At 57.8% G+C, this 56520-nt stretch carries 51 protein-coding genes, 1 tRNA gene and 2 pseudogenes (1 of these 54 only partly in view); 32 read left to right on the forward strand and 22 right to left on the reverse strand.

Going from position 1 to position 56520, the window contains the following annotated elements; all coding sequences use genetic code 11:
* Positions 1–242: 242 nt before the first annotated feature.
* A complete protein-coding gene (locus tag ACQR3R_RS01295; RefSeq protein WP_428270090.1) occupies positions 243–1724 on the reverse strand; it encodes a methyl-accepting chemotaxis protein in 1482 nt (493 codons plus the stop codon).
* 177 nt (positions 1725–1901) lie between these two features.
* Here ACQR3R_RS01295 and ACQR3R_RS01300 point away from each other — a divergent pair, with 177 nt between their 5' ends.
* The 8 genes and pseudogenes from ACQR3R_RS01300 (at position 1902) to ACQR3R_RS01335 (ending at position 8454) form a co-directional block, all read left to right on the forward strand.
* Positions 1902–2432 carry a hypothetical protein gene (locus ACQR3R_RS01300; RefSeq protein WP_428270091.1) on the forward strand — a complete coding sequence of 177 codons (531 nt, stop codon included), beginning with the start codon at positions 1902–1904 and terminating at the stop codon, positions 2430–2432.
* Between the two features lie 80 nt (positions 2433–2512).
* Positions 2513–2704, forward strand: a complete 192-nt coding sequence (locus ACQR3R_RS01305; RefSeq protein ID WP_428270092.1) for a PLDc N-terminal domain-containing protein — start codon at positions 2513–2515, stop codon at positions 2702–2704.
* Between the two features lie 262 nt (positions 2705–2966).
* The gene (gene speE, locus ACQR3R_RS01310) at positions 2967–3842 is read left to right on the forward strand and encodes a polyamine aminopropyltransferase (RefSeq protein ID WP_428270093.1); all 876 of its coding nucleotides are present in this window, start codon (positions 2967–2969) and stop codon (positions 3840–3842) included.
* A 230-nt stretch (positions 3843–4072) separates the two neighbouring features.
* Positions 4073–4306 carry a hypothetical protein gene (locus ACQR3R_RS01315; protein ID WP_428270094.1) on the forward strand — a complete coding sequence of 78 codons (234 nt, stop codon included), beginning with the start codon at positions 4073–4075 and terminating at the stop codon, positions 4304–4306.
* Positions 4307–4519: 213 nt separating this feature from the next.
* On the forward strand, positions 4520–4861 hold the full coding sequence (locus ACQR3R_RS01320; RefSeq protein WP_428270095.1) for a ribonuclease E inhibitor RraB: 342 nt from the start codon (positions 4520–4522) through the stop codon (positions 4859–4861).
* Positions 4862–5494: 633 nt separating this feature from the next.
* Positions 5495–6670 (forward strand): annotated as a pseudogene (locus tag ACQR3R_RS01325) (circularly permuted type 2 ATP-grasp protein); the annotation flags it as partial.
* A 21-nt stretch (positions 6671–6691) separates the two neighbouring features.
* A complete protein-coding gene (locus tag ACQR3R_RS01330; RefSeq protein WP_150630098.1) occupies positions 6692–7642 on the forward strand; it encodes an alpha-E domain-containing protein in 951 nt (316 codons plus the stop codon).
* Positions 7639–8454 (forward strand): transglutaminase N-terminal domain-containing protein, encoded by an 816-nt coding sequence (locus ACQR3R_RS01335; RefSeq protein WP_428270096.1) that lies wholly within the window; start codon positions 7639–7641, stop codon positions 8452–8454. Before ACQR3R_RS01330 ends, ACQR3R_RS01335 begins: the two co-directional genes overlap by 4 nt.
* Before the next feature lie 209 nt (positions 8455–8663).
* Here the strand turns inward: ACQR3R_RS01335 and ACQR3R_RS01340 are convergent, their stop codons facing one another.
* Positions 8664–9470, reverse strand: a complete 807-nt coding sequence (locus ACQR3R_RS01340; RefSeq protein ID WP_428270097.1) for a c-type cytochrome — start codon at positions 9468–9470, stop codon at positions 8664–8666.
* 595 nt (positions 9471–10065) lie between these two features.
* Between ACQR3R_RS01340 and ACQR3R_RS01345 the strand changes: the two genes are divergently transcribed.
* From ACQR3R_RS01345 to ACQR3R_RS01355, 3 genes are all read left to right on the forward strand, one after another.
* Positions 10066–11271: an acetyl-CoA C-acetyltransferase gene (locus tag ACQR3R_RS01345; protein ID WP_428270098.1), complete on the forward strand. Its 1206-nt coding sequence runs from the start codon at positions 10066–10068 to the stop codon at positions 11269–11271.
* 24 nt (positions 11272–11295) lie between these two features.
* Entirely contained in the window at positions 11296–13437 is a 2142-nt protein-coding gene (locus ACQR3R_RS01350) for a 3-hydroxyacyl-CoA dehydrogenase NAD-binding domain-containing protein (RefSeq protein ID WP_428270099.1), read from the forward strand.
* A 95-nt stretch (positions 13438–13532) separates the two neighbouring features.
* Positions 13533–14255, forward strand: a complete 723-nt coding sequence (locus tag ACQR3R_RS01355) for an amidotransferase (protein WP_428270100.1) — start codon at positions 13533–13535, stop codon at positions 14253–14255.
* Between the two features lie 47 nt (positions 14256–14302).
* Here the strand turns inward: ACQR3R_RS01355 and ACQR3R_RS01360 are convergent, their stop codons facing one another.
* From ACQR3R_RS01360 to ACQR3R_RS01370, 3 genes are all read right to left on the reverse strand, one after another.
* Positions 14303–15274 (reverse strand): CorA family divalent cation transporter, encoded by a 972-nt coding sequence (locus ACQR3R_RS01360; protein WP_428270101.1) that lies wholly within the window; start codon positions 15272–15274, stop codon positions 14303–14305.
* A gap of 146 nt (positions 15275–15420) precedes the next feature.
* Positions 15421–16143 (reverse strand): 1-acylglycerol-3-phosphate O-acyltransferase, encoded by a 723-nt coding sequence (locus ACQR3R_RS01365; RefSeq protein WP_428270102.1) that lies wholly within the window; start codon positions 16141–16143, stop codon positions 15421–15423.
* A 214-nt stretch (positions 16144–16357) separates the two neighbouring features.
* Positions 16358–17047, reverse strand: a complete 690-nt coding sequence (locus tag ACQR3R_RS01370; protein ID WP_428270103.1) for a crotonase/enoyl-CoA hydratase family protein — start codon at positions 17045–17047, stop codon at positions 16358–16360.
* Positions 17048–17354: 307 nt separating this feature from the next.
* On the opposite strand from ACQR3R_RS01370, the gene ACQR3R_RS01375 reads away from it, so the two are divergent.
* Positions 17355–17444, forward strand: a tRNA-Ser gene (locus ACQR3R_RS01375).
* Between the two features lie 137 nt (positions 17445–17581).
* Here the strand turns inward: ACQR3R_RS01375 and arsH are convergent.
* The 5 genes and pseudogenes from arsH to ACQR3R_RS01400 all read right to left on the reverse strand — a co-directional run bounded on the left by arsH (position 17582) and on the right by ACQR3R_RS01400 (position 19538).
* Entirely contained in the window at positions 17582–18280 is a 699-nt protein-coding gene (gene arsH, locus ACQR3R_RS01380) for an arsenical resistance protein ArsH (RefSeq protein ID WP_428270104.1), read from the reverse strand.
* Between the two features lie 9 nt (positions 18281–18289).
* Positions 18290–18760: an arsenate reductase/protein-tyrosine-phosphatase family protein gene (locus ACQR3R_RS01385; protein WP_428270105.1), complete on the reverse strand. Its 471-nt coding sequence runs from the start codon at positions 18758–18760 to the stop codon at positions 18290–18292.
* A 106-nt stretch (positions 18761–18866) separates the two neighbouring features.
* Entirely contained in the window at positions 18867–18950 is an 84-nt protein-coding gene (locus tag ACQR3R_RS01390; protein WP_428272588.1) for an ArsB/NhaD family transporter, read from the reverse strand.
* Positions 18951–18982: 32 nt separating this feature from the next.
* Positions 18983–19168 (reverse strand): annotated as a pseudogene (locus ACQR3R_RS01395) (ArsB/NhaD family transporter); the annotation flags it as partial.
* A 22-nt stretch (positions 19169–19190) separates the two neighbouring features.
* A complete protein-coding gene (locus ACQR3R_RS01400) occupies positions 19191–19538 on the reverse strand; it encodes a metalloregulator ArsR/SmtB family transcription factor (protein ID WP_428270106.1) in 348 nt (115 codons plus the stop codon).
* A 275-nt stretch (positions 19539–19813) separates the two neighbouring features.
* On the opposite strand from ACQR3R_RS01400, the gene ACQR3R_RS01405 reads away from it, so the two are divergent.
* Together ACQR3R_RS01405 and ACQR3R_RS01410 are read left to right on the forward strand one after the other, a co-directional pair.
* Positions 19814–21151: a serine hydrolase gene (locus tag ACQR3R_RS01405; protein ID WP_428270107.1), complete on the forward strand. Its 1338-nt coding sequence runs from the start codon at positions 19814–19816 to the stop codon at positions 21149–21151.
* 645 nt (positions 21152–21796) lie between these two features.
* A complete protein-coding gene (locus tag ACQR3R_RS01410) occupies positions 21797–22168 on the forward strand; it encodes a hypothetical protein (RefSeq protein WP_428270108.1) in 372 nt (123 codons plus the stop codon).
* Positions 22169–22392: 224 nt separating this feature from the next.
* On the opposite strand, the gene ACQR3R_RS01415 is transcribed toward ACQR3R_RS01410, so the two are convergent.
* Complete coding sequence (locus ACQR3R_RS01415) at positions 22393–22917, reverse strand: hypothetical protein (RefSeq protein ID WP_428270109.1); 525 nt, start codon at positions 22915–22917, stop codon at positions 22393–22395.
* A gap of 154 nt (positions 22918–23071) precedes the next feature.
* Here ACQR3R_RS01415 and ACQR3R_RS01420 point away from each other — a divergent pair, with 154 nt between their 5' ends.
* The gene (locus ACQR3R_RS01420) at positions 23072–23767 is read left to right on the forward strand and encodes an HAD-IA family hydrolase (RefSeq protein ID WP_428270110.1); all 696 of its coding nucleotides are present in this window, start codon (positions 23072–23074) and stop codon (positions 23765–23767) included.
* A gap of 119 nt (positions 23768–23886) precedes the next feature.
* Here ACQR3R_RS01420 and ACQR3R_RS01425 read toward each other — a convergent pair whose 3' ends face one another.
* Positions 23887–24633 carry an SDR family oxidoreductase gene (locus ACQR3R_RS01425; protein WP_428270111.1) on the reverse strand — a complete coding sequence of 249 codons (747 nt, stop codon included), beginning with the start codon at positions 24631–24633 and terminating at the stop codon, positions 23887–23889.
* Between the two features lie 127 nt (positions 24634–24760).
* On the opposite strand from ACQR3R_RS01425, the gene ACQR3R_RS01430 reads away from it, so the two are divergent.
* Positions 24761–25684 carry a LysR substrate-binding domain-containing protein gene (locus ACQR3R_RS01430; protein WP_428270112.1) on the forward strand — a complete coding sequence of 308 codons (924 nt, stop codon included), beginning with the start codon at positions 24761–24763 and terminating at the stop codon, positions 25682–25684.
* Positions 25685–25749: 65 nt separating this feature from the next.
* Here the strand turns inward: ACQR3R_RS01430 and ACQR3R_RS01435 are convergent, their stop codons facing one another.
* From ACQR3R_RS01435 to ACQR3R_RS01445, 3 genes are all read right to left on the reverse strand, one after another.
* The gene (locus tag ACQR3R_RS01435; RefSeq protein WP_428270113.1) at positions 25750–26478 is read right to left on the reverse strand and encodes an aspartate/glutamate racemase family protein; all 729 of its coding nucleotides are present in this window, start codon (positions 26476–26478) and stop codon (positions 25750–25752) included.
* A 56-nt stretch (positions 26479–26534) separates the two neighbouring features.
* Positions 26535–28073 (reverse strand): cytosine permease, encoded by a 1539-nt coding sequence (locus tag ACQR3R_RS01440; RefSeq protein ID WP_428270114.1) that lies wholly within the window; start codon positions 28071–28073, stop codon positions 26535–26537.
* A gap of 447 nt (positions 28074–28520) precedes the next feature.
* On the reverse strand, positions 28521–29261 hold the full coding sequence (locus tag ACQR3R_RS01445) for a phosphoadenylyl-sulfate reductase (RefSeq protein ID WP_428270116.1): 741 nt from the start codon (positions 29259–29261) through the stop codon (positions 28521–28523).
* 173 nt (positions 29262–29434) lie between these two features.
* Between ACQR3R_RS01445 and thrH the strand changes: the two genes are divergently transcribed.
* The gene (thrH, locus tag ACQR3R_RS01450) at positions 29435–30052 is read left to right on the forward strand and encodes a bifunctional phosphoserine phosphatase/homoserine phosphotransferase ThrH (RefSeq protein WP_428270117.1); all 618 of its coding nucleotides are present in this window, start codon (positions 29435–29437) and stop codon (positions 30050–30052) included.
* A 44-nt stretch (positions 30053–30096) separates the two neighbouring features.
* On the opposite strand, the gene pabB is transcribed toward thrH, so the two are convergent.
* The 4 genes from pabB to ACQR3R_RS01470 form a co-directional block, all read right to left on the reverse strand.
* A complete protein-coding gene (gene pabB / locus ACQR3R_RS01455; RefSeq protein ID WP_428270118.1) occupies positions 30097–31434 on the reverse strand; it encodes an aminodeoxychorismate synthase component I in 1338 nt (445 codons plus the stop codon).
* A gap of 213 nt (positions 31435–31647) precedes the next feature.
* Positions 31648–32634, reverse strand: a complete 987-nt coding sequence (locus ACQR3R_RS01460) for an alpha-L-glutamate ligase-like protein (protein WP_428270119.1) — start codon at positions 32632–32634, stop codon at positions 31648–31650.
* Positions 32634–34169, reverse strand: a complete 1536-nt coding sequence (locus tag ACQR3R_RS01465; RefSeq protein WP_428270120.1) for an osmotic stress tolerance membrane protein RloB — start codon at positions 34167–34169, stop codon at positions 32634–32636. The genes ACQR3R_RS01460 and ACQR3R_RS01465 overlap by 1 nt, the downstream gene beginning before the upstream one ends.
* A 5-nt stretch (positions 34170–34174) precedes the next feature.
* Positions 34175–34636 (reverse strand): retropepsin-like aspartic peptidase RloA, encoded by a 462-nt coding sequence (locus ACQR3R_RS01470; RefSeq protein WP_428270121.1) that lies wholly within the window; start codon positions 34634–34636, stop codon positions 34175–34177.
* 374 nt (positions 34637–35010) lie between these two features.
* On the opposite strand from ACQR3R_RS01470, the gene ACQR3R_RS01475 reads away from it, so the two are divergent.
* The 6 genes from ACQR3R_RS01475 (at position 35011) to prpD (ending at position 43739) form a co-directional block, all read left to right on the forward strand.
* Entirely contained in the window at positions 35011–35733 is a 723-nt protein-coding gene (locus ACQR3R_RS01475; protein WP_059404638.1) for a GntR family transcriptional regulator, read from the forward strand.
* Positions 35730–36620 (forward strand): methylisocitrate lyase, encoded by an 891-nt coding sequence (prpB, locus tag ACQR3R_RS01480; protein ID WP_428270122.1) that lies wholly within the window; start codon positions 35730–35732, stop codon positions 36618–36620. Before ACQR3R_RS01475 ends, prpB begins: the two co-directional genes overlap by 4 nt.
* 135 nt (positions 36621–36755) lie before the next feature.
* A complete protein-coding gene (prpC, locus tag ACQR3R_RS01485; RefSeq protein WP_428270123.1) occupies positions 36756–37883 on the forward strand; it encodes a bifunctional 2-methylcitrate synthase/citrate synthase in 1128 nt (375 codons plus the stop codon).
* A 204-nt stretch (positions 37884–38087) separates the two neighbouring features.
* Entirely contained in the window at positions 38088–40679 is a 2592-nt protein-coding gene (gene acnD / locus ACQR3R_RS01490) for a Fe/S-dependent 2-methylisocitrate dehydratase AcnD (protein WP_428270124.1), read from the forward strand.
* A gap of 50 nt (positions 40680–40729) precedes the next feature.
* Positions 40730–41920, forward strand: coding sequence for a 2-methylaconitate cis-trans isomerase PrpF (prpF, locus tag ACQR3R_RS01495; protein ID WP_428270126.1), 1191 nt, complete (start codon positions 40730–40732; stop codon positions 41918–41920).
* A gap of 334 nt (positions 41921–42254) precedes the next feature.
* Positions 42255–43739 (forward strand): 2-methylcitrate dehydratase, encoded by a 1485-nt coding sequence (prpD, locus tag ACQR3R_RS01500; RefSeq protein WP_428270128.1) that lies wholly within the window; start codon positions 42255–42257, stop codon positions 43737–43739.
* Here prpD and ACQR3R_RS01505 read toward each other — a convergent pair.
* Positions 43717–44661, reverse strand: coding sequence for an EamA family transporter (locus ACQR3R_RS01505; protein WP_428270129.1), 945 nt, complete (start codon positions 44659–44661; stop codon positions 43717–43719). The genes prpD and ACQR3R_RS01505 overlap by 23 nt on opposite strands.
* Before the next feature lie 92 nt (positions 44662–44753).
* Between ACQR3R_RS01505 and ACQR3R_RS01510 the strand changes: the two genes are divergently transcribed.
* Entirely contained in the window at positions 44754–46163 is a 1410-nt protein-coding gene (locus ACQR3R_RS01510) for an aminotransferase class I/II-fold pyridoxal phosphate-dependent enzyme (RefSeq protein ID WP_428270131.1), read from the forward strand.
* A 543-nt stretch (positions 46164–46706) separates the two neighbouring features.
* Here the strand turns inward: ACQR3R_RS01510 and ppsR are convergent.
* The gene (gene ppsR / locus ACQR3R_RS01515; protein WP_162438315.1) at positions 46707–47525 is read right to left on the reverse strand and encodes a posphoenolpyruvate synthetase regulatory kinase/phosphorylase PpsR; all 819 of its coding nucleotides are present in this window, start codon (positions 47523–47525) and stop codon (positions 46707–46709) included.
* Between the two features lie 168 nt (positions 47526–47693).
* Here ppsR and ppsA point away from each other — a divergent pair, with 168 nt between their 5' ends.
* The 8 genes from ppsA (at position 47694) to ACQR3R_RS01555 (ending at position 55878) form a co-directional block, all read left to right on the forward strand.
* Positions 47694–50075, forward strand: a complete 2382-nt coding sequence (gene ppsA / locus ACQR3R_RS01520) for a phosphoenolpyruvate synthase (RefSeq protein ID WP_428272589.1) — start codon at positions 47694–47696, stop codon at positions 50073–50075.
* A gap of 189 nt (positions 50076–50264) precedes the next feature.
* Positions 50265–51254, forward strand: coding sequence for an alpha/beta fold hydrolase (locus ACQR3R_RS01525; RefSeq protein ID WP_428270133.1), 990 nt, complete (start codon positions 50265–50267; stop codon positions 51252–51254).
* Between the two features lie 137 nt (positions 51255–51391).
* Positions 51392–51883 (forward strand): ribonuclease E activity regulator RraA, encoded by a 492-nt coding sequence (gene rraA, locus ACQR3R_RS01530; RefSeq protein WP_428270134.1) that lies wholly within the window; start codon positions 51392–51394, stop codon positions 51881–51883.
* A gap of 26 nt (positions 51884–51909) precedes the next feature.
* On the forward strand, positions 51910–52905 hold the full coding sequence (locus tag ACQR3R_RS01535; RefSeq protein ID WP_428270136.1) for a CorA family divalent cation transporter: 996 nt from the start codon (positions 51910–51912) through the stop codon (positions 52903–52905).
* 62 nt (positions 52906–52967) lie between these two features.
* A complete protein-coding gene (locus ACQR3R_RS01540) occupies positions 52968–53216 on the forward strand; it encodes a hypothetical protein (protein WP_428270138.1) in 249 nt (82 codons plus the stop codon).
* A 2-nt stretch (positions 53217–53218) separates the two neighbouring features.
* Entirely contained in the window at positions 53219–54043 is an 825-nt protein-coding gene (locus ACQR3R_RS01545) for a mechanosensitive ion channel family protein (protein ID WP_074875022.1), read from the forward strand.
* 87 nt (positions 54044–54130) lie between these two features.
* Positions 54131–54721 carry an RNA polymerase sigma factor SigX gene (gene sigX, locus ACQR3R_RS01550; protein WP_131062998.1) on the forward strand — a complete coding sequence of 197 codons (591 nt, stop codon included), beginning with the start codon at positions 54131–54133 and terminating at the stop codon, positions 54719–54721.
* A gap of 107 nt (positions 54722–54828) precedes the next feature.
* Complete coding sequence (locus ACQR3R_RS01555; RefSeq protein WP_428270139.1) at positions 54829–55878, forward strand: OmpA family protein; 1050 nt, start codon at positions 54829–54831, stop codon at positions 55876–55878.
* On the opposite strand, the gene cobA is transcribed toward ACQR3R_RS01555, so the two are convergent.
* Positions 55879–56520 carry the 3' portion of a uroporphyrinogen-III C-methyltransferase gene (gene cobA / locus ACQR3R_RS01560; RefSeq protein WP_428270140.1) on the reverse strand. Its footprint extends 132 nt past the window's final position, so the window shows 642 of its 774 coding nt (coding positions 133–774); its start codon lies beyond the right edge, outside the window; it ends in the stop codon at positions 55879–55881.

Raw genomic sequence — 56520 nt, forward strand, 5'->3', positions numbered from 1 at the left:
AATCCAAGGTGGGATCTGGCCTGGGAACCACACAAATCCAAGGTGGGATCTGGCCTGGGAACCACACAAATCCAAGGTGGGATCTGGCCTGGGAACCACGCAAATCCAATGTGGGAGCTGGCCTGGGAACCACACAAATCCAAGGTGGGATCTGGTCTGGGAACCACACAAATCCACGGTGGGAGCTGGCCTGGGAACCACACAAGTCCAATGTGGGAGCTGGCCTGCCAGCGATGTCGCCCTTAAAGTTTCAACTGCCCGATGGCCTTGTTCAGCTCTCCAGCCAACGCCGCCAGCTCATGACTGGTGGTCGCCGATTCCACAGTCTGCTCCACGGTGTTCTCGGTCACATCGCGAATGCTCACCACCGCCCGATTCATTTCTTCCGCAACCTGGCTCTGTTGCTCGGCCGCCACCGCGATCTGCGTATTGCTTTCACGCATTTGCGCCACTGCGCCAGTGATCTCAGCCAATGCGGCACCTGCTTCCTGCGCCTGTTGCACGCAGTCGTCAGCCTTGAACGAACTGTCCTGCATGAAATCCACCGCATCGCGCGTCCCTGCCTGCAGAGCAGTGACCATGATGGTGATTTCGTCGGTAGACGCCTGCACCCGTTTGGCCAGGTTGCGCACTTCATCGGCGACCACCGCAAACCCACGCCCCATTTCCCCGGCCCGGGCCGCTTCGATGGCGGCGTTCAACGCCAGCAGATTGGTCTGCTCGGCGATGCTGTGAATCACGCTGACCACACCGTTGATTTTCTGACTGTCCTCGGCCAGCCGTTGAATCATCTCGGCGGTCTGTTGCACGCCTGTGGATAACCCGGCAATCGACTTCTGCACGCGGCTCACCACTTCCTGCCCGCTGCCGGCCAGAGTGTCGGCGGTTTGCGAGAGGTCACGGGTGGCGCCGGCGTGTTGCGCGATGTGATAAACAGTGGCGGTCATTTCGTTGATTGCTGTGGCGGCTTGATCGGTTTCACTTTGCTGGCCGAGCATGCCGTGGCGCACCTCGTTCATGTTCGACGCCAGACGCGCTGCGCCGACATCCAGTTGTCGCGCAGTGCTGGCAACAGTGTTTACCACCCGTTGATATCCAGCCTGCATCGCGTTGAATGCACTGGCCATCTGACCGACTTCATCCGTACCCGCCAGCGGCACACGGGCCGCGAGATCACCGGTTTTTTCAACGTGCAGCATCACGTCTTTCAACGTGTTGAGTTGGCTGAGCAGGAAGCGGATCAACAATTGCGAAGCGCCGAGCATCGCCAGCATCAAAATCAACACCGCCGCTGCGTAGTGGGCGAAACGCTCGCCGAACACCTGCGTCAGGCTTGGGCCATAGGCGATGACGGCGACGTGTTGGCCGTCAGCGCGGGTGAACACCTCAGCGCCCATCAGCGGGTTTTCGCCCAGCAACGGCATCGGGTTGATATCAACCCAGCCACGGGTGTCGGTCAGTTCAAGCAGTGGCTGCTGGTTCAACACCGGCGCCTGCGCACCGCTGAACGTCAACACATTGTCGACGTTGGGCAGCGGTTGCCCGGGCGGCCAGGCGCCGAGCAGTCGCGCCTGTGCCTGAGCAGAAGCCTGGGACGCTTGGCTACGAGCCTGTTGTTCGAGCTGCACGGCGTACAACACCAGCAACAACGTCGTGACGAAGGCGACCGCATTGACCGCCCAGAATTTATATTTCAGCGAGATATTGCTAAGCCAGGCACCCATGGAGGTTTTCTCTGATAGCGGAAACAGCATTGGCAAGGTGCCAGCATTGTGCCGCTATCCAGTTCGCCTGCTGTTGATGTGGGTCAACTTCCTCGCCACGTGGCCACGCAGCCATTGCCGGGCGTTTTGCGCTATCCTTCGCGGCTTCAAAATTCCCTCGCTACAGGATTCCGTCCCATGAAAGCCGCACTCGTCGAACTCATCAGCAAAATCAGCTCCGGGTGCATGAGCGATGACGAAATCATCAAAGTCGCTGACGAGGCTGCGCAGGCCTACGCCGATCCGCAAGCCTTTCTGACGGCCAATCCAGACATCAACTTCGACGAGACTTTCCCGATTCCGCTGGGCGAGTGGGTGGTGGTCGGCAGCCTTCCCGAAACCGTGCTGTTTCAGGCCGACACCTACGTGGACCTGTTTGCGCAAATCGTGGCTTCGTTCGGCCCAGGCGTAGACTTCAACATCAAGCCCAAGCAACTGGCAAAAACCGAAGCCCTGACCGCGCTCAATCGCATTCAGGTGCAAATGGGCAGTATGAACAAGGAAAACGGTGGCTACGTGCTGATGAACTTCAGCCAGTTGCTCGATGACGAGTTGCAAGTGGTGCTGGTGTACGGCAACGACGTGCCACGTGTCCTTGAGTTGTGCGCACAGGTAGGCATCAGCGCCGCACCGTCGCTGGAAGCGCTTAAGGTCGCGATTCACGTTTAAAGGTTTAAACGCTAATAAAACGGAACCCTCGCAATGGCCGACTATCCTAAGAGTGCATACCACTGATAGGGAGCGTCACCATGGGTTCCACGTTTAACGGCCTGATCGGCCTGATCATTCTGGCCCTCGATATCTGGGCAATCATCAACGTACTGAAAAGTGGCGCCGAAACCGGGATGAAAATCATCTGGGTGCTGCTGATCGTGCTGCTGCCGGTATTGGGCCTGATCATCTGGGCCATCGCCGGGCCACGCGGTAACGTTCGAATCTGACTGCATTCGCGCCATTCACACCGAACCGGTGGGCGCGAGCCTGCGCGCGATAGCTGACTGTCAGCAACATTTTGACTGAATGTGCCGCCGTCAGCGCGAGCAGGCTCGCTCCCACATTGTTCTGTGCGTACTTATGAGGAAGGTTCGACCTGTCATGTTCTGCGACGTAGAATGCGCGCCTTTCCCGGGCAATCGCGATTCTCGATTGGCCATCATGGGCGGGTAACCGTCCGTTGCCGCCGCATTCATCGGAGCACTTCCCATGAGCACTACCCACACCAGCGAATACCTGGAAACCCTCTACGAAGGCTACGGCCAGCGTTTTCGCATGGAAAAACTGCTGCACGAAGTGCGCACCGAACACCAGCACCTGGTGATCTTCGAGAACCCGCGCATGGGCCGGGTGATGGCGCTGGACGGCGTTATCCAGACCACCGAAGCCGACGAATTCATTTACCACGAGATGCTCACCCACGTGCCGATCCTCGCGCACGGCACAGCCAAACGAGTATTGATCATCGGTGGTGGCGACGGCGGCATGCTGCGTGAAGTCGCCAAGCACGGCAGTATCGAACACATCACGATGGTCGAGATCGACGGCACCGTGGTCGAAATGTGCAAGGAATTCCTGCCGAACCACTCCAAAGGTTCGTTCGACGATCCGCGCCTGAACCTGGTCATCGACGACGGCATGCGCTTCGTTTCGACCACCACCGAAAAGTTTGACGTGATCATCTCTGACTCCACCGACCCGATTGGTCCGGGTGAAGTCCTGTTCTCCGAGAACTTCTACCAGGCCTGCCGTCGCTGCCTGAATGAGGGCGGCATTCTGGTGACCCAGAACGGCACGCCGTTCATGCAAATCGAAGAAGTCAAAACCACCGCCGGCCGCCTGCGCAGCCTGTTTCCGGACTGGCATTTCTATCAAGCCGCCGTGCCGACCTACATCGGCGGCTCGATGACCTTCGCCTGGGGCGCGACCAACACCGCGTATCGCAAGTTGTCGCGTGAAACCCTGCAACAGCGTTTCGCCGGTAGCGGCATCATCACTCGCTACTACAACCCGGAAATCCACATCGGCGCCTTCGCCTTGCCGCAGTACGTGTTGCAGGCTGTGAATAAGCCAAGTAACGACTGAGCCTGAGCCGACGCAGTTACCTATGAGAGCGAGCCTGCTCGCGATGAACTTGACGGCGCCGCTTTTTTCCAGAAAAAACGCGGTACCGTTCACCTCCATCGCGAGCAGGCTCGCTTCCACAATTAATCCAGTATTTTCATGTGCTGCGAACGCAATCGGTTGAACGTTCACCCGAGGCAAAAGTCCAGATAGATGTAAGCCCATTTGCGGGTTTGTTCGAGGAGGCACCGATGCAAAAGTGGAAGATCACTTTCGTGGATGATCATGGCGAAACGCTCGATGAGGTGTTTGAGTGCGACGAGTGCCCGGATAACGAGCACGCAGCCAAACTCATCAAGTCCCGGTTACTTCCTGTCGCGGCCGAACTGGATCTGAATGATCTGGAAGGGCGCACCGCTGATGCCAGCGTCAAAAGTCTGAAGACCCAGAACAGCATTCAAATCCTCGGCATTACGCCTGTCTGAACCTATCCTGTCACAATTAAAACCAGGCCTTGGCAGCAGCTTCCACTTGGGGCTACTCTGCAAGCGAGATCAGCGAATGGATCGCTAAGGTCTGGTCTTGTCAGCTACATGCTTGCTTCCCATCGGCAACATCGTTGCCGAATCGCTCTCGCCAATCGGTTGTGAGCGCAGGGAAAACGGAAAGTCTATCCATCAATTTGAGGGGGACGTTTCATGAGCACAGCCTATCAAGAAGACATCAGCAGCAGCGTGCTGCGCCGCATGAAAGAAGGCGGTTTTGACTTTTCACGGTTCCATCCCATCGAGTTCTACGCCATTTTCCCGGACGAGGAGCGGGCACGCAGGGCGGCAGGGCATTACTGTGGTGAGTCGTTGAATGCACAAATCAGCGTGCGTGATGACGGCGCGTGGTACCTGGAACTGAGCAAAGTGATGTACGCCACCTACGACGGCATTGGCGACTTTGAGCAGGGTTTCGAGGCGGTGGTCGAGCCTCTGGGCGGCATCATTGAAGGATGGGGCGTCAAGCAGGAGGTACGAGGGCCACTCGCATAACACTATGAACAGCAACAACACGCAGCAACGGCTGACCTTCGGGTTGGCCGTTTTCGTTTTCGGCTTTTGAAAAATCCGCTGTAGCCGCTGTCGAATCACACCAAGCAGCGTTTTTTGCCAAAAAAAAGCCACCAAAGCAGGTGGCTAAAAGGGAAGAGCAGTCGCTGATTCAGCGAATGTGCCGATTATCCGCATTGACCGCCGCGCAGTGAAATCAACTCTGACTATGCTGGTGATAGGCCAAAGCATTGCTTCGCAATGAGGCGGGGGCGATCAGGTTGGGGCATTTGCCGCACAGGAATGGTGCGGCGTCTGCGAGGCGTTTATCCAACTGATTGAAATAAAAGCGTTTATGCCGATGGCACGGGCCTTGCGATGCCTAGATGTCCGGGTGACAAGGAGTACGGCATGATCCGCACCTATTTTGATGAGATGTACGATGCCGGCGGCTTGGTCCGCCCGCATTACCGGGAGTTTGCCCGTTGGTTGTCCGAAACGCCTGACGAGCTTCTGGCACAACGGCGACGCGAGGCCGATCTGTTATTTCATCGCGCCGGGATTACTTTCACGCTGTACGGCGATGAGCAAGGGACAGAGCGCCTGATTCCCTTCGACACCATTCCACGCAGCATCCCCGCCAGTGAATGGCGGATCGTCGAACGTGGCTGCATCCAGCGGGTCAAGGCGTTGAACATGTTTCTCGCCGACCTGTATCACGAGCAGCGCATCATCAAGGCCGGGATTATTCCGGCTGAGCAAGTGCTGGCCAATGAGCAATATCAGTTGGCGATGCAAGGCCTGGACCTGCACCGGGATATTTATTCCCACATCTCCGGCGTCGATTTGGTGCGTGATGGTGACGGCACGTACTACGTGCTTGAAGACAACCTTCGTACACCGAGCGGCGTGAGTTACATGCTCGAAGACCGCAAGATGATGATGCGGTTGTTCCCCGAGTTGTTCGCCGCCCAACGCATCGCGCCCATCGATCACTACCCGAATTTGCTCCTGGACACGCTGAAAAGCTCCAGCCCGATCGATAACCCGAGTGTGGTGGTGCTGACGCCGGGGCGCTTCAACAGTGCGTTTTTCGAGCATGCATTCCTGGCTCGGGAAATGGGCGTCGAACTGGTGGAGGGCGCGGATCTGTTTGTGCGTGACGACAAGGTGTTCATGCGCACCACTGACGGGCCAAAAGCGGTCGACGTGATCTACCGGCGTCTCGATGATGCTTTCCTCGATCCGCTGGCCTTCAACCCGGATTCAATGCTGGGCGTTCCTGGGCTATTGTCTTCCTACCGCTCGGGCAACGTGGTGCTGGCGAACGCCATCGGCACCGGGGTCGCGGATGACAAGTCGGTGTACCCGTTTGTAACCGACATGATCCGTTTTTACCTGGACGAAGAGCCGATCCTGAAGAACGTTCCTACGTTCCAGTGCCGTAATCCTTCTGAACTTTCCCACGTATTGGCGAATCTTCCAGATCTGGTGGTCAAGGAAACCCAGGGCTCCGGCGGTTACGGAATGTTGGTGGGGCCGGCGGCGACCGCGGCGGAAATCGAGTCGTTTCGTGCCCGGATCAAAGCCAAGCCGCACGCGTACATCGCGCAACCGACGCTGTCCCTGTCGACGTGTCCGACCTTTGTCGAGAACGGCATCGCTCCACGCCATATCGATCTGCGTCCGTTTGTATTGTCTGGCCGAGAAACCCGGGTTGTACCGGGCGGTTTGACGCGCGTTGCCCTGCGTGAAGGCTCTCTGGTGGTGAACTCATCCCAGGGCGGCGGCACCAAGGACACCTGGGTGGTCGAGGATTGAAGGAAGCCTGCCATGTTAAGTAGAACTGCCTCGGATTTGTATTGGATGTCGCGTTACCTGGAGCGGGCGGAAAACCTCGCACGGATGCTCGACATCAGTTATTCGCTGTCGCTGATGCCGCAGGATGGTCGCGGTGACGGCTTGCATGAACTGGCCATGCCGCTGCTGATTACCGGCACGCTGGACGATTACCTGGAACGTCACGGCGAGTTGCATGCCGAACGCCTGCTGCACTTTTTCGCCCTCGATGCGGCGAACCCCGCGAGCATCTACAGTTGCCTGGGGTCTGCACGGGCCAGTGCGCATGCGGTGCGTGGGCGAATTACCGCCGACATGTGGGAAAACATCAACGCCACGTGGCTGGAGATCCGCGGGATTGCCGAACAAGGCTTGAGTCGCTACGGCATGAGTCGTTTTTGCGAGTGGATCAAGGAACGTTCCCACCTGTTTCGCGGCGCTTCCTACGGCACGATCATGCGCAACGATGCGTTTCGCTTCATTCGTCTGGGGACGTTTATTGAAAGGGCCGACAACACGTTACGCCTGCTCGACGCCCGTTACGAAATGGCAGGCGACCAGGCGGAAGCGGTCAGTGACGGCACGGCCCACGCTTATTACCAATGGAGCGCGTTGTTGCGGGCGTTGTCCTCTTTCGAGGCTTACACCGAGATTTATCGCGACGCGCCCGGCGCACGGCATGTGGCCGAATTGCTGTTATTACGTGCCGACGTGCCGCGTTCCTTGCGCGCCTGCACCGAAGAAATCGACCAGATCCTCGCCCAGTTGCCGGGGGCCAATGGCCGTCCGGCACAGCGCTTGGCAGCGGAGATGGACGCACGACTGCGCTACACCGGCATCAACGAAATTCTCGACGAAGGCCTGCATGCCTGGCTGACCGAATTCATCCCGCTGGTGCGCCAGTTGGGTAACGCCATACACAGTTCATACCTGGAGGCTGCATGAGACTTTCCATTAGCCACGAAACCACCTATCACTACGAAGATCAGGTGCGGGCGAGCATCCAGTACCTGCGACTGACACCTCACGACAGCGAACGCCAGCACGTTCTGAGCTGGCAGCTCGATTTGCCGCGTCCGGTGCGCGCGCAACTTGATCCGTTCGGCAACATCCTGCACGTGTTGACCATGGATGAACCGCACGAGGCCATCATCATTGGCGCCCGTGGCCAGGTTGATATCGATGAACTGCGCGAAGCCGAACACGAGAGCCAGTCGGCGCTGCCATTCCTGCGCTTCACACGCCTGACGGAGCCGGATGAGGCCTTGCGCGCGTTCGCCGAAAAGGAATGTAAAAAGCGTCGCGACCGCACGGCGCTGATCGATTTGATGCATGGCTTGAACCAGCACATGACTTACACACCAGGCTCTACCGAAGTCGACACCAGTGCCGCGCAAGCATTTGCCGGGCGCTCGGGCGTTTGCCAGGACCACGCTCACGCCTTCCTCGCCTGTGCCCGCAGCCTAGGCGTTCCTTCGCGATATGTGTCGGGTTATTTGTACAGCGAAAACAGCGAACACCTGGCCAGCCACGCCTGGGCAGAAGCCTGGCTGGATGACGCCTGGTACAGCTTTGACGTGACCAATCAATTGGCGCGCCCGGAGCGTCATTTGAAACTGGCGGTGGGCCTGGATTACCTGGACGCCTGCCCGGTGCGCGGCATGCGCCGTGGTGGTGGCTGCGAGCAGATGCACGCCAAAGTATTCGTATCGCCAACACCGATGCCAACGCCCGTGATCTCGGTCCAGCAGCAGTAATCCTGGACAGCGATGGCGATGCGATGGCGATGGCGCTGGGGTGATGGCGATTCCGAAGACGCCATCGCTGGCAAGCCAGACTCCTACGGGTCGGCGGCGCATACCGAGATTGATGCCTCGAACACAAATCCCGTAGGAAACCGGCTTGCCGGTGATGGCGACTCTGAAGACGCCATCGCTGGCAAGCCAGCTCCTACACGGGAATGGCGTCAGGGCTTAACCTTGCGTCCAGCCATGTGCTGCAAATACGCCACCAGCCTGTCCAGATCCGCATCCGGTAACACCTGCGCGGTAAACCCCGGCATTTTCGCTTGTGGCCACTGGCGCAAACTCTGCGGATCGCGGATATAACGCTTCAAAAAATCCATGCCGAAGTATTCGGTCGGGTTAAATGGAATGTTCAAATCCGGCCCGAACTGCGCATCGCCTGCGCCGTTGAGTCGATGGCAGGCCAGGCAGTTTCTCTGAAACAGGGCGAAACCCAGGTTCACCGGATCGTCAGCCTTGAGTGACGGATCCGGCAGCAGGGCAGGGAAGCGCTCCGCGACGGGGGCCATGCGCTTAATGCTCGCCACTTGAAATGGCCACTGTTCCGGGCTGATATCGCCCGCCTGCGGATCGGTCCAAACCAAGTAAAACGGCCCGGCACTCGGTTTGCCTTTCGATAAGGCCGGCCATGGATTGGCCGGGTCTTCGATCGCCAGCCACGCTCTCGCCCCTTTGATATTGAGCAACGGTGCTGCCGATAACTCTGCGGCGAACCCATCCAGCGCCACGGCTTGCAAGTGATCTTCGGCTTTAATGCCGGTCAACAATGCAGCCAGCGGCACGGCTCTGTAGTTCATCTCGCGTTTGTAGGAAACGTCGTCGCGGACTTTGATGGTCTGGGCTTGAGGATGCTTGAGCAGCTCCTCGGTCTGCCAGGTGCGACTGTTCGCGCCCAGCTCCAGATTCAGCTGTGCGGCATAGACGGGCGAGCTGAGCAGCAAGGCCCCGAGCAGAATAAGCGTTTTCAAATAATCGCCGTCCATGTCGTGAGAATGCCGTAAAGGTTGGCACACCCACGCTGGCTCGAACAGCGAGCCAGTCACATATTAATCAGGCGATATAAAATGGTGCTGTTTTAGCCGATCACCTTGGTTAGGTTCGGCAATATCAACAACAGCGTAGTGGCGAAAAGAATGAGTCCTGCTTGACGTACTTTCGAATGTTTGAACATGGCTTGGCCGCCTTTTTTGTTATTTCCTGATGCCTGCCTGCATATCTCCATGACGGCAGAGCGCTGCACTTCCTGTAAGACGAGAGCCTCGGCAAAACCCGACGGCAACTTCGTACATATTCACCTTAGGGCCCACGCAGCTCGTGGCTTAGATCCATTTCGTATGGAGTTAACGTTAATAGCGTTAAAAAACGCATGAGGCCTATTGCCAGCTCCTTTGACGCCCTATTGCTAGACGGCTCGACGACCTGAAACGGTTAACCTGATAGCTTGCTACCGTTCGTCTGAGCGTGTCCGTCAACGCCGATGAGCGCTGCGGTCATTGAATACGCGACCGCTGAGCCTAAGGTGGGAGCTCAACAATAACTCCCACGGCCAGGTTCGAGGACGTCATGACCCAAGCTATGATTTTCGACGCGTCACGCACGCCGCGTGGCAAAGGCAAGGCTGATGGCGCGCTACACAGCGTTAAACCGGTGGACCTGGTCGCCGGGTTGCTCACGGCTTTGCAGCAGCGCACCTCGCTCGACACCCGTCAGGTTGACGATGTCGTGCTCGGCTGCGTGACGCCCGTTGGCGATCAAGGGGCGGACATTGCCAAAACGGCCACGCAAGTTGCCGATTGGGACGTAAGCGTGGCGGGTGTGCAAATCAATCGTTTCTGCGCGTCGGGCCTGGAGGCGGTGAACCTCGGGGCAATGAAAGTTCGCTCAGGCTTTGAAGACCTGGTAGTGGTCGGCGGCGTCGAGTCCATGTCGCGCGTGCCGATGGGCAGCGACGGTGGCGCTTGGGCGCTGGACCCCGCCACTAATCTGCACAGCCATTTCACCCCGCAGGGTGTAGGCGCCGACTTGATCGCCACGCTGGAAGGCTTCAGCCGTGAAGACGTTGATGCCTACGCGCTGCACTCTCAACAGAAGGCTGCGCGGGCGCGGGCGAACGGTTCATTCAGCAAGTCGCTGGTGCCGGTGCAGGACCAGAACGGCATCATCCTGCTGGATCACGATGAGTTCATCCGCGCCGATTCCTCGATGGAAGGCCTGGGCAAGCTCAAGCCGAGCTTCGAAATGATGGGGCAAATGGGGTTTGATGCCACCGCGCTGCGGGTCTACAGCCATGTGGAACGGATCAACCATGTGCACACACCGGGTAATAGTTCCGGGATTGTCGATGGCGCAGCGCTGATGCTGATCGGCTCCGAAGCCAAAGGCCGGGAGCTGGGTTTGCAACCAAGGGCGCGCATCGTCGCGACGGCGGTGACGAGCACGGATCCGACCATCATGCTCACCGGTCCCGCGCCTGCGACGCGCAAGGCCCTGGTCAAGGCCGGGCTGCGGGTTGAAGACATTGACCTGTTCGAAGTCAACGAGGCGTTCGCCTCGGTGGTGCTGAAATTCATCAAGGACATGGCAATAGACCCGGACAAGGTCAACGTCAATGGCGGCTCCATCGCCATGGGCCATCCGTTGGGTGCGACCGGTTGCGCAATTCTCGGCACGCTGCTCGACGAGTTGGAGACCCGCCGCTTGCGCTACGGCCTGGCCACGCTGTGTGTCGGCGGCGGTATGGGCATTGCCACCATCATCGAGCGCCTCTGAGCCCTGACTTCAAGGAAAAGTGACATGAGCGAAGCCATTCGTTACGAAAAAGGTCAGGACCGGATTGTGCTCCTGACCATCGACATGCCCGGCCAGAGCGCCAATACCATGAATGCGGTTTACCGCGAGGCCATGGCCGATTGTGTCGCCAGGCTGGTGGCCGACAAGGATGCGATTGCCGGTGTGATCATCACCTCTGCCAAGAAAACCTTTTTTGCCGGCGGTGACCTCAATGAGCTGATCAAGGTTGGCAAGCCGCAAGCGGCAGACTTTTACAGCATGGTGCTGACGTTGAAGGGGCAACTGCGCACCCTGGAAACCTTGGGTAAACCGGTGGTCGCCGCGATCAATGGCGCGGCACTGGGCGGTGGCTGGGAAATCTGCCTCGCCTGCCATCACCGCGTGGCGCTGGACAACCCCGCGGTACAACTCGGGCTGCCGGAAGTGACGCTTGGCTTGCTGCCGGGCGGCGGTGGTGTGGTGCGCATGGTGCGCATGCTGGGCCTGGAAAAAGCCCTGCCGTATCTGCTGGAAGGCAAAAAAGTACGGCCGCAACAAGCGTTGCAAGCGGGATTGATCGACGCGTTGGCCAACGATCACGATGAACTGCTGAGCAAGGCTCGCGCCTGGATCATCGACAATCCGATCGCGGTGCAGCGCTGGGACGTGAAGGGGTACCAGATACCGGGCGGCACGCCATCGAATCCGAAAGTCGCGCAGATGCTGGCGATTGCACCGTCCATTTTGCGCAGCAAAACCCAAGGCTGCCTGCCCGCACCGGAGAAAATCCTCTGCGCAGCCGTTGAAGGCGCTCAGGTCGATTTCGACACGGCGCACCTGATTGAAACCCGTTACTTCACCGAACTCACGACCGGTCAGGTCTCGAAAAACCTGATCGGCACCTTCTGGTTTCAGCTCAACGAAATCAACGCCGGTGGCTCTCGACCCAAGGGCATTGCGCCTTTTGTGACACAAAAAGTCGGCGTGCTTGGCGCCGGAATGATGGGCGCGGGCATTGCTTTTGTCAGTGCCTCGGCAGGCATTGACGTGGTGCTCAAGGACATCAACCTGGCGGCAGCAGAAAAGGGCAAGGCCCACTCGGCTGCATTGCTCGACAAGAAGGTCGCGCGCGGGCAGATGTTGACCGGGCAGCGTGAGGCGATTCTGGCGCGAATCCACACCAGCGAAAATGATGCTGACTTGGCGGGTTGTGATCTGATCATAGAAGCGGTGTTCGAAGACCGTGAGCTAAAAGCCAAGGTCTCGTCTGCGGCGCAAGCAGTCGTTGGCGCGCAGGCGGTGATTGCGTCCAATACCTCGACGTTACCCATTACCGGCCTCGCACGCGCGGTGCCGGATCAGAGTAAGTTCATCGGCCTGCATTTCTTCAGCCCGGTGGAAAAAATGCCCTTGGTGGAGATCATCATGGGTGCCAATACCAGCGACGAAACCTTGGCTCGCGGGTTCGATTTTGTCCTGCAAATCAAGAAAACCCCGATTGTGGTCAACGACAGCCGCGGCTTTTTTACCTCGCGAGTGTTCGGCACGTTTACCAACGAAGGCATCGCCATGCTCGGCGAAGGCGTGAGTGCCCCGATGATCGAGACCGAGGCGCGCAAAGCGGGCATGCCTATCGGACCGCTGGCGATCTCAGACGAAGTGTCCTTGAGCCTCATGAGCCACATTCGCCAACAAACGGCGAAAGACCTGCAAGCGGAAGGCAAAACCATGGACGTTCATCCGGCATTTGCCGTGATCGACCTGCTGCTGGAATACAAACGTGCGGGCAAGGCTGCTGGCGGTGGTTTCTACGATTACCCGGCGGACGGGCAAAAACAGCTGTGGCCGGAGTTGAAGAAACGCTTTGAAAAAGTCGATGGGCAGATTTCGCCGAAGGATGTGCGTGATCGGCTGCTGTTCGTGCAAGCGCTCGAAACCGTGCGCTGTGTGGAGGAGGGCGTTCTGACCTCGACGGCGGACGCCAACGTGGGTTCTATTTTCGGCATTGGTTTTGCCGCCTGGACCGGCGGGGCGCTGCAATTTATCAATCAGTACGGTGTGAAAGACTTCGTCGCGCGGGCGCAATACCTGGCTGAGCAATACGGTGAACGGTTCGCTCCACCGGCGCTGTTGCTTGAGAAAGCCGCCAAAGGCGAGGTGTTTTAAGGGACGTTTAGCTCATTGCGGGGCTTGCCTTGTCACGGTGTTTCAAGGCAGGCTCTGGGGTGTGCATTATTCCCTTCACGTGTCAGGTATTTTTTATGTCGTTACGCATCTGCATTCTGGAAACCGACATCCTGCGTCCAGAACTGGTCGATCAATATCAGGGTTACGGGCAGATGTTCCAGCGCCTGTTTTCGCAGCAACCCATCGCTGCCGAGTTCACTGTGTACAACGTGATGCAGGGCGAATACCCAAGCGACGAGCTAACGTTCGACGCTTATCTGATCACCGGCAGCAAGGCTGATTCCTTCGGCACCGACCCGTGGATCGAAACCCTCAAGGCCTACCTGCTGACCCGCTACGAGCGTGGCGACAAATTGTTGGGGGTGTGTTTTGGCCATCAATTGCTGGCGTTGTTGTTGGGTGGCAAAAGTGAGCGCGCAACCCAAGGCTGGGGCGTCGGTACACACAACTACACGTTGGCCGCGAAAGCACCCTGGATGAGCCCGGTGGTGGAAGAGCTGACGTTGTTGATCAGCCACCAGGACCAGGTCACGGCGTTACCGGAAAATGCCACGGTCATTGCTTCCAGCGATTTCTGCCCGTTCGCCGCGTATCACATCAACGATCAAGTGCTGTGCTTCCAGGGGCACCCGGAGTTCATTCACGATTATTCGCGCGCACTGCTGGAGATTCGTCAGCAAGCGCTGGGTGAGCAAGTTTACTCCAAGGGTGTGGCGAGCCTGGAGCATCAACACCACGGCGCTACGGTTGCCGAATGGATGATGCGATTCGTGGCGCATAAGCCCGCGACCGTTTGATACAAAACCTGTGGCGTGGGAGCAAGCTCCCTCGCCACAATGATGTCTTAAAGCCAGCCGGACTTCTTGAAACTCGCCCACAGGCTCACGCAGCCCACGGCAATAAATCCCAGCACCGCAAAGTAGCCGTAATGCCAGCTCAGCTCCGGCATGTTCTGGAAGTTCATCCCGTAGATCCCGGCCACCGCTGTCGGGAACGCCAGAATCGCCGCCCACGCTGCAAATTTGCGCTGCACCACGCTCTGGCGTGACGCCTCCAGCAACACGCCGACCTCGATCGTCTGGCTGGCGATATCGGCCAGCGTCGTCAAATCTTCCATCTGTCGCGTTACATGGATTTGCACATCGCGAAAGTACGGACGCATATTCTTGTCAATAAACGGAAAGCTCAGCTTTTGCAGCTCCTCGCCGATCTCAACCATTGGCGCCGCGTATCGGCGCAACCGCAGCACGTCGCGCCGCAAGCTGTGAAGGTTCTGGATATCGCGCTCATTCAACGCGCTACACAGCACGTTACGCTCCAGCTCATCAATCTCGGCATGTATCGCTTCGCCGACAGGCTGGTAGTTTTCGATCACGAAATCGAGGATCGCATACAGCACGAAATCTTCGCCGTGCTCCAGTAACAGCGGGCGCGCCTCGCAACGCTGGCGAACGTGAGCGTAAGACGCCGAGTGACCGTTACGCGCGGTAATGATGTAGCCATTACCGGCGAAGATATGGGTCTCGATGAACTTCAGATTGCCGTCCTCGCGGATCGGCGAGTACGTGACGATGAACAGCGCATCGCCGAAGGTTTCGAGCTTCGGTCGGCTGTGTTTTTCCAGGGCATCTTCGATCGCCAGTTCGTGCAGGTTGAACTGTCGTTGCAGGTTGGCCAGCTCCTGGGCGTTTGGCTCTTCCAGACCAATCCAGACAAAGTGGTCAGGTTTCGCAGCCCAGGCTGCGCCTTGGTCGAGGGTTATATCGGTGACTTTCTTACCGGCGCTGTAAACCGCAGCAGCAACAACTCTACCCATAATATAGGTTCACTTCTTATTAGCAGATGGCAGTGGCAGGCAATGTCCAGCTTAGCCTTGTCTGCTGGTTCAGAGTCAGCAAAATCTGCAGAGTTCGCAGGCAAAGTTCGCAGGCAAAAGAAAATCCGCACCGGGCGGGTTTTTCTTCAAGCGGCTTGCAGCTGTTTATCCATCGAGGCGATGCATTCGCGCATCTGGTCCTGGCACTGCGCGATCAGCATCGGCATGTCATCCAGGCTCAATCCTGCTGTGGGAATCGCCGGCAGCGAGCGGATCAGAATATTGCCGCTGCGCCAGCGGTTCAGTCGCATGTGTTTAACGTAGCTGCTGACACAGACCGGCACAATCGGCACTCCCGCCGCGATGGCCATCTGAAATGCGCCTTTCTTGAACGGCAACAGGTCTTCGCCGAAATTGCGCGTGCCCTCGGGGAATACCCAGATAGAAGTGTCTGCGTTTTGCAGTGTATGGGTTGTGGTCAACATCGATTGGCGCGCCTTGTGCGCATTGCCCCGGTCGATCAATACGTTGCCAGCCAGCCAGAACAATTGGCCAAACAGCGGCACCCATTTCAGGCTCTTTTTACCGATGCACACAGTGCGGCGAGGCACTACGTTACCGAACACAAACAGATCGTAGTTGGACTGGTGGTTGGCGATGATCACGCAGCTGTCGGGCTTGTTCATCAGCGGCGCGACTTCGGCCTTAACTCTTAAACGCAAGATACACATTGCCGGCCACGCATACAGACGCGCGCATAACCGGCTGTTGTCCGGATTGAACGGCCGGCACAGGCCAAGGATTACCCCAAGCACGCCGGCCAGAATAAAGTGCAGGCCCATCAATAACATACGAAACGCGAACAGCATTTAAAGGCCCACCGGGACAAAAGGTGGCGCAGTGTACGGATGTGCACTGTCTTCGGCAATTGCTGCCACGGCTCGGGAGATAGGCGATGTTTGAGTACATGTTTCCGGCTAGGCCGGCACACACGTGCTAGAGCGGTGCAGGCTGTTTAAGCACGATCAACACAAAAAAAAGCCCGACATCAGCGTCGGGCTTTTGGCTGGGGCAGGTTCGGGCTTAACCCATGTGTTCCTGATCCAGGATGATTGCGTTATCCAGCGTTTCAAGCAGTGCCTTGCGCACTTTCAACTTGGTGTTCTTATGAGCCGTCATGTTGATCTTCTTCAACTGACGAGCCGCCGCCAACGCTGCGCCTTGCAGTTCTTCGGCCGACACCACCACGTCGAGGAAACCAGCGTCCACAGCGCTTTGCGGATTGAACATTTCGCCGTTGATCACCGAGCGCTGCAATGCCGCTTTGCTTAAACGGTCCCGCGCCAACTCGATACCGGCGTGGTGCATGGTCATGCCGATCTGCACTTCGTTAAGGCCGATACTGAACGGCCCTTCAACGCCAATCCGGTAATCCACCGACAGCAGCAGGAATGCGCCCTTGGCCACAGCGTGCCCTGGGCAAGCGACGATCACGGGGAAGGGGTGCGACAGCAAACGGCGGGCCAGCGTAGAACCGGAAGTCACCAGCGCAACAGCCTCCCTCGGCCCTGCGGTCATTACCTTCAAATCATAACCACCCGAGAGAATGCCGGGAGTGCCGGTAATGATCACCACCGCACGATCAGTCACCGCTTGGTCCAGCGCCGTATTAAAGGCAGCAATTACATCTGGCGAGATGGCATTGACCTTGCCATTGCTCAAGGTCAGGGTCGCGATACCGTCTTCGAGATGGTAGGAAATCAACTCACTCATGACGCTATTCCTTTCAATAAAGTAGGGCAGACGTTACCCACCGTCGCCAGCCAGGTAAAGCGCCGTGACTGACCCGCCAGTCACGTTTTTCCCGCTCGCCAAGCGTAGCCCGCCATGCCCGCCGCGCACGCGCCTCTCTATAGAAGCAGGCGCCAAGCCGGAGTTTGGCAGGTTTGCCATCACCGGAAATTCACCGGAACCGGTAAATCGCTAAGCGCATGAAAATTCTCAAAAAAAAGTTTGCCATCAGAAAAGGTTTCGACTACATTAGCGCGCCTCGACAGACTGAATATGTTTGAAGAGATACGGTGAAGTGTCCGAGTGGCTTAAGGAGCACGCCTGGAAAGTGTGTATACAAGAAATTGTATCGAGAGTTCGAATCTCTCCTTCACCGCCAAATTTAGAACGACAAAACCCCTGAAAACGTTAAAGTTTTCAGGGGTTTTGTGTTTTCAGAGGGTCGAAAAAGGCCTGTATGGGAACATCCATGGGAACACGGGCTGTGCGATTCTGATTTCAATAGGCATAACGACCTCAAATTGAGCGCTGATTAACACGATCCATCGGTTGCTCGGCGGTTTCCTTGCGCTCCGAGTAGCGATCCACCAAAAAAGCCTGGCGGTCGCGCAGCAGAACGGTGAACTTCACCAGTTCTTCCATGACGTCGACGACGCGGTCGTAGAACGGCGAAGGTTTCATCCGCCCGGCTTCATCAAACTCCATATAAGCCTTAGGCACCGAGGATTGATTGGGGATGGTGAACATACGCATCCAACGTCCCAACACGCGCAGTTGATTGACGACATTAAAGGACTGAGAACCGCCGCAAACCTGCATCACTGCAAGTGTTTTGCCTTGGGTCGGGCGAACTGCGCCCAACTCCAGTGGAATCCAGTCTATTTGTGCCTTGAACACGGCCGCCATTGCGCCATGACGCTCCGGTGAGCACCAGACCTGACCTTGCGACCACATCACCAAATCGCGCAACTCTTGCACCTTTGGATGCTCAACTGGAGCATCGTCTGGGAGCGGCAAACCGGATGGATTGAAAATACGCACCTCGGCTCCAAAGTGCTCCAGCAGGCGGGCTGACTCCTCTACCAATAGCCGGCTGAAGGAGCGTTCGCGGGTCGATCCGTACAACAAAAGAATGCGTGGTTTGTGGTTGTCTGAAGTGGACGCTTGCAGGTCTTTGAACAGGCTCGGATCGAGGTTGGGCAGATGTTCTGACATAAATCCTCCTTAGAGATTACCAATTCGATCAAGCTCAAGCTTGAGCTGATCGCGGCTGAGTCGCGCAAAGGGCAGTTCTAGGAAGGCTTTGCAGCGTTGCTCGATAGTCGTCAATGTCGAGCGGAAGGCTGCATCGATCAGCGCTTCGTTACCGAGCACGTCGGACGGATCTTCCAGGCCCCAATGGGATTTCAGGGCCGGGCCGAAGTACACGGGACAGGCTTCGCCGGCCGCCTTGTCGCACACGGTGATGACGATGTCTGGCGGGGTGCTTTCGAAGGCGTCATTACCTTTGCTGTGCAAGTCGTCAGTCGAGATGCAGGCCTGCTGTAACGTGAGAAGGCTGCGAGGCAACACTTGACCCTTGGGGAAACTGCCCGCACTCACCGCCTCGAATCCCGCCGGGGCCAAGTGATTGAATACTGCTTCGGACAAGATACTGCGACAGCTGTTGGCCGTGCACATGAACAGGACTCGCATGGAATGCTCCTTCCGCTTCGGGCGGATATCAAAGGCTCAGACGCAGGGCCAGCGCCGAGAGGGTGATCAACAGAACCGGAAGGGTCAGTAGGACGCCGACCTTGAATTAATCGCCCCAAGTGGTGCGCATACCTTTGCGCTTCAACACGTGCAGCCAAAGCAACGTCGCCAGGCTTCCGATGGGGGTGATTTTCGGGCCAAGGTCGCGGCCGGGGAAAAGCGCAGCGCCAGCAGTATTGACATGACGATGGGCGCAAGGATCAGCGCCGCGCCGTCATTGGCAAACACCGCGCCCACCGCCAACGCAATCAGCGCACCGACCGTAGCACTCCAGCCTACTCCAAGGCCCTTTGGTTGCCGGATGACGAGAACGAGAGTGCAGGCAAAAACAGCAACAGCGACAAGCATTGAAAGCTCACTCGGTCAGGTTTCAGCAGCAGGCAGTTTCGCGGACGGGACGTCCATCCATGTTTAGCAGGCGAGAAGCGTTGTCCTTGAGCCAATCGACGTTGGCCCGGGACGTCACGAGCAGAATCTCGTGAACCCAATCCGGCAAACCCGGATTGAGACGGTAATAGACCCACTGGCCTTGACGACGATCCAGCAACAGACCGCTGCTGCGTAATTGGGCGAGGTGGCGGCTGATTTTAGGCTGGCTGTCGTCGAGCGCGCACATCAGCTCGCAGACGCAGAGCTCACCTTGATCGGCTATTAGCAGGGTGGCGCGGACGCGGGTCTCGTCGGACAGGCTCTTGAAGACTTCGGGGGGCGAGATCATAGGGTGCTCTGTTTATACGGATAATCGAATATACGGATATCCATATCTATATCGCAAGACATAAATTTGCCGACCTTTTTTAAGCCGGTTTCAGCCAGTCGTAGTTATGAAACCTGCTCCTCTCAAGACAGGCCGGATCGGGTGCAACGGTGAGTACCGTGCTCATCAGGCTTCTCTGAAAAGGACGATGGAATGGCGGAGCTATGGTTTTGGTTTTCATGAATTTCCCGTCCGACTGCTAGACTCCCGAAGCCTCCTCGAACGGAATCGATACAATGACTCGCCGCCCTGTCTATTTCTCCCGCATCGGTTTGCCCATTGTCGTCGCGATGATGTGCGCATTCTCATCATTCGCCAGTGCCGCCGCTGCTACCTCTTTTCCCGATGCCGTCGCCAGCGATCCTGCAAAAATGGGCTGGATGGTGGGTGCTCCGCCACCCGCTGACCGTACGGTGCGGTTTGAAGATGGCAGTTATTTCCAGTTCCCCGCGATGCGCTGGAGTGTTTCCAACTTTCGCCAACTGATGCCTACGATCAATGTATCCCGCGGACTTGGCGCACCGGTTCCGTTGGAAACTGCTGCAGTCAAAGGCATCGATGCAATCACTTTTATGCCCCTTGGCGCGAAGCAGTCGATGACCTGGGAACAATCGCTGGCGGCCACTTATACCGACGGCATCGTCGTGATGCACCGTGGCAAAGTGGTGTACGAGCGTTACTTCGGTGTGCTGAAACCGCAAGGTCAGCATGGCGCGATGTCGGTCACCAAATCAGTGGTCGGCACGCTGGGAGCCATGTTGGTGGCGGAAGGCAAAATCGATGCTGACAAACGGGTAGTGGAGTATGTGCCCGAGTTGGCGGGTTCTGCGTTTGGCAGCGCCACGCTACGTCAGGTGCTCGACATGACCACCGGCCTCAAATACAGCGAAGACTACGCCGACCCGAACGCCGAGGTCTGGGCCCATGCGGAAGCGGGCAGCCCATTGCCAAAACCCAAGGACTACACAGGCCCGCGAAGCTATTACGAGTTTTTGCAGACCGTGCAATTGCAAGGTAAGCACGGCGAGGCCTTCGCCTATAAGACGGTCAATACCGATGTCTTGGGCTGGGTCATCGCGCGGGTCACCGGGCGCAACGTCGCGCAGTTATTGTCTGAGCGCATCTGGAGTCGTCTTGGCGCCGAGCAGGACGCCTATTTCACGGTGGACTCGATCGGTACGCCGTTTGCCGGAGGCGGTTTGAACACCGGTCTGCGAGACCTGGCGCGGTTTGGCGAAATGCTGCGCAACGACGGCCGGTTCAACGGCCAGCAAATTGTGCCCGAATCAGTGGTTGCCGACATTCGGCGTGGCGGCGATAAACAGGCGTTTGCCAAGGCTGGTTATGAGTTGTTGAAGGGCTGGAGTTACCGCTCCATGTGGTGGGTGACGAACAAGGAGGGCGGGGCGTTCATGGCGCGCGGTGTCTACGGGCAACGTATATATGTGGATCCTGCGGCCGAAATGGTGATTGTGCGTTACGCCTCGCATCCGGTGGCGAGCAATTCGGCCAATGATCCTGTGACATTGCCGGCGTTTGACGCGTTGGCGGCTTACCTGTCGGGTCCTCACTAAACTTGGACCTTCCATTCGTCGGCGCCCGGGCAATCTGAATCACAAGTCCGTTAATGACCGGCTAGTCTCAAAAGCTTGGCGGTCGGTATGTTTCAGGCAATAAAGGCTTGCCGGTATCGACCCCGATTTTGCGAGGGGCGAAAAAATGGCTGATCCGTATATCGAAGACGATGGTGCAGAATTTCCTATCAACAATTGCGTGCGGTGTGGCCAGACTGACTATGTTTCGGGTTTCGGTGAAGACCAGAGCAAAAACGGCAAGATCAAATCCATGATACAGCGAGGGCCCAGGTCGAAGTTTTTACCCAAAGTGGCGGCCCCGGCCAGGAAGTAATCCATCCACCCATTACCCCGTCATCGAACGGGGTTTTTCTTGCCTGCAGATTGTTAAATCTCCGGGATTTATCAACAAAGTCTTTCACAAAGTTTTCACACCGCTCTACGTAGTCTCAGCTCATCCGTTAGAAAGCAGTACCCTAGCCCGTTCCCCAGCGGGCTTTTTTTTGCCCGCGATAAAACCTTTTCCTTAAACGCTGTCCAACCGTCGCCAATGGCGAGGTGAGCCAGCGCGCGTCTGGACTTTCCGTCCCCTTAAGCGTTCAATCCCCGGCCTTCGGTTTACCCCTATTTTTTGAGGTTTTAGTCATGCGTTTAACACTGCCTGCTCTGGTTATTGGGCTTTTGGTTGCTCAAGGTGCGATGGCTGCTGGTGATGGCACTGCCGCAATCGGCGGTGGTTTGGGCGGCGCGTTGGGCAACGTGGTCGGCCAGAAAATGGGCGGCAGTACCGGCGCTGCGTTGGGCGCAGGTGTTGCGGGCGCCGCCGGCAGCGCTGTTGCTGCACGCAAAGGTAGCCGCACCAAAGCAGCAATTGGCGGCGGCGTCGGTGCAGCTGGTGGCTCGGTGATCGGCAACAGCTTGGGCGGCAAAAACGGATCCACCATTGGTGCAGGCCTTGGCGGCGCATTGGGCGGCGGCGTCGGCAGCAACCTGGCGAAGGGTCACAAGCGTCACTGAGCCTGAACGGTCAAAGCAAAAGCCCGGCTATATGCCGGGCTTTTGCGTTTATGAACGTTTCGGTAGGCGGCGCCTCGAACCTTATATAACGGCCGACAAAGTGAGGTGTGCCATGACTCCAGAAACCGAAGGCAAAGAAGAAAAGGGCCCAAGCGGCCTTCCATTCATCAACGATCCGGGAAATGAAGATCCGGGTTCCCTGATGGACGATGCGACGGTACCGCTCAATGATGCCGATGACGCAGGCGACGTGGGCAATATTGGGTATGAGGAAGAGGACGCGGAAGAAGACGAGCAGTGAGATCCGTTGTAACCGGTTGGTGCTCGGTGGAAACCTCGGGGAAGAAGGTGATGCGGTAACGCTGGCTGCGCTCGCAGTCGGCGATTTCCAGGATGCCGCTGGGGCCTATGTGATGGTGAACGGGGTCGCCGAATACCTGCTGTCCCTTGATCTCGGCAATCAACGGTTCAAGCATCACCGGCGTGTTGCCAATCGGCACGAACCGCGCGGCGTCAAACATATGCACCAACGTCAACGGGCCGTTGGCCGGGCACGCGGCGACAGTGGATTTGACAGGTGTCGTGGCGTTCTTTGGGGCGACAAGGCGAACGTCGTCGCCCACTTTGAATACCTGCTCTGTTTGCAGTGCCTTGCCGATCCAGAAGTTTTCGGCCCAGGCGTCGTACTCGTTCAGGCACAGGCGAAAGTCATCGAGCAGCGCCTCGACGTCTGGCTGATCGGGATTCATGGCGGCGATCAATCGCGGCGGGTTTCGTCCCCGTCGGTCACTGGGCGTTGCCCTATGTCAGTTGGGCTCGTTATGCTGCTGAAACCTTTAATCATTCCCGGCGCTGGCGACACCTGAGCCGCGTTGGGATGTCTTTGAATACGGATCAGATGCGATGAATGCACCGCTGAACGAGTTCGGCCCGATCAAGGCTGTGATTTTCGATATGGATGGCTTGCTGCTGGACACCGAGGGCATCTACACCGAAGTCACCTCGATGATTGCCGCCCGTTATGGCCGGACGTTTGATTGGAGTATCAAACAGCACATCATCGGTCGTGGCGCCGGTGATCTGGCCCGTTATGTCGTTGAAGCGCTGGATTTGCCGATTACTGCTGAAGAGTTCCTGGTGATCCGCGAGCCGTTGATGCGCGAGCGTTTTCCGACCGCGTTGGCGATGCCTGGCGCACAGGAATTGGTCCGGCACCTTAAGGCCAATAACATTCCGATTGCGGTGGGCACCAGTTCGTCGCGTCAGTCGTTCGGCCAGAAAACCACGTTGCACCGTGACTGGTTTGCGCTGTTCGACTTTATCGTGACAGCCGATGATCCAGAAGTTGGCGCGGCCAAACCGGCACCGGACATCTTCCTCACGGCGGCTCGCCGCTTGGGCGTAGCGCCGGAAGATTGCCTGGTGTTCGAGGATTCGCCTTTCGGTGTTACAGCGGCCAAAGCGGCTGGGATGACGGCGATTGCGATTCCCGATGCAGCGATGGCGGACGAAAAATACGCACACGCCGATGGCATTCTTCGCACCCTTAAAGCCTTCAAACCGAGTGCTTGCGGGTTGCCTGCACTCGAATGGGCTTGACGCCGTCAATGTGACGGCGGGCTGCTCGCGAAAGCGGTGTGTCAGATAAAACCTGTTTCGACTGACACTCCCGCTTCACGAGCAAGCCCGCTCTCACATTGACATGGCGCTTTATTCAATCAGGCGCCGAAACCACCGTCGATGGTCAGGCTCGCACCGGTGATGTAACCCGCCTCAGGGCCTACAAGGTAGGCGACGAAACTGGCGATTTCCTCCGCTGTGCCGTAACGGCCTACGGCCATCAATGGGATCAGGCTTTCGGCGAAGTCGCCACTGGCTGGGTTCATGTCGGTATCCACCGGCCCAGGTTGCACGTTGTTGATGGTGATGCCGCGTGGCCCCAGATCGCGTGACAAGCCTTTGGTCAGGCCCACCAGCGCCGCTTTACTCATGGCATAAGGGCCGCCACCGGCGAAGGGCATGCGGTCGGCGTTGGTGCTGCCGATATTGATGATGCGACCCCCTTCAGTCATGTGTTTAGCGGCAGCTTGAGTGGCGACAAACACGCTGCGCACGTTGATCGCCAGCGTTTGATCGAAATCTTCGAGTGTGAAGTCTTCCAGCGGTGCAACGGCCAAAACGCCAGCGTTGTTGACCAGGATGTCGAGGCGCCCGAAGGTTTCAACGGCAGCGCTGACGGCATCCCGGATAGCTTGCGCGTCAGCACTGTCGGCTTTGATAGCCAAGGCTTTGCCGCCGGCTGCGGTGATGCTGTTTTGCAACGCTTCGGCCTTCGCGGTCGAGCTGACGTAGGTGAAGGCGACAGCAGCGCCTTCTGCGGCCAGCCGTTTGACGATGGCCGCGCCGATACCGCGAGACCCGCCTTGTATCAATGCCACTTTGCCGCTGAGGTTCTGAGTAGTCATAACGATCTCCAGACGTCCCGAAGCGTTAGTGCCTCGGTTGATGGAGCCTAGTATCAATGCATGATTACCCGTTGTGTAGGCGGTAATTGCGATAGTCTGTGTAAACCAAAAGTTTATAGTGGCGATTATGGAAACGTTCAGCAGTATCGAATGCTTTGTGCGCAGCGCCGAGGTTGGCAGTTTTGCCGAAGCTGCGCGTCGACTGAGCCTGACCCCGGCCGCCGTCGGCAAAAGTGTCGCCAAACTCGAAGCGCGATTGGGTGTGCGGCTGTTCCAGCGCAGCACGCGCAGCTTGACGTTGACCGAGGCCGGGCAATTGTTTTTGAGCGAAGTGAGTTCCAGCCTGCACACCATTCAAAACGCCGTGGCCAATTTAGCCAGTGCGCAAGGGCTGCCAGCGGGCACCCTGAAAGTGAGCATGGGCACCGTGTTTGGGCGGTTGTATATCGTGCCGTTGCTGGGCGAGTTTCTACGGCGGTTTCCGGCGATCAATCCGGATTGGCATTTTGATAACCGTCAGGTTGATTTGATTGCGCAGGGTTTTGATGCCGCGATTGGCGGGGGATTTGAATTGCCGCAAGGCGTGGTGGCGAGAAAACTGACCGTGGCGCATCGGGTGTTGGTGGCTTCGCCCGAGTACCTGGCAGCCCGTGATCCGATTGTCGAACCGGATAATTTGCGACACCACGACGGCATCCTGATTCGTTCGCCGCAAACCGGACGCGTGCGCTCATGGCAATTGACCAGTCGTACTCAGCAACACAGCCCGCTAACCCTCCAAGCGCTGATGACCATGAGCGATTCGGAGGCTGCTTGCGCGACGGCCGCTCAGGGGTTGGGCATTGCGCTGGTGAGCATGCCGTTCGCCGTCGGTTATTTGCAGTCAGGCGTTTTGCAGCGGGTGCTACCGGACTGGTACGTCGACGATGGCAACATCTCCATTTATTACGCCGAGCACAAGTTGTTGCCCGGCAAGACCCGGGCGTTCGTTGATTTTGTTATCGAGCAATTTGCGGAGCAAGGGTTGGGGCAGCGGTTCAGCGCGGTTTGAGGCGGGCCTGATACCGTGTCACGGCCTTCGCGAGCAAGCCCGCGACTCGGTCTAACGCTGCGAACTCAGCGCCCAAATTTTCCAGGCCAGCCAATGATCTTCTTCGGCCGCGGCGTCGCATAGGTCCGCACCTTGGACGTCGACAGCCCCAAACGCACCAGAGATTCGGCAATGGTCACCGCCGCCGTCACGCCATCAATCACGGGCACTCCGGTGCGTCGACGAATCTGCTCATCCAGTCCAGCCATGCCGCCGCAGCCCAGGCAAATCACTTCGGCTTTATCCTCCTGCACGGCCAATTCAGCCTGACGAACAATCGCTTCAAGCGCTCGCTCAGGATCCGATTCCAGCTCCAGCACCGCCAAACCGCTGGCCCGTACCGACGCACAGCGATCCCAAAGACCGGACAGTTTTAGACGATCCTCGATCAACGGTACCGTGCGGTCGAGGGTGGTCACCACCGAATACGCGTGGCCCAGGAACATTGCAGTGCTGGCCGCGGCATCGGTGATGTCCACCACCGGCACGTTGAGCAGTTCCTGCAAACCTTCGCGCCCGTGCTCGCCGTAACCGGCCTGTATCACCGCATCGAACGGTTGGTCGTAGGACATCACCCGATCCATAACCGCGATGGCAGCCAGATAACTTTCGAAATTGCCTTCGATGGATTCGGCACCGAAGTGCGGCGTCAGGCCAATGATTTCCGTACCGGGCGCGGCCACCGATTGCGCTGATCGGGCAATGGCCTGGGTGATGGCTTCGGTGGTGTTGACGTTGACCACGAGAATTCGCATGAAAAATCCTTATAACGGGTGGTTCTGCGGCCCGTTTATGCCGGGCCGCCAAGGAGTCAGTGACTGACGTTGTCGACCGCGATCGCTTCACCGCTGACGTCGGCATAAAACGGCTGACGATTAGCGATGATCAGGTAAAGCATGCCCGCGATGCCTGCGCCAATCAGCCAGGAGAACGGCGACACGCTGTGAAAACCCGGCATCAGGGCCAGTACGATGGCGATTGCTGCTGCAGGAATAAACGCTGCCACGGCCCGCAAATTGACGCCGCGGCTGTAGTAATAAGCGCCGTCGGGGTCTTCGCTGTACAACTGCGGCACGTTGACCTGACCTTTTCGTACAAGCCAGTAGTCGACCATGATCACGCCGTACAACGGGCCGAGCAGGGCGCCGAGGCCGGACAGGAAATACACGATCACCAGCGGGCTGTTGTAGAGGTTCCACGGCAGGATCAGCACCGCGATCGTTGCACTGATCAGCCCGGCGCGGCGAAACGTCAGGTATTTGGGTGCCAGGTTGCTCAGCACAAACGCCGGCGCAACGAAGTTGGCCATGATGTTCACCGCCACGGTGACAATCAGGAAGGCCAGGCAGCCGAGTACCAAAAAGAAGGTGTTGGGGATCGAGGCGATGATTTCGGTAGGGCTTTCAATGACCCGACCGTTGATTTGAAATTGCGCGCCGCACAGGAGGACGGTGATGCCGGCGAACACCAGGATGTTCACCGGCAGGCCCCAGAAGTTTCCGACCTTGATGGTTTTACGGCACGGAGACGAGCGGGCGAAGTCGCAAAAGTTGAGGATCAAGGTGCCGTAAATGGCCAACCACAGCGCACCGCCCGCGAAAATATTCCGCCACATTTCGCCACCGGTCAGTGGTTCGCGGATCGACCAGGCGATGGTCGCATTGGCTTGGGTGTACATCCAGCCGGCGAGCGAGGCGACGGTCAGCAAAATAATCGGGCCCGCAAACGCTTCGTAACGGCGCACCATCTCCATACCGTAGGCAAGGATGCCTAACTGAACCAACCAGATCACGATGAAACACACCCAGCCAAGGCTCGACAGACCCAGGATGGAGTTGTGGTCGAAGTCGGCAAAACCGGGATGTACCGCGGTCAGCAGAACCCGGAACACGACCGAGGCGAGGTACGTCTGAATACCGAACCAGGCGATGGCGATAACGGCACGAATCAGCGCAGGAATTTGCGCGCCGTGGATGCCGAAACTGATCCGGCTGATCACCGGAAACGGCACTCCGGTTTTCTGTCCCATGTAACCCGACAGGTTCATGAAGCAATACACCAATGCGGCCCCAATCCCGAGTGACAGCAGAATCTGCCAGCCGCCGAGCCCCAGTGCATACAAACCGATGGCGAAGGAATAGTTGGCGATGTTGTGAACGTCGTTGGTCCATAACGCGAAGATGCTATAGCGGCCCCAGCGTCGGCCCTGCGCCTTGGTCGGTGCCAGGTCTTTGTTGTGCAGGCGAGGGCTGAGCACAACCGGTTCTTGAAACGTTTGGTCGTGAGCAGTGGGAACAGGAGAGGAGGGTAGATCCAGCGCGATGTTGTTATTGGAAAGGCTAGTACGCATTCCGGCAGGCTCCGAGCTTGGCGTCGCGATGACTGTGCGTGAGCATGGGCTCGACAAATCTTCGTCGCGGGCAACAAGCATCATTGGTTACGGGGCATCTGCAGCCTGTACGGGATAGGGCGCTTCAGGCTTGCGGATCTAAAGTGTGTGTATGTTTTGTTCTTATTGTATACAAAACATGTATGCACTTAAGCCAGATCCATGCCAGTCCACGATCTATGAACCGAAAGGTTAATTTCGTTTTGTTATCTAAAATCCGTAACCTGCTGAAATTTAGGCACTATAAATTGACCGTTTGAACAGGTATTTATTTTTCAGGGAGGCGTTTCACGAGGCGCGACTGCGAAGGTCGCTTGGGCGGGGTGTAACTTTTAGCGGCGTTGAAACATAAAGTGCACACACAAATGCCACTGATGGTGACACTCGTGTGTACACATCTTCATTCCGTTACGTCTTGGATGTGCTGATGATGTTACCGGCGTGCAATCCGCATTCTTTTTGCGTGGCTTCTTCCCACCACCAGCGACCTTCACGCTCGTGCTGGTTTGGCAGCACAGGCCGTGTGCACGGCTCGCAGCCGATGCTGATAAAACCGCGTTCGTGCAGGCTATTGTAGGGCAATTCCAGCATGCGGATGTAGCCCCAGATTTCCTCGCTGGTCATTTGCGACAGCGGGTTGAATTTGTACAGCGTGCGTTCTGGCGTGGAGAACGCGGTGTCGATTTCCATCACGGCGACCGCGCTTCGTGTGCCAGGACTCTGGTCGCGACGCTGGCCGGTGGCCCACGCGGTCACGCCAGACAACTTGCGCCGCAGCGGCTCGATCTTGCGGATGCCGCAGCATTCGCCATGCCCGTCCTTGTAAAAACTGAACAGGCCCTTTTCCTTCACGAACGGTTCCAGTTTGGTGTAGTCCGGCGACACCAGTTCGATCTCGATCTTGTAGTGCTCACGCACCTGATCGATGAAACGATAGGTTTCGGGGTGCAAACGACCGGTGTCGAGGCTGAACACCTTGACGTTCTTGTTCAGCTTCCAGGCCATGTCCACCAGCACCACGTCTTCGGCGCCGCTGAAAGATATCCACAGGTCATCGCCAAACTCGGCAAAAGCCAGTTTCAGGATGTCCTGGGCGGATTTATTGGCGTAAGTCGTGGCGAGTTCCACGACATCGAACGATGGGCTCATCAGGGCGGCTTCCTACAGGTCGGTGGCGCTGGGCGCTCTATATGGGGCTGATGGTAACAAAATCCTGCCCTCGCTGGCGCGTCCTCTGCGTTGCGCAGCTGCGCCTGAATCGCTAGAGTTCGGCAGTCTTTTTACGTGCTCGACTCAATAAACAATACAAATGGGAGTGTCTTGTGGAAATTGCCTGTCTGGATCTTGAAGGTGTGCTGGTCCCGGAAATCTGGATCGCTTTCGCCGAAAAAACCGGGATTGAGTCCCTCAGGGCTACCACTCGGGACATTCCCGATTACGACGTGCTGATGAAACAACGTTTGCGGATTCTCGACGAACACGGTCTGAAATTGTCCGATATCCAGCAAGTGATCGCCACGCTGAAGCCGCTGGAAGGCGCTGTCGAGTTCGTCAACTGGCTGCGTGAACGCTTTCAGGTGGTGATTCTGTCAGACACGTTCTACGAGTTCTCCCAGCCGCTGATGCGTCAACTGGGCTTTCCGACGTTGCTTTGCCATCGCCTGATTACCGATGATTCAGGTCGCGTGACCAGCTATCAGCTGCGTCAGAAAGATCCGAAGCGCCAATCGGTGCTGGCGTTCAAGAGTCTTTATTACCGTGTGATCGCCGCCGGTGATTCCTACAATGACACCACCATGCTCGGCGAGGCAGACGCCGGGATTCTGTTTCACGCCCCGGATAACGTGATTCGCGAGTTTCCGCAGTTCCCGGCGGTGCACACCTTTGAGGACTTGAAACAGGAGTTCATCAAAGCGTCGAATCGCGCCCTGACCTTGTAAAACCAGCCATGTGGAGAGGGAGCAAGCTCCCTCGCCATAAAACGCTACAGGTTTTGCAGGGTGTCGAGCAGGACCTTCACCTTGGTGATCGATTCCTGATACTCGGCTTGCCACTGCGAATCGGCAACGATTCCACCCCCGCCCCAGCAACAGACTTGTCCGTCCTTCACCAGCAAACTGCGGATCGCGATGGAGCTGTCCATTTCGCCGCGCACATCCAGGTACAACAACGAACCGCAGTACAACCCCCGTCGATTCGGTTCCAGTTCGTCAATAATTTGCATCGCCCGAATCTTCGGTGCACCCGTGATCGAGCCGCCAGGGAAGCTGCCGGCAATCAGGTCCAGTGGGTCCCGGTCATCGGCCAGTATCCCGGTCACACTGCTCACCAAGTGATGCACGTTTGGATAGCTTTCCAGGCTGAACAACTCCGGCACCCGTACTGAGCCGATGCGGCAGGTGCGGCCAAGGTCGTTGCGCAGCAGGTCGACGATCATCAGGTTTTCCGCCCGGTCCTTGGGGCTGGCCAATAACTCGTCGGCGTTCGCGGCATCTTCTGCAGGTGTCAGGCCGCGAGGGCGGGTGCCTTTGATGGGGCGGGTTTCAACACGGCGCTCGCTGACCTTAACGAAACGCTCCGGAGACAGGCTCAGTATCGCGCCACCCTCGGGCAGGCTCTGGAAACCGGAAAACGGGGTCGGGCACGCCGCACGCAATGCCACGTAAGCGGCCCATGGATCACCTTGGCAATGCGCGCGGAACCGTTGGGCAAAGTTAACCTGATAACAGTCGCCGGCCTGGATGTAATGCTGGATACGCGCCAGCGCATCGCGATATTCGTCAGCGCTGAGGTCGGCGCTCATCGGCGCATGCAACTTGAATGGCTGAACCGGCTCAACCGTCGATTGACCGAACAAGGCAATCAGGCGCTCACGTTCGCTGGTTGTCAGCGTCGGGTGAAACACCAATTGACTGGTCGCCAACTGGTGATCGCTGATCAACGCCCAGTCGTACAGGCCAAAACGTGCGTCGGGCAAATGCAGGTCGTCCTGCGCCTGGCTCGGCAGGTGCTCCAGATGTCGGCCGAAGTCGTAGCTCAAGTAACCGATCAGACCGCCGGCAAAGGGTAAATCGAGAGGCACCTCCGCCGTGCCGAGTCGTGTCAGATTGTCGCGCAGCCGCTGCAGGAAAGCCGTGCCACTTTCCTCCGGCGCCACCGTCAACTGTTCCAGCGGCCAGGCGCTCAGCAGATCAAAACGTCCACGCTCGGCCGCGGGCCGGCCACTGTCGAGCAGCACGGAACCTGGGGCATGACGAATCGCCGCGAAGTACTCGGCGGGGTTGGCGCGATAGGGCAACGGGTATACGGAACAGGTCAACATGAGCGGCGCAGATCAGCCATCGAGGCGGGGTGGCGATTGTAGTCTCCTCGCGGAATTGCTCCTAGAGGGGATGTCGGGAAGAGGTCAATGGGAGGCGGTTGAGTTCAGTCTGTGGTGAGGGGATTTATCCCCGTTAGGCAGCGAAGCGGCCTCGGAATCAGGCCTGCTGCGCAGTCCAACGGGGATAAATCCCCTCACCACAAATCACTGGGGTCAGCCTTCGACGGCAGGAATATGCCCGAACATTTCTTGCACGAACGCAACCCGTTCTTCGGGCGTTTCGGTCACGCCGCACGCTTTCAAGTCTTCCAGCCGCGCTTCTACTGCGTGTGTGCGCAAGGTGAGGCCGCAATCATTGGCGATCTGAATATTCAGTCCCGGGCGGGCATTCAACTCAAGAATCAGCGGCCCTTTCTCTTGATCCAGCACCATGTCGACACCGATGTAACCCAGTCCGCACAGCTCATAACAGCCGGCGGCGAGCTTCATGAAGCCGTCCCAGTAGGGCAGTTGCACGCCGTCCACCGCATTGGTGGTGTCCGGGTGTTTGGTGATGATGTTGTTCAGCCAGGTACCGCGCAGCGTCAGGCCTGTAGCGAGGTCAACGCCGACGCCGATGGCGCCCTGGTGCAAATTGGCCTTGCCGCCGGACTGACGGGTCGGCAAGCGCAACATGGCCATTACCGGGTAACCCATCAGCACAATGATGCGAATGTCCGGCACGCCTTCATAACTGATGCTTTTGAAGATCTGGTCCGGGATCACGCGGTACTCGATCAAGGCGCGGTCGCGGTGGCCACCCAGCGAGTAGAGGCCGGTGAGGATGCTGGAAATCTGGTGTTCGATTTCCTCGTGGCTGATGATCTTGCCGGACACCGTGCGGTAACGCCCTTCAAAGCGGTCGGCGATCACCAGGATGCCATCGCCGCCAGCGCCCTGGGCCGGTTTGATCACGAAGTCGTTGCGCCCGCCGATGATCTCGTCGAGGTTGTCGATTTCTTTCTCGGTGGAAATCACGCCATACAGTTCCGGCACATGAATGCCGGAGGCAATCGCGCGCTCCTTGGTGATGATCTTGTCATCGACAATCGGATACAGACTGCGCTTGTTGTACTTCAATACGTAGTCTGCGTTGCGCCGATTGATGCCCATGATGCCCCGTGCTTCCAGGGCCTTCCAGGTTTTCCAGAACCCGAACATCAGGCGTCAGCCTTCTTGAGGAATGCCTTGAAACGCACCAGTTCGGTCAGGCGGTAGCCGCGATAGCGACCCATTGCCAGCATGAAGCCCACCAGAATCAACAGGATCGCCGGGAACGTGAACACGAAGTACACCAGTTCCGGCACGCTCATGATCAGGTGTGCGAGGGACGCGGCGAACAGCGTACCAATGGCGACTTTCATCGCATGACCGCCACCGCGTTCTTCCCAGGTGATCGACAGGCGTTCGATGGTCATGGTCAGGATCACCATCGGGAACAGTGCCACGGACAACCCGCGCTCCAGCCCGAGCTTGTGACTGAACAGGCTGATCGCCGCGATCAGCACCACCACAAACGTCAGCACCACCGACAACCTGGGCAGCATTTGCAGCTTCAGGTGTTCGAGGTAGGAGCGCAGCGACAGCCCCAGCGCCGTGATGATCGTAAACAGCACGATGCCGAAGCCCAGTTGGGTTTCTCGGAAGGCGAGGGCGATCAACACCGGGGTAAACGTGCCCAGGGTCTGCAAGCCAATCAGGTTACGCAGGATCAGGATCACCAGCACACCAATCGGGATCATCACCATGATCATGAAGGTCTGCTGGGTTTGCAGTGGCAAGCCGTACAGCGAGTATTCGAGGAAATTGGCGTCGGTGTTTTCGTCGGTGAGCTTGGCCAGGCGAATGGCGTTCATTTCGCTGTTGTTAAGGCTGAACGTCACGTTGGCTTTTTTGCCGCCATCAACGGTGATCAGGTTTTCATCGCCGGTCCACCACAACAGGCGATCGGTCGGCATGCCCTGTTCGCCGGTTTCCGGGTTGAAGTACAGCCAATCGGAGCCGTTGAAGCTGCGCAACCACAGTTCAGGCGTTTGCGGTTGGTCGGCCACCAGGCGGATGGTATGGACCTTCTCCACTGGCACGTGGGCAATGGACAGCACCAGTTCGACGATCCGGGCTTTGTTCGCGGTGGATGGATCGCCGCCGAGCAGCAGTTTCACGTTGTCGTCGTTGAGATTGTTGACACGCTTGATCGCTTCGCCGACGAAGGTTTCGACGTCGGCGGAGTGCTGGCGGATGGGCGCGAGCAGGGCTTCAGCGGCGACTTTTTCTGCGCCTTCGACGGCGATGCTGTCGCGGAAGGTCGGGCCCTTGATTTTGGATTTTTCACCGCTGTAGCGTTTGGTCAGCACCAGACGGTAATAAAGAGTCTGGTTGCCCTTGGCCCGACGTGCCGACCAGGTGACCTTGCGGTTGCCATCGATCCGGTTCACGGCCACGCCGTAGTTATTGGAGATGAAGCTTTCGTTCAGGCTGACAAAGTCGCGGCTCAGGGGCGGCACGAACATCTGGATCTTGACCGGATCCTTGGCACTGGCGACGAACTCGACCTTGGCATCGATGTTCCACAAGTCGTCGGTGGCGTCTTCGGTCACGGGAATGCCGAGCACGAAGATTTGATAGGCCGTAACTGAAATGCCCAGCACCACCAGAATGGTGATCAGGATTTTCAGATGGAGGGTAAGAGAGCGCATTGGAATTACTCTGCGGTATGAGCGTCGGTGGCGCAGGCGGGTTTGCCAGCAGCGTATTTGAGACTGGGGTCAACCAGCGCATCGAAGCGTTTGAGTGCTTCGGACCCGATCAGGAGCGGGTATTGAAAAGCGCTGCGGTCGGTCAGGTTGACTTCGATGCTGCGTAACGCGGAGCCCATGCAAATGTCCAGTTCGATGACCGGACGGGCGGTGTACTTCTTGCCTTCTTCAGGGTCGTAATCACCGGCCCGGCGCTTGATTTTGCTGACGCGGGCCAACGGCCGTTCGATGGGGTGCGAATGCGCGGCGTCGATTGCCAAGTAGAAGCGCACCCAGGATTCGCCATTGCGTTTGAAGCGTTTGATATCGCGGGCACTGAGTGAGGCGGTTTTAGCCCCGGTGTCGAGTTTGGCGGCGACCTGCAGGTCAATTCCGTCCAGCGAAGCGTACTCGTTGAGGCCGTACACGGTCTTTTCCCCCGCCGCGGCGACGCCTGGCAGGCAAAGAAGATAAAGGAATGTGGGGAAGGGCTTGAGTCTCATAAATCCTGGTGCGCAGCGGTCCGTACTTCAATTCAAGACCCTGGCATCGCTGCGCAAGCTCCCTCGTAGGCCTATCAACTATTTATGACAAGCAGTGCAGATGTCACAGACAAATGCGGGCGGCATTCTAGCACGGTGGTTTTATGGCGCCAGCGCCGGGGGGCGGCTATAACCGGTACGGCTGCTTCGTTATGGTGCGGCCAGTTATTAGACGATTGTCGACAATACCCATTTTTTCTTTGACTATTTGGGTGGTATTCGCTAGTTTTTGCGGCATCAGCTTTCAAGGTGTCGACAATATGCTGGATCAACTCGATCCCCCGGTCATAGCGCAAGACGATTCGGAGACACTTTCCGAAAACGTCTTCCGACGCATTCAGGCGGCTATCGTCAAAGGCGAGATCGCCCCGGGCAGCAAGATCTCCGAGCCAGAGCTGGCGCGCACCTATGGCATCAGTCGCGGGCCGCTGCGCGAGGCGATTCACCGGTTGGAGGGCCAGAGGCTATTGGTTCGGGTGCCGCACGTCGGAGCCCGCGTGGTATCGCTCAATCATGCCGAGCTGCTGGAACTCTACGAAATCCGCGAGTCGCTGGAAGGCATGGCGTGTCGCCTGGCAGCCGAGCGCATGACGCTCGAAGAAATCGACGAGTTGCGCCGCGTGCTGGAAACCCATGAGCGCGATGCTGCGTTTCAGGCCGGTGTTGGCTATTACCAGCAGGAAGGCGATTTCGACTTCCACTACCGAATCATTCAGGGCAGCGGTAACCGCACCTTGACCCAGATGCTCTGCGGCGAGTTGTATCAACTGGTGCGCATGTACCGCATCCAGTTCTCCACCACCCCCAATCGCCCGCGTCAGGCTTTTGCCGAACACCACAGAATTCTCGATGCCATCGCCGACCGTGACGGTGAGCTGGCCGAGTTGTTGATGCGCCGCCACATTGGCGCTTCCAAACGCAATATTGCCCGTCACTATCAGGACGGTGCTAACCCGACAGCCACTGAACGAGGTGAGTCATGAGTTCCAACAAGAGCACTCCAGGCCAGCGTTTCCGCGATGCGGTCGCCAGCGAGCATCCGCTGCAAGTGGTGGGCGCGATCAACGCCAACCACGCACTGTTGGCCAAGCGCGCCGGTTTCAAGGCGATTTATCTGTCGGGTGGCGGGGTGGCTGCCGGCTCCCTCGGCGTGCCGGACCTGGGCATCACCGGCCTGGATGACGTGCTGACCGACGTGCGCCGCATCACCGACGTCTGCGACCTGCCGCTGCTGGTGGACGTGGACACCGGTTTCGGTTCCTCGGCGTTCAATGTGGCGCGTACCGTCAAATCGATGATCAAGTTCGGTGCGGCAGCAATCCATATCGAAGACCAGGTCGGCGCCAAGCGCTGTGGGCATCGTCCAAACAAAGAAATCGTGTCGTTGCAGGAAATGGTCGATCGCATCAAGGCTGCGGTCGATGCGCGTACCGATGACAGCTTCGTGATCATGGCCCGCACCGACGCCCTGGCGGTGGAAGGCCTGGAGTCGGCACTGGATCGTGCTGCTGCCTGTGTCGAGGCTGGCGCCGACATGATTTTCCCGGAAGCCATCACCGAGCTGGACATGTACAAGCTGTTCGCCAATCGCGTGAAAGCCCCGATCCTGGCCAATATCACCGAGTTTGGCGCGACCCCGCTGTACACCACCGAGCAGCTCGCTGCCGCTGACGTGTCGCTGGTGCTATACCCATTGTCCGCGTTCCGCGCGATGAACAAGGCTGCGGAAAACGTGTACACCGCCATCCGCCGCGATGGCACGCAACAGAACGTCATCGACACCATGCAAACTCGCATGGAGCTTTACGATCGCATCGACTACCACACCTTCGAGCAGAAGCTCGATGCGTTGTTTGCCGCGAAGAAGTAATTGTAGGAGCGAACCTGCTCGCGAAGGACGTTAACGATAATGCGGTGTCCCTGATGCACCGAGGTATGGCGTCCACCATCGCGAGCAGGCTCGTTCCCACAGGTTTCCCAAATAAATTCAAGATTGGAGACAGCAATGGCTGAAGCAAAAGTACTCAGTGGCGCCGGGCTCCGTGGCCAGGTTGCCGGACAAACCGCACTGTCCACCGTGGGCCAGGCCGGTGCCGGCCTGACCTACCGCGGCTACGATGTTCGCGAGCTGGCGGCGGATGCACAGTTTGAAGAAGTGGCTTACCTGCTGCTTTACGGCGAGTTGCCGAGCAAAGCCCAACTCGCGGCTTACGAAGACAAACTGAGCAAGCTGCGTGACCTGCCGCAAGCGTTGAAGGAAGTGCTGGAACGCATTCCTGCCGATGCACATCCGATGGATGTCATGCGCACCGGTTGCTCGTTCCTCGGCAACATTGAGCCTGAGCAAGACTTCAGCGAGCAGCACGACAAGACCGACCGTCTGCTGGCCGCGTTCCCGGCGATCATGTGCTACTGGTATCGCTTCAGCCACGATGGCAAGCGCATCAGTTGCGTCAGCGACGAGCGAACCATTGGTGGTCATTTCCTGCACCTGCTGCACAGCAAGAAGCCAAGCGAGTTGCACGTCAAGGTGATGAACGTTTCGCTGATCCTGTACGCAGAGCACGAGTTCAACGCCTCGACGTTTACCGCGCGGGTGTGTGCTTCGACATTGTCCGACCTGTATTCGTGCATCACTGCTGCTATCGGCTCCTTGCGCGGCCCGCTGCACGGCGGCGCCAACGAGGCGGCGATGGAAATGATCGAGCGCTTCAGTTCGCCCGAAGAGGCGATCAAAGGCACGCTCGGCATGCTTGAGCGGAAAGACAAGATCATGGGCTTCGGTCACGCTATCTATAAGGACAGCGACCCACGCAATGAAGTGATCAAGGGCTGGGCGAAAAAGCTTGCCGACGAAGTGGGAGACACCGTGTTGTTTCCGGTTTCCGAAGCGATCGACAAGACCATGTGGGAGCAGAAAAAACTGTTCCCGAACGCTGACTTCTACCATGCGTCGACGTACCACTTCATGGGCATTCCGACCCAGTTGTTCACGCCGATTTTCGTCTGCTCGCGCCTGACAGGCTGGGCGGCGCATGTGTTTGAACAGCGTGCCAACAACCGCATCATCCGCCCGAGCGCCGAATACATCGGCGTCGAACAGCGCAAGTTCGTGCCAATCGAACAACGCTGAGTGGGGGAGGCCTGCACCGGGATCTGAATCCAACACAGATCCCTGTGGGAGCGAGCCTGCTCGCGATGACGGACTGACAGGCAACATCAATGTCGCCAGTTACATCGCTATCGCGAGCAGGCTTGCTCCCACAGTGGATTGTGTTGAATTCAAACCGGGTGCCAGGCCCACCTTGTGCAACTACCGTGACCGAGTCCCGACCTGATGAACACTGAATTTCGCAAATCGCTGCCCGGCAGTCATCTGGATTACTTCGACGTCCGTGCGGCGGTCGAAGCCATCCAGCCTGGCGCCTATGACACCCTGCCGTACACCTCCCGCGTACTCGCGGAGAACCTGGTGCGTCGCTGCGATCCGGCCACGCTCACAGACTCCTTGAAGCAATTCATCGAGCGCAAACGCGACCTCGATTTTCCATGGTTCCCGGCGCGCGTCGTGTGCCACGACATTCTTGGCCAGACCGCCCTGGTCGACCTCGCCGGCCTGCGCGACGCCATCGCTTTGCAAGGTGGTGATCCGGCACAAGTGAACCCGGTGGTGCCGACCCAATTGATCGTCGACCACTCGCTGGCCGTTGAGCGCGGCGGTTTCGATCCAGAAGCGTTCGAGAAGAACCGTGCCATCGAAGACCGTCGTAACGAAGACCGTTTTCATTTCATCAACTGGACCAAAAAAGCCTTCAAGAACGTTGATGTGATTCCGCCGGGTAACGGGATCATGCACCAGATCAACCTCGAGAAAATGTCGCCGGTGATTCAGGTGCGTGACGGCGTGGCATTCCCTGATACCTGCGTGGGTACTGACAGCCATACGCCGCATGTCGACGCCCTCGGTGTGATCGCCATTGGTGTCGGCGGCCTGGAAGCGGAAAGCGTGATGCTCGGCCGCGCATCGTGGATGCGTCTGCCGGAAAGTGTTGGCGTTGAGTTGACCGGCAAGCTGCAACCGGGCATCACTGCCACCGACATGGTGTTGGCGCTGACCGAATTCCTGCGCAAGCAAAAAGTGGTGGGCGCATGGCTCGAGTTCTTTGGTGAAGGCGCAAGTGCGCTCACCCTTGGCGACCGCGCAACGATCTCCAACATGGCCCCGGAATACGGCGCCACCGCGGCGATGTTCTACATCGACCAGCAGACCATCGACTACCTCAAGCTTACCGGCCGTGAAGACGAGCAGGTGCAGTTGGTCGAGAACTACGCGAAAACCACAGGCCTGTGGGCCGACAGCTTGAAGGGTGCGCAATACGAGCGCGGCTTGACCTTCAACCTGTCCTCGGTGGTGCGCAACATGGCTGGCCCGAGCAACCCGCATGCGCGCGTTGCCACCTCGGACCTCGCTGCCCAAGGCATCTCTGGCCAATGGGACGAAGTGCCCGGGCAGATGCCGGATGGCGCGGTGATCATCGCTGCCATCACCAGTTGCACCAACACCAGTAACCCGCGCAACGTCATCGCCGCCGGTCTGCTGGCGCGCAATGCCAACGCGCTCGGATTGACCCGCAAGCCGTGGGTCAAATCGTCCTTGGCGCCGGGTTCGAAAACCGTGGCCTTGTACCTCGACGAAGCCGGTTTGACCCGTGAACTGGAACAGCTCGGTTTTGGCATCGTGGCCTTTGCCTGCACGACCTGCAACGGCATGTCGGGTGCACTCGACCCGGTGATCCAGCAAGAAATCATCGACCGCGATCTGTACGCGACCGCTGTGCTGTCCGGCAACCGCAACTTCGACGGCCGGATTCACCCGTACGCCAAAAACGCGTTCCTCGCTTCGCCACCGCTGGTGGTTGCTTACGCCATCGCCGGGACCATCCGTTTTGACATCGAAAAAGACGTGCTGGGCGTGGTCGACGGTAAAGAAATTCGCCTGAAAGATATCTGGCCGAGCGACGAAGAAATCGACGCGGTGGTCAAGGCTTCGGTCAAGCCTGAGCAGTTCCGCCAGGTCTACATTCCAATGTTTGCGATCCACGAAGACACCGGCCCGAAAGTTACGCCGCTGTACGACTGGCGCGAAATGAGCACCTACATCCGTCGTCCGCCGTACTGGGAAGGTGCGCTGGCCGGCGCCCGTCCGCTGAAGGGCATGCGCCCATTGGCGGTGCTGCCAGACAACATCACCACCGATCACCTGTCGCCTTCCAACGCGATCATGCTCGACAGCGCCGCCGGCGAATACCTGGCGAAAATGGGCTTGCCGGAAGAGGATTTCAACTCTTACGCGACGCACCGCGGCGACCACTTGACCGCTCAGCGCGCAACCTTTGCCAACCCGAAACTGTTCAATGAAATGGTTCAGGAAAACGGCAAGGTCAAGCAGGGTTCACTGGCGCGCGTAGAGCCTGAGGGCCAGGTCATGCGCATGTGGGAAGCGATTGAAACCTACATGGAACGCAAGCAGCCGCTGATCATCATTGCCGGTGCCGACTACGGTCAGGGTTCGTCCCGCGACTGGGCAGCCAAAGGCGTGCGACTGGCGGGTGTGGAAGCCATTGCCGCTGAAGGTTTCGAGCGCATTCACCGCACCAACCTGGTGGGCATGGGCGTGCTGCCGCTGGAGTTCAAACCGGGCACCGATCGCCATACCCTGGCCATCGATGGCAGCGAAACCTACGACGTGATCGGTGAGCGCACGCCGCGTGCCGAACTGACGTTGGTGATCAATCGCAAAAATGGTGAGCGCGTTGAAGTGCCGGTGATGTGTCGTCTCGACACCGCCGAAGAAGTGTCGATTTACGAGGCTGGCGGCGTGTTGCAACGTTTCGCGCAGGACTTCCTTGAATCGGCAGTAGCCGTTTAAAACGCAAAGCCGCAGGGGCTTCAATCCCCTGCGGCCATTAGAGGAATGACATGGCTCACGTACCTCAAATCAAGATCGCTGCCACTTATATGCGCGGCGGCACCAGTAAAGGCGTGTTTTTCAGCCTGCAGGATTTGCCCGAAGCGGCGCAGGTTCCAGGCCCCGCCCGCGATGCGCTGTTGCTGCGCGTCATCGGCAGCCCGGACCCGTACGACAAGCAAATCGACGGCATGGGCGGTGCAACGTCCAGCACCAGCAAAACCGTGATTCTGTCGAAAAGCATCAAGGCTGATCACGACGTCGATTACCTGTTTGGCCAGGTCTCCATCGACAAGCCTTTTGTCGACTGGAGCGGTAACTGCGGCAACCTGTCGGCGGCAGTCGGCTCGTTTGCCATCAGCAATGGCCTGGTAGATGCCAGTCGCATTCCGCACAACGGCGTGGCGGTTGTTCGCGTGTGGCAGGCCAACATCGGCAAGACCATCATTGCGCATGTGCCTATCACCAACGGTGAAGTGCAGGAAACCGGTGATTTCGAACTCGACGGCGTGACCTTCCCGGCAGCAGAAGTCCAAGTCGAATTCATGGACCCGGCGGCAGAAGAAGAGGGCGGCGGTGGTTCGATGTTTCCGACCGGCAACCTGGTCGACGACCTGGAAGTGCCTGGCGTCGGAACCTTCAAGGCAACCATGATCAATGCCGGCATCCCGACCATTTTTGTGAATGCCGAAGACATCGGTTACACCGGCACCGAGTTGCAAGGCGCGATCAACGGCGATCCGAAAGCCTTGGCAATGTTTGAGACCATTCGTGCTTACGGCGCGTTGCGCATGGGCCTGATCAGCAATCTTGATGAGGCGGCCAAACGTCAGCACACGCCAAAAGTCGCGTTCGTTGCCAAGCCTGCGGCCTACGTCGCCTCCAGCGGCAAGGCGATTGCGGCGGGTGATGTCGACTTGCTGGTACGTGCGCTGTCGATGGGTAAATTGCACCACGCCATGATGGGCACCGCGGCCGTCGCAATCGGCACGGCCGCAGCGATTTCCGGCACATTGGTCAATCTGGCGGCGGGCGGCATCGAGCGCAACGCCGTGCGCTTCGGGCATCCGTCCGGCACGTTGCGCGTTGGCGCTGAAGCCAGCCAGGAAAACGGTGAGTGGGTGGTCAAAAAAGCCATCATGAGCCGCAGTGCACGGGTGTTGATGGAAGGTTACGTCCGTATTCCGGGCGACGCTTTCTAATCCACACACCCAACCAATGTGGGAGCGAGCCTGCTCGCGATTGCGGTCTTTCAGCAAAAGTGATGTCGACTGATCCAACGCCATCGCGAGCAGGCTCGCTCCCACAGGGGACCTCTGGCGCACACGGAGTCTGTGGCTGGAACAGGCCCCATGGTGGGAGCGAGCCTGCTCGCGATAGCGGTCTTCCGGCAAAATTGATGTCGACTGAGTTAACGCCATCGCGAGCAGGCTCGCTCCCACCGTTGAATGCACTTCAAAATAAGAAATGGTAAACAACCGGAACTGCCCCTGAACCGAGGTCCCATCAACGAACCACTTCACGAGTGAATCGAACATGAGCGCCAACGTCGACCTGAACAACCGCCCCGACTACGACACGGTCCTGCAGGACATCGCAGACTACGTCCTCAACTTCAAAATCGAATCCCAAGAAGCGCTCGATACAGCCCGTAACTGCCTGATGGACACCTTGGGCTGCGGCCTGCTGGCGCTGCGCTTTCCCGAATGCACCAAGCACCTGGGCCCGATTGTCGAAGGCACCGTCGTGCCTTTTGGCGCTCGGGTGCCGGGCACCCGTTTTCGCCTGGACCCGGTGAAAGCCGCATGGGACATCGGCTGCATCGTGCGCTGGCTCGACTACAACGACACCTGGCTCGCTGCCGAATGGGGACACCCCTCCGATAACCTCGGCGGCATTCTTGCGGTGGCCGATCACCTGTCGCAAAAACGCGTGGCCAATGGCGATGCCCCACTGACTGTGCGCGCAGTGCTTGAGACGATGATCATGGCCCATGAAATCCAGGGTGTGATTGCCCTGGAAAACTCCTTCAATCGGGTTGGGCTCGATCACGTCATTCTGGTGAAAGTCGCCTCAACCGCCGTCACCGCCAAACTCATGGGCGCCAATCGCGAGCAATTGCTTGCGGCGTTGTCGCATGCCTTCGCCGACGGCCAGGCGCTGCGCACTTATCGTCATGCGCCAAACGCCGGGTCGCGCAAGTCATGGGCGGCGGGCGACGCGTCCAGCCGTGGCGTGCGCCTGGCCGATATCGCGATGCGAGGCGAAATGGGTATTCCAGGCGTGCTGACCGCCAAGCAGTGGGGTTTTTACGACGTGCTGTTCAGCCACACCAACAACGACCTGGCGCTCAAACCGCTAGACAAAAGGGCTTTCAGCTTCTCCCGCGCGTACGGCAGCTACGTGATGGAAAACGTGTTGTTCAAAATCAGTTTTCCGGCCGAGTTTCACGCGCAAACCGCTTGTGAAGCCGCCGTGACCTTGCACCCGCAGGTCAGAAATCGCCTGCATGAAATCGACAAGATCGTTATCACCACTCACGAGTCGGCGATCCGGATTATTTCCAAGGTGGGGCCGCTGGCGAACGCGGCGGATCGTGATCACTGCATTCAGTACATGACCGCCGTGCCGCTGGCGTTCGGTAATCTGGTTGCCGAGCAATACGAGGATGAATTCCACGCCGCGCATCCGCTCATCGACGTGCTGCGCGAGAAAATGGTCATCGTCGAAAACCCGCAATACACCCGCGAATACCTTGAACCAGACAAGCGCTCGATCGCCAACGCGATCCAGGTGTTTTTCAAGGACGGCTCGAGCACCGAGAACGTAGTGGTGGAGTACCCGATTGGCCATCGACGTCGCCGCGTCGATGGCATTCCGTTGCTGGAAGACAAATTCAAAGCCAACCTGGCGACACGTTTCACCGCTTCGCGTAGCGCCGACATTTTTGCTTTGTGCAAGGATCAGGCAAAGCTTGAAGCAACGCCGGTGAACCGTTTCATTGATTTGTGGGTGATCTGAGCCATTTTTCCACGGGCAATTTGGTGATCGCAAATCCCATCAGCAAAATGGCTGAATACATCATCAGCTCCTGGGACAAGGTTTGCCCTTCGTACCAGGCGCCGATGATCACCGCGAACACCGGAAAAATGATGAACACGAACGACAAAATAATCGGGCTTAGCCGTTTCAGCAGCAGGAAATAAACGATAAACCCGCCCACCGATGCAAACAGCCCCAGATACAGCAGGGCACTCCACGAGCGTGTGCTGATCGCACTGAAAACCGGCGCTTCGACGTTCATCCCCGCGACAAACAGCATCAGGCCGGCAATCCCTATCGGCAGTGTGTTGTAGGTGATCACGCTGATCGCCGTGCCGTGTTTTTTGGTCACCACGTAACACAGCGCATGCATGATCGCCGCGCAGAGAATTGCCAGTACGCCAAACAATTCCGCATGGTCCAGGTGCAGCCCTTGGCTGCGAATAATCATGAACAAGCTGCCGAAGCCGATGGCGATGCCGACCACTTGTGACGGGTAGATTTTCTCGCGCAGAAACAGCGCGGAAAACACCAGGATAAACACGGGCATACAACTGAACAAAAGTGCGGTCAGCCCCGATGAAACATGCATCTCGCCGTAGTTCAGCAGGTAATACGGCAGGCTGAAGTACGACAGCGTCACAAACACAAAAAACCAGCGGCTTTCCCTGGGGAAAAACAACGGCTCGCGGCGTATCAGGGCGAAGCCCAAAAACAACGGGAAGGCAATCAGGAACCGCAGCCCGGCGGCCGTCAGTGGCGGCACGGTTTCTACCGCGATCTTGATCCCTAGCCATGTCGTGCCCCAGCTCAGGCACACGATCAGGAACAGTACGCTGGTGATCACCGAGGCCAACCACGGTTTGGCATTACTGGACGGTGCGCTGATGGCGGTGGACATGGCATAGCTCCTGGCGTCTTTGGAATTGACCTGCATCTGGAAAAGGTCTATCCCTGATTGAACCTGTTTCAAGCACGCTATTCGGGGCGCGAATGACTGTCAAAGTAAGTATTGCCATGGTGTCAATCCTGCGCGATGGCCTGGCCAATGGTCTGGGTGTGAAGTACAAACGCCTGGCCGACGCTATCGAAAAAGCTATTGCCGAAGGGGTGATCGAGCCCGGTTGCAAATTGCCGCCGCACCGACTGTTGGCGGACAGCCTGCGCGTGACCATCGGCACCATCAGCCGCGCCTACGGCGAGCTCGAACGTATCGGGCTGGTGGTCGCTCGTGTCGGCGACGGCACTTACGTACGTCAGCGCGGAATGGAGCGCCCACGCGATGGCGGCTTTCGTAACGTCAGTACCGAGCCTCAACCTTTTTTTGACATGAGCCGTAACCAGCCTATTCCGGGGCAGGACGTGCATTTTCTAAGTCAGAGCCTGCAAGCGATTGCCATCGATGCGCAGACGCTGCAGCACATCAGCGGCTACACCGCCGAGGCGGGTCTGTTGCGCCATCGGGCTGCGGGGGCGCAATGGCTGAGCCACCAGGACTTCACACCGAATGCCGAGCAGATCGTTTGCGTTAACGGCGGTCAGCACGGTTTGTTGTGTGCCTTGATGGCACTGCTCAAGGCCGGCGATACCGTGGTCACAGAGCAGCTGACTTACCCAGGCTTGATCAGTGTTGCGCGCATGCTGGGGATCAAGCTGATCGGTGTCGCGATGGATGAAGAAGGGCTGGCGCCCGAAGCGCTCGATGAGGTCTGCCGAATCAATCGCGTGTCGGCGTTGTACTGCACACCCACGCTGCAAAATCCTACCGCTGCAGTCATGTCTGTTGCTCGGCGCGAGGCGATCGCCGACGTTTGCCGGCAGCACAATCTACTGATTGTCGAAGACGAGGCACACGCCGTGTTGGCTCAGCAGCGCCCTTTGCCTCTGAGCCATTTTGCGCCGGAGCGTTCAGTGTTGATCGGCAGTTTGAGCAAAGCGGTTTCAGCCGGTTTGCGCGTCGGTTTCCTGCATGCGCCGCAACCGTTGATCGCACGCTTGAGCGCAGCGGTGCGTGGTACCTGCTGGATGGCTAGCCCGTTGACCCTCGAGGTGGCGACTCAATGGATAGAAAATGGCATCGCCGAACAGTTGTTGGAACAGCAGATTGCCGAAATAAGTCGGCGCAAGGCACTGGTTAGCGAGACGCTTGCGGGGCTGGTTTATAAAACCCATCCGCACAGTCCGCACTTCTGGATCGCAGTGCCGGAGCCATGGCGCGCCTCGCAAATTGCTGAGCAGCTCAAGGAAAATAACTACCTGGTGGCGACGGCCGAGGTTTTTGCGGTGGGGCACGCGACTGTTCCGCAGTTTGTGCGGGCCAGTGTGTGTAATTCGGTGGGGGATGATCGGTTGTTGCTGCAAGGCTTTGAAGCGCTGGCGGGGGCGTTGGCAGAGACCGCGTAATCGTTCATCGCGAGCAGGCTCGCTCCCACAGGGGATTTTTGTCGTACACAAACCTTGTGTTCACCGAAGATTCCCTGTGGGAGCGAGCCTGCTCGCGATGGCGGCAGGTCAGACAATATGATTTTACTTGAACCGCCGCTCCACGCCTTTTTCGACGAGAATCTTCCACAGGGGATTTTTGTCGTACACACACCTTGTGTTCACCGACGATTCCCTGTGGGAGCGAGCCTGCTCGCGATGGCGGCAGGTCAGGCAATATAATTTTACTTGAACCGCCGCTCCACGCCTTTTTCGACGAGGATCTCCCACAGGGGATTTTTGTCGTACACACACCTTGTGTTCACCGACGATTCCCTGTGGGAGCGAGCCTGCTCGCGATGGCGGTAGGTCAGGCAATATAATTTTACTTGAACCGCCGCTCCACGCCTTTTTCGACGAGGATCTCCCACAGGGGATTTTTGTTGTACGCACACCTTGTGTTCGCCGGAGATTCCCTGTGGGAGCGAGCCTGCTCGCGATGGCGGCAGGTCAGGCAATATAATTTTACTTGAACCGCCGCTCCACGCCTTTTTCGACGAGGATCTTCGCGGAAATTTCTTCCACCGAAAAATGCGTGGAATTGATGTGCGGGATGTTCTCGCGGCGGAACAGATTTTCCACTTCGCGCACTTCAAACTCGCACTGGGCATAACTCGAATAACGGCTGTTGGGTTTGCGCTCGTTGCGAATTGCGGTGAGGCGGTCCGGGTCGATGGTCAGGCCGAACAGCTTGTGCTGGTGCGCACGCAGCGCCGCCGGTAATTGCAGGCGCTCCATGTCATCTTCGGTCAGCGGGTAGTTGGCGGCGCGGATGCCGAATTGCATGGCCATGTACAGGCAGGTCGGGGTTTTACCGCAGCGTGACACGCCCACCAGAATCAGGTCGGCCTTGTCGTAATAGTGCGTGCGGGCCCCGTCATCGTTGTCCAGGGCGAAATTCACCGCCTCGATGCGCTCCATGTAATTGGAATTGGTGCCAATCGAATGGGATTTACCGACGGTGTAGGAAGAGTGCTCGGTCAGTTCCTGCTCCAGCGGTGCGAGGAAGGTCGAGAAAATATCGATCATGAAACCATTCGAAGTCGCCAGAATCTCACGAATATCCTGATTGACGATGGTGTCGAAGATGATCGGCCGGAAGCCGTCAGTTTCGGCGGCTTTGTTGATTTGTTGTACCATGGCCCGCGCTTTATCCACGTTGTCGATGTACGGGCGCGTGAATTTGCTGAAGGTAATGTTTTCGAACTGCGCCAACAGGCTTTGCCCGAGGGTTTCGGCCGTAATGCCCGTGCCGTCGGAAATAAAGAAAGCAGATCGTTTCATTTGCACCTTGGGCCTTAAGCTAGTGACGAATCTTGGATATGATAGGCGCGATTTTGCCGGCCGCCATTGGCCCGCATTCTCACTTATTTTCCAGGTCCAGGCCATACAGCTGGCAAACGCTCCATGAGCAGCCGGCTTCTGAGCTTTTCCAACACAGTTAGTGGAGAGATCACCTTGGTAGAGTACGTAGTTTCCCTCGATAAGCTCGGCGTCCATGATGTAGAGCATGTGGGGGGCAAGAACGCATCCCTGGGCGAGATGATCAGTAACCTTGCAGGTGCCGGTGTATCGGTGCCCGGTGGCTTTGCCACGACAGCTCAGGCTTATCGTGATTTTCTGGAACTGAGCGGCCTGAACGATCAGATCCACGCCGCCCTCGACGCCCTGGACGTCGACGATGTCAACGCCCTCGCCAAGACCGGCGCCCAGATCCGCAAATGGATCATGGAAGCCGAGTTCCCCGAGAAGCTCAACGCCGAGATCCGTACCGCGTTCGCCACGCTGTCGGCCGGCAACCCTGACATGGCCGTGGCCGTGCGCTCTTCCGCTACCGCCGAAGACTTGCCGGACGCTTCTTTTGCCGGTCAGCAGGAAACCTTCCTGAACATCCGTGGTGTCGAAAACGTCATTCGCGCCGCCAAAGAGGTGTTCGCTTCACTGTTTAACGATCGCGCGATTTCCTATCGTGTGCATCAGGGCTTCGACCACAAGTTGGTAGCCCTGTCGGCCGGCGTACAGCGCATGGTCCGCTCCGAAACCGGCACGGCCGGCGTGATGTTCACCCTGGATACCGAATCGGGTTTCCGTGACGTGGTGTTTATCACCGGCGCTTACGGCCTGGGTGAAACCGTCGTACAAGGCGCGGTAAACCCGGATGAGTTCTATGTCCACAAAGGCACGCTGGCAGCCGGTCGTCCGGCCATCCTGCGTCGCAACCTGGGCAGCAAAGCCATCAAGATGATTTACGGCGAAGTGGCCACGGCCGGTAAATCGGTCAAGACCATTGATGTCGACAAGGCCGATCGCGCACGTTTTTGCCTCAGCGACGCCGAAGTCAGCGAGTTGGCCAAGCAAGCGATGATCATCGAAAAGCACTACAAGTGCCCGATGGACATCGAATGGGCCAAGGATGGTGATGACGGCAAGCTCTACATCGTTCAGGCCCGTCCTGAAACCGTGAAGAGCCGCACCCAGGCCAACGTCATGGAGCGTTACCTGCTGAAAGAAACCGGCACTGTGCTGGTTGAAGGTCGCGCCATCGGCCAGCGCATCGGCGCCGGCAAGGTGCGGATCATCAAGGACGTGTCCGAAATGGACAAGGTCCAGCCAGGTGACGTACTGGTTTCCGACATGACCGACCCGGACTGGGAACCGGTCATGAAGCGCGCCAGCGCCATCGTCACCAACCGTGGCGGTCGTACTTGCCACGCGGCGATCATCGCTCGCGAGCTGGGCATCCCGGCCGTGGTCGGTTGCGGCAATGCCACCCAGCTGTTGAAAGACGGCCAGGGTGTGACTGTTTCCTGTGCTGAAGGCGACACCGGTTACATCTTCGAAGGCGAACTGGGCTTCGACATCAAGAAAAACTCGGTTGATGCCATGCCGGATCTGCCGTTCAAGATCATGATGAACGTCGGCAACCCGGACCGCGCCTTCGACTTCGCGCAATTGCCGAACGCCGGTGTGGGCCTGGCCCGTCTGGAGTTCATCATCAACCGCATGATCGGTGTGCACCCCAAGGCGCTGCTGAACTACGCCGGGCTGCCGCAGGACATCAAGGACAGCGTCGACAAGCGCATTGCCGGCTACGACGATCCGGTCGGTTTCTACGTCGAGAAGCTGGTTGAAGGCATCAGCACCCTGGCAGCCGCGTTCACGCCGAAAAAGGTCATCGTGCGCCTGTCGGACTTCAAGTCCAACGAATACGCCAACCTGATCGGCGGCAAGCTTTACGAGCCGGAAGAAGAAAACCCGATGCTGGGTTTCCGTGGCGCTTCGCGTTACATCAGCGAATCGTTCCGTGACTGCTTCGAACTCGAATGCCGTGCCCTCAAGCGCGTGCGCAACGAGATGGGCCTGACCAACGTTGAAATCATGGTGCCATTCGTCCGTACCCTGGGCGAAGCGAGCCAGGTCATCGACCTGTTGGCGGAAAACGGTCTGAAGCGTGGCGAAAACGGCCTGCGCATCATCATGATGTGCGAACTGCCGTCCAACGCGATCCTGGCCGAAGAGTTCCTCGAGTTCTTCGACGGTTTCTCTATCGGTTCGAACGACCTGACTCAGCTGACGCTGGGCCTGGACCGTGACTCCGGGATCATCGCGCACCTGTTCGACGAGCGTAATCCGGCGGTCAAGAAGCTGCTGGCCAACGCCATTGCCGCGTGCAACAAGGCTGGCAAGTACATCGGCATCTGCGGCCAGGGCCCTTCGGACCACCCGGACCTGGCCAAGTGGCTGATGGAACAAGGCATCGAAAGCGTTTCGTTGAACCCTGATTCCGTGTTGGAAACCTGGTTCTTCCTGGCTGAAGGTCAAGCAGCAGTCTGATGGTGTGAGAGAAAGGGCCGCTTCCTGTGGGAGCGAGCCTGCTCGCGAAGGCGGACTGACATCCACCAAGGATGTTGGCTGATACACCGCTTTCGCGAGCAGGCTCGCTCTCACACTGATCGGGTACTTTCGGTGATTCAATCAGGGCGAGCTCCATCTGGATGCCGCCCTTTTTTGTGCAAGAGCATTATGCAAAGCAGCAGTAACCTATTTCCTGTCGCCCTGATCAGCGCCGAACGTCGCGGTGATTTGAGCGAAGACGTTTATCGTTTGAAACCTGGTAACAGCCCTGATGGCACCGTCGAACTGGCGGTCACGCGGCTTGGCATGGCCGATGACTCGGCGGCGCGCGGTGTGCCGATCATTCTGTTGCACGGCAGTTTTTCCAATCGGCGCTTCTGGTTCTCGCCCAAGGGCCTGGGCCTGGGCGCTTATTTGACGCGCCTTGGGTTCGATGTGTGGATCCCGGAAATGCGTGGGCACGGCTTGTCACAGCGCAACCACAACTACCGCAAGAACCGGGTTGCCGACTACGCTCGTTACGATTTGCCAGCCATCGGCGCGTTCGTGCGTGAACAGAGTGGTCAGATTCCGCACTGGATTGGCCACTCGTTGGGCGGCATCACGCTGGCGGCTGCGTTGGGTGGTGAGTACATCGGTGAGCCCGTGGTGGCGTCTGCGGCATTCTTCGGCACGCAAGTCAGTCGTACTTACTGGCCGCTGAAGATTCCGCCCGTGGAGTGGGGCGGGCGTTTCATTCTCAAGCGTTTCGCTCAGTTGTCTGGTTCGCGGCTAAAGCGTGGCCCTGAAGACGAGCCCATTGGCCTCGCCGTGGAAAGCATGCGCTGGTATGGCCTGTTCGGCCGTTTTGGCGATGCGGACAAGGATTGGTGGAAGGGTTTGGCCAATGTTCAGTTGCCGGTGTTGGCCGTGAGCGCCAGCGGCGATCATCAAGACCCGAGTTGGGCTTGCCGTAAATTGTTCGAGCAGATCGGCTCCGAGCAAAAGCAATTCATCGAACTGGGGCGCGGCCAGGGCTTCGGCGACAATTTCGGTCACGTCGAGATGCTCGTCAGCAAAGCCGCGCAGGCAGAGGTGTGGCCGCTGGTCGCTCGCTGGCTGGTTGATCAACAGACGCCTTTGCTCGGTGAAAAAGCCGATTTGGCCACGGCGGTCTGAGCCTGATGCTCTATCAAGGGCATTTCGCTCTGATCGGCTTGCGGCTAAGATATGACGCATTCAGCGATTCTGGTCATTTTCAATGGCTGAATCATCAGTGATGTTCGTGTCGCTTTCCTCTTTACAGGAGTTTCTCGATGAACCATTACCTCACGCCTGACCTGTGCGACGCCTATCCGGAACTGGTGCAGGTGCTGGAACCGATGTTCAGCAATTTCGGTGGCCGTGATTCTTTCGGCGGCGAAATCGTGACCATCAAGTGTTTCGAAGACAACTCGCTGGTCAAGGAGCAAGTCGATCTCAAAGGTGATGGCAAGGTCCTGGTTGTCGATGGCGGCGGTTCCCTGCGTCGTGCACTGCTGGGCGACATGCTGGCCGAGAAAGCGGCGAAAAACGGCTGGGAAGGGCTGGTTATCTACGGCTGTATTCGCGACGTCGATGTCATCGCCCAAACCGATCTCGGCGTGCAAGCGCTGGCCAGCCATCCAATGAAAACCGACAAGCGCGGCATCGGCGACCTCAACGTCGCGGTGACCTTTGCCGGCGTAACCTTCCATCCAGGTCATTACATTTACGCGGACAACAACGGTGTGATCATCTCGCCCAGCCCGCTGAAGATGCCTGAGTAATAAGCGAAACCAAAAAAGGGCTGAGGATGTTCGAGGAAGAAAACGCGCAATGGGGTCTGGTGCATGCCCTGGTGCTGGACGGTAAAGGCGGCGCGCGTTCGATAGCCCGGACTGAACTCGATGACTTGCAGTTGCAGGCGCACGAAAGCCTGTGGCTGCACTGGGATCGCAGCCATCCGCAAACCCAGACCTGGCTGCGTCAATCCAGTGGTCTGAGCGAATTCAGCTGTGACCTGCTGCTTGAAGAGAACACCCGGCCGCGCCTGTTGCCGCTGGCTGATAACGAGCTGCTGCTGTTTTTGCGCGGGATCAACATGAACCCCGGTGCCGAACCGGAAGACATGGTCTCGGTGCGCATCTTCGCCTCGCCGCAGCGGGTTATCTCGTTGCGCTTGCGCCCGCTGCGGGCCACCGATGAATTGCTGGTGCAGCTCAACGAAGGCAAAGGTCCGAAGACAGCATCCGAACTCATCCTTTATATGGCGCAGTACCTCACCAACAAGGTGCAGGATCTGGTCACGTGCCTCTCGGAAATCGTCGATGAGGAAGAAGAAAAAATAGACGCCGACGAACGGTATACGCCTGAGCATGGCGCTGTTCTTCAGATCCGTCGCAGGGCGGCCGGACTGAAGCGTTTTCTCGCTCCGCAGCGCGATATCTTTGGCCAGCTGACGCGGATAAAACTGCCTTGGTTTGTCGAGGATGACGGCGACTACTGGAACGAATTGAACAACAGTTTGACCCGCTATCTTGAAGAGCTGGAACTGACCCGCGAGCGAGTAGGGCTGGTCCTCGAGGCCGAAGACCGGCGATTGAGCGTGCGCATGAACCGCACGATGTACCGCTTCGGAATAATCACCGGGATCTTTTTGCCGATGAGTTTTCTGACCGGTTTGCTTGGTATCAATGTGGGCGGTATTCCGTTCTCTGCAAGTCCGTATGGCTTCCTGATCGCCTGCCTGATGATGGTCTCGGTAGCGCTCGGGCAGTGGTGGTTATTCCGGCGTTTGCGTTGGGTCTGAACATTCGTCATGTGACCCGGGCAAATTTGGTCGCGTCTTTCACAGACATCAGAGAGGTGCGTATGCACGATCCGTTTGAACAGTCTTTGCGCGACATGCTCAACGCAACCCCGTCCACCCGGGACGACGATGCGTGCCTTGGGCGTGTACTGAAAACCGCCAACCGCCAGGTCGGCGCCGGCGATCTGTTCAGCCTGCTGGGCCGCTGGTTGCCCGCGCTGATGATCGCCCTTAACAACGGTTCGGCGCACGTCTCGCCGGTTTCCCGTCACCGTAAACCTACCGCTCGCACTGCTGATAAGGCTGATTGAATATGGAACTTGATCTCTGGACTCAAAGCCTCGTCACTGCAATGACTGCGTTATGGACCAAGATTGCCAACTTCATTCCGAACCTGTTCGGCGCACTGGTTGTGCTGCTGTTGGGCTTCGTGGTTGCCAAGCTGCTGGACACGCTGCTCTCCAAATTGCTCGCCAAATTGGGCCTTGATCGCCTGATGGGCGGTACCGGTCTGACCAAATTGTTGTCCCGTGCCGGGCTTCAAGTACCGATCTCGACACTGATCGGCAAAATCGTTTATTGGTTCGTTCTGCTGATTTTTCTGGTATCTGCCGCAGAATCCCTTGGACTTGAACGAGTTTCAGCTACGCTAGACATGCTTGCGCTGTATTTACCGAAAGTATTTGGTGCCGCGCTCGTGTTGCTGGTCGGTGTATTGCTGGCGCAACTGGCCAACGGGCTGGTGCGCGGCGCGGCAGAGGGCGTTGGGCTGGACTACGCTGCAGGGCTGGGGCGAATTGCGCAGGGGCTGGTGATTATCATCAGTATTTCGGTCGCAATCAGCCAGTTGGAGGTCAAGACTGACCTGCTTAACCATGTAATTGTGATCGTTTTGATTACCGTTGGTCTGGCGGTAGCGCTGGCCATGGGATTGGGAAGCCGGGAAATTGCCGGTCAGATTCTTGCGGGAATCTACGTGCGTGAGTTGTATCAGGTTGGGCAACAAGTACGTGTTGGCGAGGTCGAAGGCCAGATCGAAGAGATCGGCACGGTTAAAACCACATTGCTGACCGATGAGGGTGAGCTAGTCTCTCTCTCGAATCGGATTCTCCTGGAGCAGCATGTGAGTAGCCGCTAATCCGGCAAACCCTGCTAATGTATGCCGCCGCAAATTACCCTGTCCGGGATGCGGCGGACATTGACCTGACTGTCGGCCCGACTTGTTTTGAATAAAGCTCAATCGCTCTCCACGCGCTACGACCCCCGCGAGCTCTCTGATGAGGAGTTGGTCGCGCGCTCGCATACCGAGCTGTTTCACGTAACACGCGCCTATGAAGAATTGATGCGCCGTTACCAACGAACATTATTTAACGTCTGTGCACGATATCTTGGGAACGATCGCGACGCGGACGATGTCTGTCAGGAAGTGATGTTGAAGGTGTTGTATGGTCTGAAGAACTTCGAGGGTAAATCGAAGTTCAAAACATGGCTATATAGCATCACGTACAACGAATGCATCACGCAGTATCGGAAGGAAAGGCGAAAGCGTCGCTTGATGGACGCGTTGAGTCTGGACCCCCTCGAGGAAGCGTCTGAAGAAAAGATGCCAAAACCTGAGGACAAGGGTGGACTTGATCGCTGGCTGGTGTATGTGAACCCGATTGACCGTGAAATTCTGGTGCTACGATTTGTCGCAGAGCTGGAGTTTCAGGAGATCGCAGACATCATGCACATGGGTTTGAGTGCAACAAAAATGCGGTACAAACGCGCTCTAGACAAATTACGTGAGAAATTTGCAGGCATTGCTGAAACTTAGTTCAGCGCAAATATCTCTTACGTGTAGGCAAGTTCTGATAGAATTGCCGCCGAGTTGTCCCCCGGTTTGCGGGACTGCTTCACAATCACCAGATGGGGATTTAACGGATGAAACTGAAAAACACCTTGGGCTTGGCCATTGGTTCTCTTATTGCCGCTACTTCTTTCGGCGTTCTGGCACAAGGCCAAGGCGCAGTTGAAGGCGAGCTGTTCTACCAGAAGAAGTACAACGACAGCGTAAATCACGTTGAAGATGGTCAGAACCCTGGCGCCCGTATCGGTTACTTCATTACCGACGACGTACTGGTTGGTCTGGGCTACGACAAAGGCAACTACACCCGTTCGAACGACGGTACCGGTAGCCAGAAAATCAAGAGCGACAACTTCAAGTTGTTCTCCCAGTACCACTTCAACAACCCAGGCGACATGCTGCGTCCATACGTTGAAGGTAGCGTTGGCCACAAGAGCATGACCGGCGTCGAAGCTGACGGTCACAATGGTCGTGACCAGTCGACTTTCGTAGGTGTTGGTGCTGGCGCCAAGCTGTACTTCACTGACAACTTCTATGCCCGTGCTGGTGTTGAAGCTGACTACAAACTGGACAACGGCCGTTGGGACTACGCTCCTACCGTTGGTCTGGGTGTGAACTTCGGTGGCGGCTCCAAGCCTGCTGCTGCTCCAGTTCCAGCTCCGGCTGAAGTCTGCTCCGACAGCGACAACGATGGCGTTTGCGACAACGTTGACAAGTGCCCGGACACCCCAGCCAACGTAACTGTTGACGCTGATGGCTGCCCAGCAGTTGCTGAAGTTGTTCGTGTTGAGCTGGACGTGAAATTCGACTTCGACAAGTCGGTAGTTAAGCCTAACAGCTACGGCGACATCAAAAACCTCGCTGACTTCATGAAGCAGTACCCATCCACCACCACTACTGTTGAAGGTCACACTGACTCCGTCGGTCCTGACGCTTACAACCAGAAACTGTCTGAGCGTCGTGCAAACGCCGTTAAACAAGTTCTGACCAACCAGTACGGTGTTGAATCGTCCCGCGTTCAGTCTGTTGGCTACGGCGAATCCCGCCCAGTTGCTGACAACAAAACTGAAGCTGGTCGTGCTGTTAACCGTCGCGTAGAAGCGCAGGTTGAAGCTCAAGCTAAGTAATTAGCTCGCAGCTCTGGTAAAAGCCCGGCTTAGGCCGGGCTTTTCTTTGCCTGCGATTTGGCTTTCCTCGCAAGCGGCTACTGCACCGATCACCAGGATCGCCGGGCTTTTCAATTCAAAGGCGCAGGCATCTTCTTCCATGGCTGTCAGGTTGCTTCGGCATTGTCGTTGATGCGCCAAGGATGCGTTTTCGATCATGGCCACCGGCGTGTCGCAGGCCATGCCTGCGCTCAGCAGTTGCTGGCGAATCTCGCTCAGTTTCGCCACCCCCATGTAAATCACCAGCGTCGTGCCACTGTGAGCCAAGGCTTGCCAGTTCAGGCTGCTGTCGTCCTGCGTATGCGCAGTCACCAGCGTTACACCGCGTGCAACTCCACGCAGGGTCAACGGAATGTCGCACTGCGTCGCACCTGCCAGTCCTGCGGTGATGCCATTCACCAACTCGACAACAACACCGCGCTCGCGCAGCCATTGAGCCTCTTCACCACCGCGACCAAAAATGCACGGATCGCCGCCCTTGAGGCGCGCCACGCATTTGCCCTGGCGTGCATACCGCAACATCAGCCGATGAATGAACGCCTGAGGTGTGGAACGGCAGCCGCCACGCTTGCCGACGGCAATAATCCGTGCCTGCGGACAATG

This window comes from Gordonia sp. IEGM753 (genome assembly GCF_050321825.1).
In the GTDB taxonomy this organism is placed as follows: Bacteria; Pseudomonadota; Gammaproteobacteria; order Pseudomonadales; family Pseudomonadaceae; genus Aquipseudomonas.

Excerpts from the sequence above, each read along its gene's own strand:
- ACQR3R_RS01295 (WP_428270090.1), bottom strand. The coding sequence starts at position 1,724 with ATGGGTGCCTGGCTTAGCAATATCTCGCTGAAATATAAATTCTGGGCG.
- ACQR3R_RS01300 (WP_428270091.1), top strand. The coding sequence starts at position 1,902 with ATGAAAGCCGCACTCGTCGAACTCATCAGCAAAATCAGCTCCGGGTGC.
- ACQR3R_RS01305 (WP_428270092.1), top strand. The coding sequence starts at position 2,513 with ATGGGTTCCACGTTTAACGGCCTGATCGGCCTGATCATTCTGGCCCTC.
- speE (WP_428270093.1), top strand. The coding sequence starts at position 2,967 with ATGAGCACTACCCACACCAGCGAATACCTGGAAACCCTCTACGAAGGC.
- ACQR3R_RS01315 (WP_428270094.1), top strand. The coding sequence starts at position 4,073 with ATGCAAAAGTGGAAGATCACTTTCGTGGATGATCATGGCGAAACGCTC.
- ACQR3R_RS01320 (WP_428270095.1), top strand. The coding sequence starts at position 4,520 with ATGAGCACAGCCTATCAAGAAGACATCAGCAGCAGCGTGCTGCGCCGC.
- ACQR3R_RS01330 (WP_150630098.1), top strand. The coding sequence starts at position 6,692 with ATGTTAAGTAGAACTGCCTCGGATTTGTATTGGATGTCGCGTTACCTG.
- ACQR3R_RS01335 (WP_428270096.1), top strand. The coding sequence starts at position 7,639 with ATGAGACTTTCCATTAGCCACGAAACCACCTATCACTACGAAGATCAG.
- ACQR3R_RS01345 (WP_428270098.1), top strand. The coding sequence starts at position 10,066 with ATGACCCAAGCTATGATTTTCGACGCGTCACGCACGCCGCGTGGCAAA.
- ACQR3R_RS01350 (WP_428270099.1), top strand. The coding sequence starts at position 11,296 with ATGAGCGAAGCCATTCGTTACGAAAAAGGTCAGGACCGGATTGTGCTC.
- ACQR3R_RS01355 (WP_428270100.1), top strand. The coding sequence starts at position 13,533 with ATGTCGTTACGCATCTGCATTCTGGAAACCGACATCCTGCGTCCAGAA.
- ACQR3R_RS01360 (WP_428270101.1), bottom strand. The coding sequence starts at position 15,274 with ATGGGTAGAGTTGTTGCTGCTGCGGTTTACAGCGCCGGTAAGAAAGTC.
- ACQR3R_RS01365 (WP_428270102.1), bottom strand. The coding sequence starts at position 16,143 with ATGCTGTTCGCGTTTCGTATGTTATTGATGGGCCTGCACTTTATTCTG.
- ACQR3R_RS01370 (WP_428270103.1), bottom strand. The coding sequence starts at position 17,047 with ATGAGTGAGTTGATTTCCTACCATCTCGAAGACGGTATCGCGACCCTG.
- arsH (WP_428270104.1), bottom strand. The coding sequence starts at position 18,280 with ATGTCAGAACATCTGCCCAACCTCGATCCGAGCCTGTTCAAAGACCTG.
- ACQR3R_RS01385 (WP_428270105.1), bottom strand. The coding sequence starts at position 18,760 with ATGCGAGTCCTGTTCATGTGCACGGCCAACAGCTGTCGCAGTATCTTG.
- ACQR3R_RS01400 (WP_428270106.1), bottom strand. The coding sequence starts at position 19,538 with ATGATCTCGCCCCCCGAAGTCTTCAAGAGCCTGTCCGACGAGACCCGC.
- ACQR3R_RS01405 (WP_428270107.1), top strand. The coding sequence starts at position 19,814 with ATGACTCGCCGCCCTGTCTATTTCTCCCGCATCGGTTTGCCCATTGTC.
- ACQR3R_RS01410 (WP_428270108.1), top strand. The coding sequence starts at position 21,797 with ATGCGTTTAACACTGCCTGCTCTGGTTATTGGGCTTTTGGTTGCTCAA.
- ACQR3R_RS01415 (WP_428270109.1), bottom strand. The coding sequence starts at position 22,917 with ATGAATCCCGATCAGCCAGACGTCGAGGCGCTGCTCGATGACTTTCGC.
- ACQR3R_RS01420 (WP_428270110.1), top strand. The coding sequence starts at position 23,072 with ATGAATGCACCGCTGAACGAGTTCGGCCCGATCAAGGCTGTGATTTTC.
- ACQR3R_RS01425 (WP_428270111.1), bottom strand. The coding sequence starts at position 24,633 with ATGACTACTCAGAACCTCAGCGGCAAAGTGGCATTGATACAAGGCGGG.
- ACQR3R_RS01430 (WP_428270112.1), top strand. The coding sequence starts at position 24,761 with ATGGAAACGTTCAGCAGTATCGAATGCTTTGTGCGCAGCGCCGAGGTT.
- ACQR3R_RS01435 (WP_428270113.1), bottom strand. The coding sequence starts at position 26,478 with ATGCGAATTCTCGTGGTCAACGTCAACACCACCGAAGCCATCACCCAG.
- ACQR3R_RS01440 (WP_428270114.1), bottom strand. The coding sequence starts at position 28,073 with ATGCGTACTAGCCTTTCCAATAACAACATCGCGCTGGATCTACCCTCC.
- ACQR3R_RS01445 (WP_428270116.1), bottom strand. The coding sequence starts at position 29,261 with ATGAGCCCATCGTTCGATGTCGTGGAACTCGCCACGACTTACGCCAAT.
- pabB (WP_428270118.1), bottom strand. The coding sequence starts at position 31,434 with ATGTTGACCTGTTCCGTATACCCGTTGCCCTATCGCGCCAACCCCGCC.
- ACQR3R_RS01460 (WP_428270119.1), bottom strand. The coding sequence starts at position 32,634 with ATGTTCGGGTTCTGGAAAACCTGGAAGGCCCTGGAAGCACGGGGCATC.
- ACQR3R_RS01465 (WP_428270120.1), bottom strand. The coding sequence starts at position 34,169 with ATGCGCTCTCTTACCCTCCATCTGAAAATCCTGATCACCATTCTGGTG.
- ACQR3R_RS01475 (WP_059404638.1), top strand. The coding sequence starts at position 35,011 with ATGCTGGATCAACTCGATCCCCCGGTCATAGCGCAAGACGATTCGGAG.
- prpB (WP_428270122.1), top strand. The coding sequence starts at position 35,730 with ATGAGTTCCAACAAGAGCACTCCAGGCCAGCGTTTCCGCGATGCGGTC.
- prpC (WP_428270123.1), top strand. The coding sequence starts at position 36,756 with ATGGCTGAAGCAAAAGTACTCAGTGGCGCCGGGCTCCGTGGCCAGGTT.
- acnD (WP_428270124.1), top strand. The coding sequence starts at position 38,088 with ATGAACACTGAATTTCGCAAATCGCTGCCCGGCAGTCATCTGGATTAC.
- prpF (WP_428270126.1), top strand. The coding sequence starts at position 40,730 with ATGGCTCACGTACCTCAAATCAAGATCGCTGCCACTTATATGCGCGGC.
- prpD (WP_428270128.1), top strand. The coding sequence starts at position 42,255 with ATGAGCGCCAACGTCGACCTGAACAACCGCCCCGACTACGACACGGTC.
- ACQR3R_RS01505 (WP_428270129.1), bottom strand. The coding sequence starts at position 44,661 with ATGTCCACCGCCATCAGCGCACCGTCCAGTAATGCCAAACCGTGGTTG.
- ACQR3R_RS01510 (WP_428270131.1), top strand. The coding sequence starts at position 44,754 with ATGACTGTCAAAGTAAGTATTGCCATGGTGTCAATCCTGCGCGATGGC.
- ppsR (WP_162438315.1), bottom strand. The coding sequence starts at position 47,525 with ATGAAACGATCTGCTTTCTTTATTTCCGACGGCACGGGCATTACGGCC.
- ACQR3R_RS01525 (WP_428270133.1), top strand. The coding sequence starts at position 50,265 with ATGCAAAGCAGCAGTAACCTATTTCCTGTCGCCCTGATCAGCGCCGAA.
- rraA (WP_428270134.1), top strand. The coding sequence starts at position 51,392 with ATGAACCATTACCTCACGCCTGACCTGTGCGACGCCTATCCGGAACTG.
- ACQR3R_RS01535 (WP_428270136.1), top strand. The coding sequence starts at position 51,910 with ATGTTCGAGGAAGAAAACGCGCAATGGGGTCTGGTGCATGCCCTGGTG.
- ACQR3R_RS01540 (WP_428270138.1), top strand. The coding sequence starts at position 52,968 with ATGCACGATCCGTTTGAACAGTCTTTGCGCGACATGCTCAACGCAACC.
- ACQR3R_RS01545 (WP_074875022.1), top strand. The coding sequence starts at position 53,219 with ATGGAACTTGATCTCTGGACTCAAAGCCTCGTCACTGCAATGACTGCG.
- ACQR3R_RS01555 (WP_428270139.1), top strand. The coding sequence starts at position 54,829 with ATGAAACTGAAAAACACCTTGGGCTTGGCCATTGGTTCTCTTATTGCC.